At 69.3% G+C, this 43969-nt stretch carries 44 protein-coding genes and 1 pseudogene; 20 read left to right on the top strand and 25 right to left on the bottom strand.

What is annotated here, in order from left to right:
- Positions 1-58: 58 nt before the first annotated feature.
- From Q8Q88_RS15970 to Q8Q88_RS15960, 3 genes are all read left to right on the top strand, one after another.
- Positions 59-646 (top strand): TetR/AcrR family transcriptional regulator, encoded by a 588-nt coding sequence (locus tag Q8Q88_RS15970; RefSeq protein ID WP_305676176.1) that lies wholly within the window; start codon positions 59-61, stop codon positions 644-646.
- Positions 647-711: 65 nt separating this feature from the next.
- Positions 712-894, top strand: coding sequence for a CsbD family protein (locus Q8Q88_RS15965; protein ID WP_305676175.1), 183 nt, complete (start codon positions 712-714; stop codon positions 892-894).
- A gap of 103 nt (positions 895-997) precedes the next feature.
- A complete protein-coding gene (locus Q8Q88_RS15960; protein ID WP_305676174.1) occupies positions 998-2590 on the top strand; it encodes an amidase in 1593 nt (530 codons plus the stop codon).
- Positions 2591-2600: 10 nt separating this feature from the next.
- On the opposite strand, the gene Q8Q88_RS15955 is transcribed toward Q8Q88_RS15960, so the two are convergent.
- A complete protein-coding gene (locus Q8Q88_RS15955) occupies positions 2601-3215 on the bottom strand; it encodes a carbonic anhydrase (RefSeq protein WP_305676173.1) in 615 nt (204 codons plus the stop codon).
- Positions 3216-3280: 65 nt separating this feature from the next.
- The gene (locus tag Q8Q88_RS15950) at positions 3281-3553 is read right to left on the bottom strand and encodes a hypothetical protein (RefSeq protein ID WP_305676172.1); all 273 of its coding nucleotides are present in this window, start codon (positions 3551-3553) and stop codon (positions 3281-3283) included.
- A 178-nt stretch (positions 3554-3731) separates the two neighbouring features.
- Here Q8Q88_RS15950 and Q8Q88_RS15945 point away from each other — a divergent pair, with 178 nt between their 5' ends.
- On the top strand, positions 3732-4595 hold the full coding sequence (locus Q8Q88_RS15945; protein ID WP_305676171.1) for a dienelactone hydrolase family protein: 864 nt from the start codon (positions 3732-3734) through the stop codon (positions 4593-4595).
- A 220-nt stretch (positions 4596-4815) separates the two neighbouring features.
- Here Q8Q88_RS15945 and Q8Q88_RS15940 read toward each other — a convergent pair whose 3' ends face one another.
- The gene (locus Q8Q88_RS15940; RefSeq protein WP_305676170.1) at positions 4816-5235 is read right to left on the bottom strand and encodes a glyoxalase/bleomycin resistance/extradiol dioxygenase family protein; all 420 of its coding nucleotides are present in this window, start codon (positions 5233-5235) and stop codon (positions 4816-4818) included.
- Positions 5236-5397: 162 nt separating this feature from the next.
- On the opposite strand from Q8Q88_RS15940, the gene Q8Q88_RS15935 reads away from it, so the two are divergent.
- The 5 genes from Q8Q88_RS15935 to Q8Q88_RS15915 are packed head-to-tail and all read left to right on the top strand — an operon-like array spanning position 5398 to position 9284.
- Positions 5398-6066: a dihydrofolate reductase family protein gene (locus Q8Q88_RS15935; RefSeq protein ID WP_305676169.1), complete on the top strand. Its 669-nt coding sequence runs from the start codon at positions 5398-5400 to the stop codon at positions 6064-6066.
- Entirely contained in the window at positions 6063-7283 is a 1221-nt protein-coding gene (locus Q8Q88_RS15930) for an iron-containing redox enzyme family protein (protein WP_305676168.1), read from the top strand. Before Q8Q88_RS15935 ends, Q8Q88_RS15930 begins: the two co-directional genes overlap by 4 nt.
- The gene (locus tag Q8Q88_RS15925; RefSeq protein WP_305676167.1) at positions 7280-7540 is read left to right on the top strand and encodes a Rieske 2Fe-2S domain-containing protein; all 261 of its coding nucleotides are present in this window, start codon (positions 7280-7282) and stop codon (positions 7538-7540) included. The genes Q8Q88_RS15930 and Q8Q88_RS15925 overlap by 4 nt, the downstream gene beginning before the upstream one ends.
- A complete protein-coding gene (locus Q8Q88_RS15920; protein WP_305676166.1) occupies positions 7537-8127 on the top strand; it encodes a CDP-alcohol phosphatidyltransferase family protein in 591 nt (196 codons plus the stop codon). The genes Q8Q88_RS15925 and Q8Q88_RS15920 overlap by 4 nt, the downstream gene beginning before the upstream one ends.
- A gap of 11 nt (positions 8128-8138) precedes the next feature.
- Complete coding sequence (locus tag Q8Q88_RS15915; protein ID WP_305676165.1) at positions 8139-9284, top strand: GTP cyclohydrolase II; 1146 nt, start codon at positions 8139-8141, stop codon at positions 9282-9284.
- On the opposite strand, the gene Q8Q88_RS15910 is transcribed toward Q8Q88_RS15915, so the two are convergent.
- From Q8Q88_RS15910 to Q8Q88_RS15885, 6 genes are all read right to left on the bottom strand, one after another.
- The gene (locus tag Q8Q88_RS15910; RefSeq protein WP_305676164.1) at positions 9269-9733 is read right to left on the bottom strand and encodes a peroxiredoxin; all 465 of its coding nucleotides are present in this window, start codon (positions 9731-9733) and stop codon (positions 9269-9271) included. The genes Q8Q88_RS15915 and Q8Q88_RS15910 overlap by 16 nt on opposite strands.
- 110 nt (positions 9734-9843) lie before the next feature.
- A complete protein-coding gene (locus tag Q8Q88_RS15905; RefSeq protein WP_305676163.1) occupies positions 9844-10362 on the bottom strand; it encodes a MauE/DoxX family redox-associated membrane protein in 519 nt (172 codons plus the stop codon).
- Entirely contained in the window at positions 10359-11234 is an 876-nt protein-coding gene (locus tag Q8Q88_RS15900) for a hypothetical protein (RefSeq protein ID WP_305676162.1), read from the bottom strand. The genes Q8Q88_RS15905 and Q8Q88_RS15900 overlap by 4 nt, the downstream gene beginning before the upstream one ends.
- Positions 11231-12235, bottom strand: coding sequence for a RimK family alpha-L-glutamate ligase (locus Q8Q88_RS15895; protein WP_305676161.1), 1005 nt, complete (start codon positions 12233-12235; stop codon positions 11231-11233). Before Q8Q88_RS15895 ends, Q8Q88_RS15900 begins: the two co-directional genes overlap by 4 nt.
- Positions 12236-12323: 88 nt before the next feature.
- The gene (locus tag Q8Q88_RS15890) at positions 12324-12536 is read right to left on the bottom strand and encodes a hypothetical protein (RefSeq protein ID WP_305676160.1); all 213 of its coding nucleotides are present in this window, start codon (positions 12534-12536) and stop codon (positions 12324-12326) included.
- Positions 12537-12612: 76 nt separating this feature from the next.
- Positions 12613-12807, bottom strand: coding sequence for a hypothetical protein (locus Q8Q88_RS15885; protein WP_305676159.1), 195 nt, complete (start codon positions 12805-12807; stop codon positions 12613-12615).
- Between the two features lie 234 nt (positions 12808-13041).
- Between Q8Q88_RS15885 and Q8Q88_RS15880 the strand changes: the two genes are divergently transcribed.
- From Q8Q88_RS15880 to Q8Q88_RS15860, 5 genes are all read left to right on the top strand, one after another.
- Entirely contained in the window at positions 13042-14823 is a 1782-nt protein-coding gene (locus tag Q8Q88_RS15880) for an ABC transporter ATP-binding protein/permease (protein WP_305676158.1), read from the top strand.
- A 121-nt stretch (positions 14824-14944) separates the two neighbouring features.
- Entirely contained in the window at positions 14945-15880 is a 936-nt protein-coding gene (locus tag Q8Q88_RS15875; RefSeq protein ID WP_305676157.1) for a hypothetical protein, read from the top strand.
- Between the two features lie 100 nt (positions 15881-15980).
- Positions 15981-17768: a VWA domain-containing protein gene (locus Q8Q88_RS15870; protein ID WP_305676156.1), complete on the top strand. Its 1788-nt coding sequence runs from the start codon at positions 15981-15983 to the stop codon at positions 17766-17768.
- A 113-nt stretch (positions 17769-17881) separates the two neighbouring features.
- A complete protein-coding gene (locus Q8Q88_RS15865; RefSeq protein ID WP_305676155.1) occupies positions 17882-18307 on the top strand; it encodes a CBS domain-containing protein in 426 nt (141 codons plus the stop codon).
- A gap of 87 nt (positions 18308-18394) precedes the next feature.
- Positions 18395-19615 carry a glycosyltransferase gene (locus tag Q8Q88_RS15860; RefSeq protein ID WP_371129871.1) on the top strand — a complete coding sequence of 407 codons (1221 nt, stop codon included), beginning with the start codon at positions 18395-18397 and terminating at the stop codon, positions 19613-19615.
- Here the strand turns inward: Q8Q88_RS15860 and Q8Q88_RS15855 are convergent.
- The 3 genes from Q8Q88_RS15855 to Q8Q88_RS15845 form a co-directional block, all read right to left on the bottom strand.
- Positions 19612-20958 carry a hypothetical protein gene (locus Q8Q88_RS15855; RefSeq protein WP_305676154.1) on the bottom strand — a complete coding sequence of 449 codons (1347 nt, stop codon included), beginning with the start codon at positions 20956-20958 and terminating at the stop codon, positions 19612-19614. The two genes, Q8Q88_RS15860 and Q8Q88_RS15855, sit on opposite strands and share 4 nt — an antisense overlap.
- Before the next feature lie 71 nt (positions 20959-21029).
- Positions 21030-22259 (bottom strand): acyl-CoA dehydrogenase family protein, encoded by a 1230-nt coding sequence (locus tag Q8Q88_RS15850; RefSeq protein WP_305676153.1) that lies wholly within the window; start codon positions 22257-22259, stop codon positions 21030-21032.
- A 13-nt stretch (positions 22260-22272) separates the two neighbouring features.
- Positions 22273-23391 (bottom strand): acyl-CoA dehydrogenase family protein, encoded by a 1119-nt coding sequence (locus Q8Q88_RS15845; protein ID WP_305676152.1) that lies wholly within the window; start codon positions 23389-23391, stop codon positions 22273-22275.
- 146 nt (positions 23392-23537) lie between these two features.
- Here Q8Q88_RS15845 and Q8Q88_RS15840 point away from each other — a divergent pair, with 146 nt between their 5' ends.
- The 4 genes from Q8Q88_RS15840 to Q8Q88_RS15825 all read left to right on the top strand — a co-directional run bounded on the left by Q8Q88_RS15840 (position 23538) and on the right by Q8Q88_RS15825 (position 30063).
- Positions 23538-24116, top strand: a complete 579-nt coding sequence (locus Q8Q88_RS15840) for a hypothetical protein (RefSeq protein ID WP_305676151.1) — start codon at positions 23538-23540, stop codon at positions 24114-24116.
- A gap of 54 nt (positions 24117-24170) precedes the next feature.
- Entirely contained in the window at positions 24171-26789 is a 2619-nt protein-coding gene (pepN, locus tag Q8Q88_RS15835) for an aminopeptidase N (protein WP_305676150.1), read from the top strand.
- Between the two features lie 108 nt (positions 26790-26897).
- Complete coding sequence (locus Q8Q88_RS15830; RefSeq protein ID WP_305676149.1) at positions 26898-27398, top strand: response regulator; 501 nt, start codon at positions 26898-26900, stop codon at positions 27396-27398.
- A 142-nt stretch (positions 27399-27540) separates the two neighbouring features.
- Positions 27541-30063: an ATP-binding protein gene (locus tag Q8Q88_RS15825; RefSeq protein ID WP_305676148.1), complete on the top strand. Its 2523-nt coding sequence runs from the start codon at positions 27541-27543 to the stop codon at positions 30061-30063.
- Here the strand turns inward: Q8Q88_RS15825 and Q8Q88_RS15820 are convergent.
- The 5 genes from Q8Q88_RS15820 to Q8Q88_RS15800 form a co-directional block, all read right to left on the bottom strand.
- The gene (locus Q8Q88_RS15820) at positions 30060-30566 is read right to left on the bottom strand and encodes a periplasmic heavy metal sensor (RefSeq protein WP_305676147.1); all 507 of its coding nucleotides are present in this window, start codon (positions 30564-30566) and stop codon (positions 30060-30062) included. The two genes, Q8Q88_RS15825 and Q8Q88_RS15820, sit on opposite strands and share 4 nt — an antisense overlap.
- Positions 30566-30982, bottom strand: a complete 417-nt coding sequence (locus Q8Q88_RS15815; protein WP_305676146.1) for a hypothetical protein — start codon at positions 30980-30982, stop codon at positions 30566-30568. The genes Q8Q88_RS15820 and Q8Q88_RS15815 overlap by 1 nt, the downstream gene beginning before the upstream one ends.
- A 10-nt stretch (positions 30983-30992) precedes the next feature.
- A complete protein-coding gene (locus Q8Q88_RS15810) occupies positions 30993-31541 on the bottom strand; it encodes an RNA polymerase sigma factor (RefSeq protein WP_305676145.1) in 549 nt (182 codons plus the stop codon).
- Positions 31542-31573: 32 nt separating this feature from the next.
- Entirely contained in the window at positions 31574-31981 is a 408-nt protein-coding gene (locus Q8Q88_RS15805; RefSeq protein ID WP_305676144.1) for an EF-hand domain-containing protein, read from the bottom strand.
- A gap of 68 nt (positions 31982-32049) precedes the next feature.
- Positions 32050-34920, bottom strand: coding sequence for a bifunctional [glutamine synthetase] adenylyltransferase/[glutamine synthetase]-adenylyl-L-tyrosine phosphorylase (locus tag Q8Q88_RS15800; RefSeq protein WP_305676177.1), 2871 nt, complete (start codon positions 34918-34920; stop codon positions 32050-32052).
- A 126-nt stretch (positions 34921-35046) separates the two neighbouring features.
- On the opposite strand from Q8Q88_RS15800, the gene Q8Q88_RS15795 reads away from it, so the two are divergent.
- Both Q8Q88_RS15795 and Q8Q88_RS15790 read left to right on the top strand, forming a co-directional pair.
- The gene (locus tag Q8Q88_RS15795) at positions 35047-35487 is read left to right on the top strand and encodes a DoxX family protein (protein WP_305676143.1); all 441 of its coding nucleotides are present in this window, start codon (positions 35047-35049) and stop codon (positions 35485-35487) included.
- 32 nt (positions 35488-35519) lie between these two features.
- Complete coding sequence (locus Q8Q88_RS15790) at positions 35520-35951, top strand: DoxX family protein (RefSeq protein ID WP_305676142.1); 432 nt, start codon at positions 35520-35522, stop codon at positions 35949-35951.
- Here Q8Q88_RS15790 and Q8Q88_RS15785 read toward each other — a convergent pair.
- The 8 genes and pseudogenes from Q8Q88_RS15785 to Q8Q88_RS15750 all read right to left on the bottom strand — a co-directional run.
- Positions 35948-37351, bottom strand: coding sequence for a HAMP domain-containing sensor histidine kinase (locus tag Q8Q88_RS15785; RefSeq protein WP_305676141.1), 1404 nt, complete (start codon positions 37349-37351; stop codon positions 35948-35950). The two genes, Q8Q88_RS15790 and Q8Q88_RS15785, sit on opposite strands and share 4 nt — an antisense overlap.
- A gap of 15 nt (positions 37352-37366) precedes the next feature.
- Positions 37367-38038, bottom strand: a complete 672-nt coding sequence (locus tag Q8Q88_RS15780; RefSeq protein WP_305676140.1) for a response regulator transcription factor — start codon at positions 38036-38038, stop codon at positions 37367-37369.
- Between the two features lie 28 nt (positions 38039-38066).
- A complete protein-coding gene (locus Q8Q88_RS15775; RefSeq protein ID WP_305676139.1) occupies positions 38067-39668 on the bottom strand; it encodes a Do family serine endopeptidase in 1602 nt (533 codons plus the stop codon).
- Between the two features lie 150 nt (positions 39669-39818).
- Complete coding sequence (locus Q8Q88_RS15770) at positions 39819-40265, bottom strand: cytochrome c-type biogenesis protein (protein WP_305676138.1); 447 nt, start codon at positions 40263-40265, stop codon at positions 39819-39821.
- Complete coding sequence (locus tag Q8Q88_RS15765; RefSeq protein ID WP_305676137.1) at positions 40262-42232, bottom strand: heme lyase CcmF/NrfE family subunit; 1971 nt, start codon at positions 42230-42232, stop codon at positions 40262-40264. The genes Q8Q88_RS15770 and Q8Q88_RS15765 overlap by 4 nt, the downstream gene beginning before the upstream one ends.
- Positions 42229-42720 (bottom strand): cytochrome c maturation protein CcmE, encoded by a 492-nt coding sequence (ccmE, locus tag Q8Q88_RS15760; protein ID WP_305676136.1) that lies wholly within the window; start codon positions 42718-42720, stop codon positions 42229-42231. Before ccmE ends, Q8Q88_RS15765 begins: the two co-directional genes overlap by 4 nt.
- Entirely contained in the window at positions 42717-43799 is a 1083-nt protein-coding gene (ccmI, locus tag Q8Q88_RS15755; protein ID WP_305676135.1) for a c-type cytochrome biogenesis protein CcmI, read from the bottom strand. Before ccmI ends, ccmE begins: the two co-directional genes overlap by 4 nt.
- 54 nt (positions 43800-43853) lie before the next feature.
- Positions 43854-43969 (bottom strand): annotated as a pseudogene (locus Q8Q88_RS15750) (IS5/IS1182 family transposase); the annotation flags it as partial.

Raw genomic sequence — 43969 nt, 5'->3', positions numbered from 1 at the left:
GTCACTACCGCTCAAAGAGCACGATCGGTCACTTTCTGTCAAGCGGGGAGGCTTGGCTTTGCGCAAGGGCGACGCCACCAAGGCGCGGATTCTCGATGAGACCGCGCGACAGGCCGCAGTGAAGGGCTTTGGGGCGGTCAGTCTCAATGACGTGGCCGAGGCCGTGGGCCTCTCCAAGAGCGGCCTCTTCAAGCACTTCGAGTCGAAGGAGGTGATGGAGCTGGCGACCCTCGATCAGGGCTTCGACCGCTTCGTCGAATTCGTCTGGACGCCCACCCAGGCCCTGCCTCCCGGCCGCCCGCGCCTCGAGAAGATCTTCGACCGTTGGCTCGACTGGAGCGAGGTGGAGAACGCCGCCGGCGGCTGCCTGATCGTCGCCGCCAGCGTCGAGCTGGACGACCAGCCTGGTCCGCTGCGCGACCTCCTGATTCGCCGGACCAAGCAGTGGCGCAAGGCGCTGGCCCGCGAGGTGAAGGCGCTGCGCGATCCCCAACTCTCCGACGAGGAGGCCGCCGTCGTGATCTTCCAGATGAAGAGCTACGTCCTCGGCCACGCCGATGGAAAGCGGCTGATGGGGGATTCCACCGCCCGCAAGGCGGCCCGCGCCGCCTTCGCCGCGCTGCTGGACCGGGCAGCTGCCGGCTAGGAACCGAACCGGCGCCCGCGCGTAGTCCAGAGCGAGGCCCCCGCCTCGCGTAGAAGGATCACGCCATGCACAAGGATACGGTCAAGGGCGCCGCCAAGGTCGCCAAGGGCTCGATCAAGCAGGCGGCCGGCAGGGCCACCGGCAATAGACGCCTGGAAGCCGAAGGAATCGCCGACAAGATGGCCGGCAAGCTCCAGAAGGGCGTCGGCGACCTGAAGGACGCCGCCCGCGACGCGCTGAAGCACTAAGCGCGGAGACAAGCTCGACACCGAGGGCCGCGCCCGGCCGGGCGCGGCCCTTGTCATGTCCGGCCGGGCGCCGCTTCATCGCCACGTGGTGGCGGGGCATGGCATGAAGATCTTGGCGGGCGCGGCGATGGCGATGACCCTGGCGACAGGCGCGATGGCGACGGAGGACCTCGCCCTCGCCTCCTTCGCCGAGCAGCAGCAGGCCATGGCCTCGGGCGCCGCCAGTTCGGAGAGCCTGACCCGGACCTATCTCGAGCGCATCGAAGCGATGAACCGCAAGGGCCCGAGGCTCAACGCCGTCATCGCCCTGAACGGCCACGCCCTGGCCGACGCCCGCAAGCTCGACGCCGAACGCAAGGCTGGAAAGGTCCGCGGTCCCCTGCACGGCGTGCCGATCCTGCTGAAGGACAATATCGAGTCCTGGGACGGCACGGCCACCACCGCCGGCTCCCTGGCCCTGAAGGACAACGTGCCCGAGCGCGACGCGCCTCTGGTCAAGCGGCTGACCGACGCCGGGGCGGTGATCCTGGGCAAGACCAACCTGTCGGAATGGGCCAACTACCGCTCTTCCCGTTCGATCAGCGGCTGGAGCGCGGTGGGCGGCCTGGTGCGCAATCCCCACGCCCTGGACCGAGGGGCGTGCGGCTCGTCATCCGGCTCCGGCGCGGCGGTGGCGGCTGGGCTGGCGGCCGGCGCGGTCGGAACCGAAACCGATGGTTCGATCACCTGCCCGGCCACCATGAACGGCGTAGTGGGCCTGAAGCCCACGGTCGGCCTGGTCTCGCGCACCTACATCGTCCCGATCTCGGCCAGCCAGGACACCGCCGGGCCCATGACCCGCAATGTCGCCGACGCCGCGGCCATGCTGACGGCCCTGGCCGGAACCGACCCTGCCGACCCGGCGACCCGAGAGGCCGACGCCCGCCGGACTGACTATCTGAAGGCCCTCGACGCCGGGGCGCTGACGGGCGCGCGGATCGGGGTCCTGCGCAACATGGCCGGCCGTCATCCGGGGATCGACGCGGCCTACGACAAGGCCCTGGCCGCGCTGAAGGCCGGCGGCGCCGTGCTGGTCGAGGTCCCCGCCCCCAGCACCACAGCCATCGCCGCGGCCGAAGAGCTGGTATTGCGGTCCGAGTTCAAGGCCGGCGTGAACGCCTATCTGGCCAGCACCTCGCCCGCCAAGGTGAAGACCCGCACCCTGGCCGACCTCATCGCCTTCAACGAGGCCCATGCCGATCGCGAGATGCCTCTGTTCGGTCAGGAGACCTTCAAGACCGCCCAGGCCGCGCCGGGGCTGGACGACCCGAGCTATCTCAAGGCCCGCGACGACGCCCGGCGGCTGGCGGGCCCAGAGGGGATCGACAAGTGGCTGAAGGACGCCAATGTCGAGGTGCTGGTGGCGGTCTCCGGCGGCCCCGCGCCCCGGGTCGATCCGGTCAACGGCAGCCGGTGGCTGGGCTCGTTCTCCAGCCCGCCGGCCGTGGCGGGCTATCCGCACCTAACCGTGCCCATGGGCGAGGTCTCGGGCCTGCCAATCGGGCTGTCCTTCATCGGAACCGCCTGGGCCGACGCGCGGCTGCTGTCGCTGGGCTACGCCTTCGAGCAGGCGACCCATGCCCGCCGGACGCCGACCTTCGCAACGTCCGTCGACCTGCGCCCCGAGATCGCCGGCGCCTATGACGTGAAGCCCTGAGCCGGGGACCTCAGTCCAGCGAGGCGAGGTCGTCCGGCCCACCGATGGTCACGTCCAGATCGGTGACCAGGCCGTTGGCCAGCGAATAGACCCAGCCGTGGACGCAGATGTCCTGGCCGCGGGCCCAGGCGTCCTGCACGAAGACGTCCGAGGCCACGTTCCGCACCTGGCGGATCACGTTGAGTTCGCAGAGCCGATCCAGGCGCGCCTGCTCTTCCGGGATCGCGTCAAGTTCGTGGCGATGCTGGTGATGCACCTCGCGGATCGGGTGCAGCCAGTGGTCCACCAGGCCGCGCCTCTGGCCGTCGACCGCCGCAGCCACGCCGCCGCAGCCATAGTGGCCCACCACCATGATGTGCTTCACCCGCAGCACGTCGACGGCGAATTGCAGCACCGACAGGTAGTTGGCGTCCTGCGGCGGGGCGAGGTTGGCGACGTTGCGGTGCACGAACAGCTCGCCGGGGTCGAGGTCGACAATCTCGTTGGCCGGCACGCGGCTGTCGGAACAGCCGATCCATAGGTATTCAGGCGCCTGCTGATCGGCCAGCCGTTTGAAGAACCCGGCGTCGGCCGAGAGCATCCGCTCAGCCCAGGCCCGGTTGTTCGCCTTCAGATGTTCCAGCATGGCGCCGCCCATAGCCCCGACCGACCGGGGCCACAAGCCGCCGCGTCAAGTTGGTGCGCGCCGGCTCAATGCCGCGCCATGATCGCCTCGAGGGTCTGGGCCTTGGCCGTGCTGTCCTCGCTCAGCCGGCGCGCGATTTCCCGCACGCCCGGAGGATAGGCTTCGCCGCCCTGGGCGATCTCGTCGGCGATGTGCTGCATCTGGCGCAGGTTGGCTTCCAGCATGTCGATGTGCTCGCGGGCCAGGCGCCTGGCCTCGGCCTGGAGCTGATGGACCCGCTGGCAGAGGCTGGGCGCGGCGGCCGGACCCGGCGCCACCACATGGAGGGATGCTGACATCGCTGCTGTTCCTTGTCGGCGCCGTGGGTCTCACGGCCATTCCGCCAAGCTGGTCCCCCTCCGCTGAACGCGTCCTGAGGCGCCGGTTAGCCGGCGTTCAGGTTCGGCCTTCCCCTCGCCGACACATCCGCGCAACAATCCGGACCGAGGTTCCATCGCGAGGTGAGGAGAACCCCCCATGTGCGACGACGACATCCACCAGGGCCTGATCGACGATCCGTCCGTTTCCCGCCGCGCGTTCGGCCTGATGACCGTGGCGGTCGCCGGGATCGCCGGTTCCGCCCGCGCCGCCGTCCCGGTCGTTGGGAAGGACGTTGAGATCAAGACCGCCGACGGTCTCGCCGACGCCGCGCTCTACTATCCGGAGGGCAAGGGATCCTGGCCGGCCGTGCTGATCTGGCCCGACGTGGTCAGCCTGCGCCCGGTGTTCCGCGAAATGGGCCGGCGACTCGCCGCCGAGGGTTATGTCGTGCTGGTTCCCAACCTCTATTACCGCGTCAAGCGCGCGCCGGTCGTCGAGGGCGGTTTCAACTTCGCCAATCCCGAGGACCGCGCCAAGCTGACTCCCATGCGCGCCAGCGTGACTCCCGAGGGCACGAACCGCGACGCCACGGCCTATCTCGCCTTCCTCGACGCCCAGCCCCAGACCAACAAGAAGAAGAAGGTTGGAACCCAGGGCTATTGCATGGGCGGCGCCCTGGCGTTCCGCACGGCCGGCGCCGTGCCCGCCCGCGTCGGCGCGGTGGCGAGCTTCCACGGCAGCGCCCTCCATACCGCAGAGCCCACCAGCCCGCATCTCACCCTGGCCAGGAGCCATGCCCAGTACCTGGTGGCAGTGGCCGACAACGACGACAAGCAGGACCCGACCGCCAAGGACAGGATCAAGGCCGCCCTCGACGCCGCCAAGCGGCCGAACAAGGTCGAGGTCTATGAAGGCGCCGCCCACGGTTGGACCGTCAAGGGCGGCCAGGTCTATAACGAGCCCGCCGCCGAAAAGGCCTGGGCCGAACTCCTGGCCCTCTACAAGCGCGCGCTGAGCTAGGGCTCGCTCCGGCTCCCTTCTCTCCGCTAGGTCGGCGAAGCCGGATTGGAACCACGAACCTCACGAACGGGGCCTAACTCGACGGCCGTTGAAGCTGCGCGTTCGTGTCGTTCGTGAGGTTCGTGATTCAGCCTATCCGGACGTTCGCGGCCTACGCCGCCGTTAGCCGGCTAGGGCCGCTCCCGCGAAGGGAGAAGGAAGCGGCGCGCCAGCCTTCGCCTCAGGCCTGTTGGTTCATCGCCCAGGTGACGCCGAACGGGTCACGGACCTCGCCATAGACGTCGCCCCAGAACATCTTCTCGGGTTTCATTTTCGCCTCGGCGCCGGCATCGACCGCACGCTTGAACCAGGTCTCGATGTCGGTCACCGGCAGCATGAGGGTGTAGCCCTGGGGCGGCAGGGCCGGGGCGCCATGCTCCGGATAGCCGTCGCTCAGCATCAGCGAACCGCCGTTGATATAGAGGTGGACGTGCATGGTCCGACCGTTCTCGTCGGGCGGATACTGGGCGGCGATGGTCGCGCCGAAGGCCTTCTCGTAGAACGCGGCCGCCTTAACAGCGCCATCAAGGCTCAGATAGGGTACGACTCCGCCTTTCACCTCGACGGCGGCGGGGGCCTTGGGGTCGATGACGTCCGACATGGGGATCTCCTTTCGGGGCTTGTCCGTATCTCAGGACGAACGCGCCCACGCCCAGCCGACAGGCGCGCGAAGATTATTTTCGAACCGTCCGTACCGCAACAAACGCCCCGGCCAAGCGTTGCAATAACGACAGGCCGAAACCGTGATCGCCGCGAGAAGCCGATGCTCGAAATCACCACCCTGTCCGAACTGACCATCGATGGAAAACTGTCCCTGGGCCCGGGCGCGTCCAGCAAGGATCTCTTCGCCTTCTATGGAGACGATCTGCGGGCCTGGTTCCACGCTCAGCGAGCCCGGCATGACGCCATCATGGTCGGCGCCGGCACGGTCCGCAGCGACGATCCCGAGCTCACGGTCCGCTATGCGGAGGGCCGCAACCCGCTGCGCGTGGTCCCGGCTTCGATGGGCCGCCTGCCGCTGGACTGCCGGCTGTTGAACGACGGGCGGCCCACCCTGGTGCCGGTGTCGAACCAGGCCACGGACGAGGCCGTCGAGGCGCTCCGCGCCAAGCCGAACGTCGAGGTGGTCCGCTGCGGCGAGGACCGGGTCGACCTTGCCGCCCTGATGGCTCTGCTCCACGCCCGCGGCGTCCGCACCCTGATGGCCGAGGGCGGCTCTCGCCTGCTGCACAGCCTGTTCGAGGCGCAGATGGTCTCCCAGATCGTCATCAAGCACATCCCGGTGATCTCGGGCGCCGCCGACGCCCCCACCTTCCTGCGCGCCGAAGCCGGCGCCTCGCCGCTGGCGCTCTCGCGCTGGCGGCTCACCGACTGGTTCGTGAAGAGCGGAGTCGGGGTCTCCATCTATCGTCCGCTGCAGGCCGCGGCATGATCGGCGCGCCGCAAATCGAGGAGATCGGCGGACACCTCGCGGTCCGCGCGGGCGCCGATCCGCCCCCGGCCTGGGACCTGCGCATCGATGCGGGCGAACCGGGATGGGACGCCGATCCCGCTCGATTGCGCCACGCCAAGCACCAGGCCCTGATGCGGGCCTACCAGGCGCGCTACATGCTGCTGCCCGACGACGCTGGCGGCGGCTCGATCCTGCGGCGGCTGCGCCGTCACTACGATCCCGTCGAGATGGCCCGGCTGGAGGTCCTGCGCGCCGGGCTGGAGGCCGAACTGATCGCGCCGATGGTCGAGGCGGCCAGGCAGGCGGCGGCCGGACGCGAGCTCGCCGCCTATGCCGCGGCCCTGCTGCCCGAACTGCGCGCGCGGCCGGAGGACGCCTTCACCGCCTGGCTGCGGACCAATCCGCAGCGTGAGCCCCACTACCGGAACTTCCTGATCCAGTCCTCGGCCGACCTGCTGGCCGAAGCCTCGGCGTCGGCCCTGGGCGTGGTGGGCGAGTTCGGCGCCCCGCAGTCGGCCCTGTTCCGCATCCTGATCGACGAGTTCGGCTATGGCGCCCATGGCCGCAAGCACAGCGTACTCTACCGGGCCGTCATGCGGGATTTCGGCCTGTCGGACACCTACAACGCCTATTGGCCGTTCTTCGACACCGCCGCCCTGGAGCTGCACAACACCATCCATCACCTGTTCCAGAATCCACGGAATTTCTTCCTGCAGGTCGGGTTCCTGCTGTTCGCCGAGACCACCTACCAGCGCTCCACCCGCGACCACGCCCGCTACCTGCGGGAATTCCACCCCGATGTGGACGCTCGCTACTTCGCCGAACACGCCCATATCGACCTGCACCACACCCGCATGGTGATCGACGAGGTGGCCCTGCCCCTGGTCGCGACCTATGGCGAGGAGGTGGGCGGCGAGATCGTCGCCGGGGCCGAGTTGACCCGCGCAGCCTTCGCCCGGGCCGGGGCCCACATGCTGGCGGTGAGCCAGGCGTTTGAAGCCGCGGTCGCCGCGGGCCTGGCGATCTACGCGCCGCCCGATCTCGCCCCGCTTGGCCAGGCGATCACGCCCACCTCTGGCCTCGAGAACCCCGCCGCACGGATTCAGGTGGGCGGCCTTGGCCTGGTCCTGGGCGTCGCGGCCTTCGCGGCCTTTCCCGCCGGTGCGCTCGGGCGGATCGCGGGAGCGGAGACATGACGGCCGCGAGCTGGATCGGCGCCGACCTGCCGCCCATCTATCGCGACGGGCAGGAGTACTTCCTGTTGGGATACGCCGACCGCCTCTACCTGGTGCTCAACCGCTGCCCACATCGCGGCGGGCCGCTGAAGTTCGGCCTCGTCAACGGCGACGACGAGATCGTCTGCCCGCTACATCACGGCGTGTTCAAGATCGCCCAGCTCCTCGCCCAGCCCTCGACCATCCGCTTGGACGAACAGCCGGGAGTCGCCCCGTGACCGCCCCCCTCTGGCGCCGGATGCTGGCCGAGGGCGGGGCCCTAAAGCTGGCTAATCTGGTGACCCTGTCGCGCGGGCTGCTGGTCCTGCCGATCTTCGCCATGCTGGCGGCGGGCCAAGGCCTGGCCGCCCTCCTCCTCTACGGCCTGGCGGCGGCGACCGACCTGGTCGATGGCTGGCTGGCGCGGCGCAGCGGCCGGGCCTCGGCCTTCGGCGCCCAGCTCGACGCCGCCGTCGACAACGTCTTCTCCCTGGCTATCCTGGGCTTCCTGCTGCTGGCCTATCCGGGGATCGCCGAGCGCCATCCGCTGGCCCTGGCGGTGCTGTTCGGTGGGCCGCTCCTCTATCTCGCCGCCTCCTGGCTGCTGCGGCGCCGATTCCTGATGTTCCATTTCTGGTCGGCAAAGGCGGGCGCTGTGCTGCTGTTCTGCCTCTGGCCGCTGATGGCCTTGAGCGGATCCGAAGCCTGGCTCCCCGCCGCCGCGATCCTGGTGGCGTTCAGCCGCCTGGAGCAGATCCTCTACATCCTGCGCGGCGGCCAGGACCTCGACGCCACCCACGGCCTTTCCCCGCTGCCTTCCAGATGAAGGAATAGGCGATGACCCGTCCGCCCGTGATTTCCTGGGGTGCGCGCGACCCGCGGCTGCGCGGCCCGGTGGTGGCCGGTCTCGACGCCGGCGGCGCACGCAACGCCATCGGCGTGCACGCCGCGACCTTCAGCGTCTACCAGGCGCTGGCCGTGGCCACCGGCGCCCTGTCACCCCGCCATCGGCCGAACCTGGAGGGCACGGCGCCCAGCATCGAGATCGGTCCGTTCGACCAATGGTCCGATCCCGGCAAGATCGTCACCCTGGACCCCTGGGGCCATCGGGTCGCCGACGTCTTCGCCTCGGAGCTCGAGGCCGGTCTCGACATCCGCCCCAGCATCGCGGCGACGGCGGGAAGCCTGCGGATGGCGGAGATCGACGACGCCGTCGACCTGGGCCGCCTGCGCCCGGATGGGCGGGTCCTGACCCGGGCCGGCGACATGGCCGTGACCAAGATCGCCATCGAGCCCGTCTGGTGGCTGCCGGGCGTCGCCGCCCGCTTCGGCCTCGCCGAGAACGCCCTGCGCCAGGCCCTGTTCCGCTGCACGGACGGCATGTATCCGGCGCTCGTGACCGACCCGGAGCGGGAGGTCTTCCTGCCGCCCATCGGCGGGACCAGCGTCTACCTGTTCGGTGACCCCGCCCTGCTGCGCGCCAGCGATCGCCAGATCTGCTGCCGCGTCCATGACGAGTGCGGCGGCTCCGACGTCTTCGGTTCGGACCTGTGCACCTGCCGGCCCTATCTGGCGCTTGGGGTGGAGGAAGCCGTCCGCATGGCCCAGGCCGGCGGGCTGGGAGTGGTGGTCTACAATCGCAAGGAAGGCCGGGCCCTGGGCGAGGTCGTGAAGCTGCTGGTCTACAACGCCCGCGCCCGCGCCGCCGGCGGCGACCGCGCCGCGGCCTATTTCGACCGCACCATCGAGGTGGCCGGGGTCTGCGACATGCGGTTCCAGGCGCTGTCGGTCGACGTGCTCCATTGGCTGGGCCTGACGCGCATCGACCGCTGGGTTTCCATGAGCAACCTGAAGGCTGACGCCTTGACCCAGGCCGGCATCGAGATCGTCCGCCAGGTGGCCCTGCCCGACGACCGAGTGCCGGCCCGCGCCGGTGTCGAGATCACCGCCAAGCGCGCCTCGGGCTACTATTCGGGGGCCTGAACGATCTCTCGCATCTGGCCCATGAAGCTTCGCCAGTTCTCGTCCCCGACGAAGCTGCTCGCCTGGACGACCGCCTGGTCGTCGATGAAGATGTAGAATGGGGCGGCGCCCCGCGGATTGAGCCTCTGGCGGGTGGCCGCGTCGAGGACCACTGCGTGGTCCAGCAGGGGCGATTTCCCGAGGACCTGCGAGATGTCGTGCGCCGCATCCGCGCCGATGATCCACAGCGCCACACCGGAACTGCGGATCGCCGGCAATATCTCGAGCAGCTCGGCCGCCTTCTCCCGACATTTCGGACAGCCGGCGGACAGGAAGACCAGCACGACCGCCTGGCCCACGAGGTCCTTCGACGTGATGCGGGCGCCGTCGGCCCGGCGGGACCCTTCAAAGGCCGGGGCTACCCGTCCGAGGGGAAGGCTGGAGGGCGGCGCGGAAAGCTCGGCCGCCATCCTGACCTTGGCCGCGAGGCGCAAAATTAGAAAGAGATTGAGGGCCGTCGAAAACGTCAGGACCACCAGGACGACGAGTGTCAGGGAACCGTCCACCTCTCCCTCGACGCTCAGCGCAACAACAGGACGATGTCGTCGAGATTCGTGGAGATGAGGACCACGATCACCGCGACGCCGAACAAAAGAAGGTAGTCGGCCCAGCCCAACCCGCCGGCCACCGGGCCGCCCAGGAAATAGGCTCCGCTCGCCGCGATCAGGGTGGCGTTGCGGACTAGGTCATGGGCCGAGATCACGTGGCTGCGACCGCCGAAGCAGTTGCAGTTCACCGCCCTTCGCTGGACCAGGGCCACAATGATGACGGCGGTGAAGACCCCGAACAGCGCGAGCGCGGCGACCATGCCGAGCCGCGCCCACTCGCTCCCGGCTAGTAGCAGCAGAGCGATCAACGCCTCGACACCGATGACTCCGAGGGCGGCGGCTGGCGTCCAGGCCCGTGGGATGGGGAACAGCTCGCCGATCGTCTCCCGGAAGCCTTCCAGCGCCGTCGCCTTGCCCGCGACCGACGCCGTCAGCACCAGCATGATGTAGAGTCGGCACGCCTCGGAGATGTAGGTCGCTGTCGGCGTCATTCGATTTCGCCGGCCTCCCATCTGGACCCCGGCGTCCCGGGGCTTCGACGCCGGCGCCTCGATCCGGTCCGCGTGGCGATGAGCGCGTCGAACCAATCGTCCTCCGCGGCCTGCCGCGCCCCGCCGCCGACCGATCCTCGCAGCTCGCGCGCGATCTCCCAGGCCAGGTCCTCGATCGCCGGATCGCCGCGCAACGGCAGGCCCAGGGCGACCAAGTCGCCTCGGGTCAGGGCGAAGCCGTGCGAGTGGTGGCCGAACAGCAGCTGGTCGACGATCTTCGACGCTTGCGCCTCCGATCCTGGCGGCATGTGCAGCGACAGCAGCTCCGCCCCGATGAGCTGGATCTCGAGGATCGAGCGGTAGAAGGAGGTCAGGGTGGTCGGGAAGATGTTGTCGCACAGCACCGACAGGGCCTTCTGCCTGGCCTCGTCCTCCTCCAGGCCGAACCAGTCCTTGCTCATCTGGCTGAACAGCCGCACGTCCTGGGCGGAAATACCCAGCGGACCACCTTCGTCGGACGCGGTGGGAGAGGTCTGCAACAGCGGGTCGATCGGCGAGAACACGGCCACTGGCCCGGCGATGATCTCATGGGCCGCCAGGACGGTGATCGTCCCGGACGACTCGCAATGATGCGGTACGATGAAGCTCAGGTGATCAGTGAAGTCGTGGAGCAGCAGGGCGATGCGCCGCGCGGCATGCACCACGCCGCCGCGGCAGGAGAAGACCACGTCCAGACGCTCGCTCCGCCCTATCTCGCGCAGCGTGTCGTACAGCGGCGGCAAAAGCTCGATCTCGAGATTGGTTGCTGCGATCACCAGCACGGTGCTGCCCCGCCGCCGTTCGATCTCCTCGATGCCGCCGCCGATCGTCACAGGCCGGCCGCGCCCCGGACTAGGCGGGCCGCCAGGGCGCCGGTCATGTCCAGCTCCGGCACGAGCTGCTCGACGAACAGGAACTGGCCGACGGGATTGTTCTCGAGGAACACATACTCCCCGTCCGGCGTGACGATGAGATCGAGGGCGCCATAGGTCAGGCCGTAGCTACGCACGAAGTCGAGGCAGCGGCGCGCGATCTCCGGGGGCAGATCCTCGGCCTCGTAGAGAATCTCGGCCGAGAAATCGCGATAGTCGGTGGCGGTCCGCGGATCGTCCTGGGAATGGATCTTGGCGGCGAACACCTGGTCGCCGATCACCGTCACCCGCAGCTCGTAGCGCTTGGCGATGTACTGCTGGAAAAAGCACGGCAGCTCCGCGACGGCGTCGAGCATTTCCTCGTGGTCCTCCGTGATGCGGGTCGTGGGCAAGCTAATCCCGATGCGATGTTCCGGCTCCACCTGTTCCGCAGCCAGGGTGGGGGACGACAGCGACTTGAAGACGATGTCGTCGCCGACCGAGCGTCTGAAAGCCTCCACGTCGCCCCTTCGATTGGTGACGATGGACGACGGGACGGAGAACCCCATGCGCGCCGCGCGAAGGAGTTGCTCGCCTTTCCAGATCGATCCCCGGACGGCGATAGGATGGCTCATCCAGAAGCAATCGAGGCCGTAGAGCAGGCCGAACAGGATCTCCTCCATCTCGGCCTCGGCGTAGGCCTTCTCCTGCGGTGTCAAGCCGGCCGAGAGAAAGCTGAAGTCCGCCTTCTTGCGCATCCAGACCGCGCCGATGGCGGATATGGGCAGGATATCGCCTGTCGGGATGTGGGCGAGCCCGCCCTCCCACTTGCCGCGCGCGAATTCCAGGGTCGTCGCGAAATGCTCAGGGAACTCGTCGAGATTGAGCCGGAACGGATGTCCGCCGCCCGCCGCGACCTTCTCCGCCACCAGATCGGCGTGGAGATCGGCGCGGTTGGTGACGATCAGGACTCGCTTGGCCATGACGCTCGGGTTCGGGGGCGCGGGATGCGGGGCTTGCGAACAAAAGGGCCGCCGGACGATCCGACGGCCCCATGTCGAGATTGACGGCCTAGCACCAGTATCCGCGGTCCGGACCGACATAGTAGCCGGGCGGGCTCGTGGGCCAGGTCCAGGCCTCGCGGTAGTCGCCGTCGCCCGTCTCGTCCGTACAGCCGGCGATGGAGAGGCCGTCGCGCGCTCTCCACTTGCCGTCCTTGGGGCGGGCGTCGTTCCGCTTCTTCTCCGCCAGCCTGAAGGCGAAGATCCTCTTGTCACTTTGCATAGCAAGCATCCTTGGTAAGGCCGTCCGGGCCTTGGCTCAGGCGCCGCGGCGGCCGTTCATGTCTTGGGCGGCGCTCCTAGCACCAGTCCCCGGCGTCGTGTCCGCCGCCGGCGTAGTTGAACCATTCCCGGTAGTCGCCGTCGCCCGTGGGATCGGTGCAGCCGGCCACGGACAGGCCGTCGCGGGCCTTCCATTTGCTGTCGCTCGCGCTCGCGTCCTCGCGTTTCTTCTCGGTCAATTTGAAGGCGAAGACGGTCTTTTCGCTTTCCATATCGAGAGATCCTCTGTGACAGGTTGATCTTGGCACGGCGGCGCCATGTCGTGGCGTTTTCAGGAACGCCGCAACCGAGGGTTACGCAACCAGGTGGCGATATCAACGGCGATCTAATCAACTCTCACGTGATCAACCAAGACGCGTTGACGGCCAATCCTCGCCGGCGCGATGGTTCCGCGTGATCGGCGATAGTTCGTCTCCAGCGCCTGGCGCGCCCCGCCCGTGAGGCCGATGTCCCACCCGATGGTCCGTCGGCTGCTGTCGCTGCTCTGGCCGCGCGGCGAGCCGTGGCTGAAGGCGCGCGTGTTGGCCGCGGTGGCCCTGGTCGCCGCCGCCAAGCTGATCGCAATCGGCGCGCCGCTGATCTACAAGCAGGCCATCGACGCCCTGTCGAGTCCCGCCCTGGCGGTCGTGCCGCTGGCCCTCATCCTCGCCTATGGCGTGGCCCAGGTCGGCGCCCAGGTGGCGGGCGCGCTGCGCCAGCTCGTCTTCGCCAGGGTCGCCCAGCGCGCCATCCGGCTGACCGCGCTCGAGGTCTTCAAGCACCTGCACGCCCTGTCGCTGCGCTTCCACCTGGACCGCCAAACCGGCGGCCTGTCGCGGGTGATCGAGCGCGGCGTGATCGGGGTCGAATACCTGCTGGAACTGGCGCTGTTCAATGTCCTGCCGACCCTGCTGGAGCTCACCCTGGTCTCGGCCATCCTGTGGCGGTTCTACAGCGCTGGCTTCGCCCTGGCGGCGCTCGTCACCATCCTCTGCTACCTGGCCTTCACCTTCGGCGTCACCCAGTGGCAGGTCACCTTCCGGCGCGAGATGAACGCCCGCGACGTCGCCGCCAGCGTCAAGGCGACCGACAGCCTGCTCAACTACGAGACGGTGAAGTATTTCGGCGCCGAGGCCCACGAGACCGCGCGCTACGATGAAGCCAAGCGGACCTACGAAAAGGCCGCGATCCGCAGCATGTCGATGCAGGCCGCGCTCAGCATCGGCCAGGTGGCGATCATCGCGGGTGGGTCGATCACGGTAATGATCATGGCCGGCCGCGGGGTCGCCGCGGGAACCATGACCCTGGGCGACTTCATCCTGGTCAACGCCTACCTGCTGCAGCTCTACGTCCCGCTCGGTATGCTGGGCACGGTCTATGGCAGCGTGAAACAGGCCCTGACCGATGTCGAGGCCATGACCCGGCTGCTGGCCGAGCCGGCGGAGGTCGCCGACCGCCCGGGCGCCCCGGCCCTGGCCGCGCCCCGGGGGCGTATCGTCTTCGACCGGGTGTCCTTCGCCTACGATCCGCGCCGGCCGATCCTCACCGACCTCAGCTTCGAGGCGCCAGCCGGCAAGACCGTGGCCGTGGTCGGCCCCAGTGGGGGCGGCAAGTCCACCCTGGCCCGCCTGCTGTTTCGCTTCTACGACGTCGACGCCGGCGCCATCACCATCGACGGCCAGGACCTGCGCGACGTGACCCAGCACAGCCTGCGCCAGGCGATCGGGGTGGTGCCGCAAGACACAGTGCTGTTCAACGACACCATCGGCTACAATATCGCCTATGGCCGGGCCGGGGCGAGCCGCGAGGAGATCGAGCAGGCCGCTCGCCTAGCCCGCATCCACGACTTCATCCTGCGCCTGCCAGACGGCTACCAGACCCTGGTCGGCGAGCGCGGGCTGAAGCTCTCCGGCGGCGAGAAACAGCGCGTCGCCATCGCGCGGGTGATCCTCAAACAACCCTCGGTGCTGATCTTCGACGAGGCCACCAGCGCGCTCGACAGCCATACCGAGCAGGAGATCCAGGCCAGCCTGCGCGAGGTCTCGGCCCGGCGCTCCACCCTGGTCATAGCCCACCGGCTGTCGACCATCGTCGAGGCCGACGAGATCCTGGTCCTCGACGAGGGCCGTATCGTCGAGCACGGCCGCCACGCGGAGCTGCTGGCCAAGGACGGCCTCTACGCATCCATGTGGCTGCGCCAGCGACGGGCCGCGGAGCGGGACGCCGCCCTTGCCGTCGGCGGCGGGTGACTCCAGATCAAGGCGCGAACCGCGGGAAGGTTAAGTATATCCTGCCGCGAATTTACGCATTCACCAGAATTCGTCCCCATGCTGGTAGCAAGGTGACGGTATCCTGAGCTAGGCTGCATCCATGACGAAAACACCCTTCGGCGCAAAACTGGAGTTGGTGCTGAAGGTGTTCTCCATGAGCCGCTCTCAGCTCGCCGCCGATCTGGCGGTCGACAAGTCGGTGATCGGCCGCTGGGTCAGCGGCTCGGCCGCGCCCGCGACTCACAACATGGCCCATCTGACGCGCTACATCGCCAGCAAGCGGCCCGGCTTCACGATGTTGGACTGGGAGCGGACCCTGCCCGACTTCGCCGACCTGTTCGGCGCCCAGCCGCCGGTTCCGGACGGCGCGGGCGACAGCATCATCCTGCCGATGATGGGTCAGATCCGAAGCGCCACCGAGACCTGCGCGGCCGACCTCGAATGCTTCTTCCGGACCACCCGCCCGGCTGAGGCCGCGCCGGGGCGCTTCCTGCACGACCAGGGTATGCTGCGGCTTGGCGACAACGGCCTGCTCGAGTTCCGGATGGGCATCCGCGAGACCGTCTATGCGGGCTGGCTCTTCCCCATTCGGGGCAAACTATTCTGCATCGCCACCGACGCCGTCAGCGGCGGGCTGGTGTTCGCGATCTTCAGCACGCCTCCGGCGGGCCGGGTCCAGCGCCTGGATGGGCTGAGCCTCGGCATGGGCGCGGGCTCCCTGCCTGGCATCACCGCAGCCACGCTCCTGCTCGACCGGATCGGCGAGCTGTCGGGCGACGCCGCGGCCGACGAGCGGCGTTATCAGCAACTGCTGATGCAGGATCCCCTCGCGCCCGAGGGCAGCATCCCGGAGGATGTCCTGGCTCACCTCCTGCGCGACTTTGGCCCGTCGCAGCTGGCGCTGGGCGGGGAGCTGCTGCTGCACCTTCCCTTCCATCGCTCCGTGGCGCGCAGTCTGCCCCCGGTGGTCCCGCTCCGGGCGGATGAGGGCCAGGTGGTTCGCCCCCAATTCGGACGCCCGAACATCAAGTCCTGAGATAGGCTCGAGTTCGCCTCCCTCCCGCCGCCGCCGCGTCCACATTCCGCCTTACGCCCCGCGCCAAGCTGCGCCTTGAGGGGCGAAGGCAGGAGCTTGGATGACCATGTCCGGTTCGAAGACGGTCCGTAGCGTATCCTTCATCGCGTTGGCGGCCCTGACCGCCGCCGGGGCGCCGCCGGCGCCCGGCATCGCCCAGAGCGCCTATCGCGACGGCTCACCAACCCCGGCGACCTGCGAGGCCCTGGGCTTCACCACGGTCTCGGAGCACGACGATTATCAACGCTCCGCACGGATCGGCATACCGCCGCCGCCGCCACAAATCCAGCCCCACCGGCGGGCCGCCGACGCTGCGGCTGGGGTCCACAAGCGAATTGAGGAGCCGGCCGTAACCGGTCAGCGCATACGTCCCGCCACGCCGTCGATGTATGCGCCGCCGCCGGCGATCATGCATCAGCGGGCGGAGACCGAGCGCTATCCCAACGCCCAGGCCAACCCGATCCGGCGGGTGGCGGACGAGCCGGTCTCCACCTTCTCGGTCGATGTCGACACCGCCGCCTACGCCAATGTCCGCCGGTTCCTGAATGACGGGCGCCGGCCGCCCGCCGACGCGGTGAGGGTCGAGGAGCTGGTGAACTATTTCGACTACGGCTACGCGGCGCCGCGCGAGCGAACCACGCCCTTCCGGCCCTTCGTGGCGGTGACCCCCTCGCCGTGGTCGTCGCAGCGCCAGATCGTGCACATCGGGCTGCAGGGGTATGAAGCGCCCCGCGCCACCCAGCCGCCGCTCAACCTGGTCTTCCTGATCGACACCTCCGGCTCCATGAGCTCCGAGGACCGGCTGCCCCTGGCCCGCAAGAGCCTCGGACTGCTGATCGACCAGCTGCGGCCCCAGGACCGGGTGGCCATGGTGGCCTATGCCGGCTCGGCCGGCGCGGTGCTGGCCCCCACCGACGGCCGCCAGAAGCTGAAGATGCGCTGCGCCTTGGAGGCGCTGCATTCCGGCGGCTCGACCGCCGGCGGGGCGGGCCTGGCTCTGGCCTACGATCTGGCCCGCCAGAACATCGATCCCAAGGCGGTCAACCGGGTTATCCTGGTCACCGACGGGGACTTCAATGTCGGCGTGGCCGACCCCGCCAAGCTGAAGGACTTCGTCGCCGAGCAACGCAAGACCGGGGTCTATCTCTCGGTCTACGGGTACGGTCGCGGCAACTACAACGATGCGATGATGCAGACCCTGGCCCAGAACGGCAACGGGACGGCGGCCTATGTCGACACCCTCAACGAGGCCCGCAGGCTGTTCCGCGACGACTTCACCGCCTCGCTCTTCCCCATCGCCGACGACGTGAAGATCCAGGTGGAGTTCAACCCGGCCCGTGTCAGCGAGTACCGGCTGATCGGCTACGAGACCCGGATGCTGGCCCGCGAGGACTTCAACAACGACCGAGTGGACGCCGGCGAGGTCGGGGCCGGCGCCTCGGTCACCGCCCTCTACGAGATCACCCCGACCGGCGCGGCGCCCTCCAGCGACCCCCTGCGCTATGGCCGCCGGCCCGCGCCAGCCGCCACGCCCGTCGGGGAGCTCGCCTTCCTCAAGGTGCGCTACAAGCTGCCGGGCGAGCGGGTCTCGCACCTGATCGAACGGCCCATCGGCGCCGCCGACGTCTACGCCGATGTGGCCGCCGCGCCCGAGCCGGCCCGCTGGGCCCTGGCTGTGGCCGGCTTCGGCCAGAAGCTGCGGGGCGATCCGCGGATCGACGACCGCTTCGGCTGGCCCCAGGTGGCCGCCCTGGCCCAGGGCGCGCGCGGCGAGGACCCCTTCGGCCTGCGCGCCGAGTTCGTCCAGCTGGTCCGCAACGCCGACGGCGCCCGGTCCCTGAACGAGTAGCGCTTCGCCCGACGATCCCGGACGCGAGTCCGGGATGACGAAGGGGTGATCAGAAGCTTGGCAACCTATCGCCGCGCTCTCCAGTTGTGAGTCGAACCCCAGGAGCATCTCCGATGAAAGTCAGCGACATCATGTCCCGCGACGTCCAGATCGCGCGGCCGCAGGATTCCATCCAGTCCGTGGCCAAGCGAATGCGGGAGATCGACGCCGGCTCCATGCCCATCTGCGATGGCGAGCGAGTACATGGGATGGTCACGGACCGCGATATCGCCATCCGCGCCGTGGCCGAGGGCCGCAGCTTCGAGAGCCCGGTCTCCGACATCATGACCGCCGAGGTCGAGTGCGTGTTCGACGACGACGACGCGAGGGAAGCCGCGGGCCGCATGGCCAGCGCCCAGATCCGCCGACTGCCCGTCCTGAACCGCGAGACCAACCGCCTGGTGGGCATTCTGGCGCTTGGCGACATCGCCGGCCGGGTGAAGGATTCGACGGCGGGTCACACCCTCGAAGAAATCAGCGAACAGACTCGTCCGATCTGATATTTTAGCTACCAGGGACGGCGCGGTCGAACCATTCGCCCCCGCCGTTCGTTGCATTGAAGAAGACAGTGCAGAAAGAGGGCGCGGGTGTTTGACGTCACCGATTCCCACACCGAGAACCTGATCCGCTTGAACCCGGCCGACGCGCCCTATTTCGGCGCCCCTGGCCGCGTCGGGTTCCACCTGATCGACACGACCATGATGTACGCTCCCCGCTCGGGCGGGGTGAAGCGCTATCTCCACCAGAAACGGGCCTGGCTCGCCAAGCGGCGGCCGGACATCGGCCACACCCTGGTGGTGCCCGGCGCCACGACGGGGCTTGAGGCCCACGGCATCGTGACCGTGGCCGCCGCCCGCCTGCCGTTCGGCGACGGCTACCGGATGCCGGCCTCCACGGCCAAGTGGGAGACGGTGATCCGGATGCTGGAGCCGGACATCATCGAGGCCGGCGACATCTTCGTGCCCGGACACGCGGCCCTGGAGGCTGGCGAGGCGCTCAGCGTTCCCGTGGTCGGCTTCTGCCACACCGACGCCGCGGCGCTGGCCGCCATCCATTTCGGCGACTGGGCCGAGGCCCCGGCCATGAAGCGCTGGGCGGCGACCTATCAGCGCTTCGACCGGGTGGTGGCCCCCAGCCGCCACATCGCCGCGCGCCTGGCCGAGGCCGGGGTCGAGAAGGTCAGTGTCCAGCTCCTGGGCGTCGACACCGAGCTGTTCCATCCCGCCCGCGCCGATCGTGCCAAGCTGCTGAAGCGCCTGGGCCTGAAGCCCGACGCCCGGCTGCTGGTCTTCGCCGGCCGTCCGGCGCGCGAAAAGAACATCGAGAGCCTGATCTGCGCCGTGGAGCGGCTGGGCGAGCCCTATCACCTGCTGCTGATCGGCGCCGGCAAGGACACCCACTATTCGCCGCGGGTGATCCCCCTGGACTATGAGCGCGATCCGGCCGCCCTGGCCGGGGTCATCGCCAGTTGCGACGCCCTGGTCCACGCCAACGAGAACGAGCCCTTCGGCCTGGTGGTGCTGGAGGCCCTGGCCGCCGGCCTGCCGGTGGTGGGCCCCTCGCGCGGCGGGGTCGCCGAGCTGATCGACGAGACCGTCGGCCAGCAGGCGCACAGCGTCGATCCGGCCGGCATGGCCGAGGCGATCGAGGCCCTGTTCGAACGCGACCTGGGCCCGGTGAAGGCTGCCGCCCGCCGCCGCGCCGAGCAGCGCCATAGCTGGGACAACACCTTCGAAGGCCTGACCCGGATCTATGGCGAGCTGGTCGTCGGCCGATCATCCGACGCCCCGGTGGCGCTGAGGGCCTAGAAGCAGGGTCTCGGCTTGAGGCGGCCCGAGGCGCCGACGTCCCCGCCGCATAGGATCAGGCGATAGGCCGAGGCCGTCTCCATTTCCCTGTCATGCGCTGCCGAAGGCCAGCTGAAGAGGAAGGCCCACTGCGGCGTGTTGCGATGGGCGACGGTCGTATAGGTGACGCCGGGACCCTCAAACTCTCGCTGGGCCATGCCGCCGTCGACCTTGAAGCCGAGCAGATCTCCAGGGTCCCAGAAGGCGACCACGTCCAGCTCAAGGATTGGTGAGACCGCCGCCTTTTCCCGCGGCGCCTTACCAAGCTTGAAGTCGAGGAAGCTGCGTCCCTCCGAAGCCCCGGGCGGCGGGGGCGACGTGGTCGAAATGAGCTCCACCCGGCCAATGCCAAGCAGCGGGACCTGGTTGGCGGCCATGAAGAAGGTGCGCGTGCGATCGGCGAGCTTCTGCAGCGAAATGTCGGACTTCACGGAGCGGGCGCCGACTGCCCCGGCGGTCGGCGTCGTGTAGGGGGCCAAGGCGTCAAGCAACATACGGCTGCCCAGGCTATGCGAGATGAAGCTGAACTCGACGTCGATCGGGACTTCGAAACCATCGCCCAGCACCTCCAGGCAATGCGAGCCACCCAGGGGATCGGGCGGCGGCGGTTCGGACGCGCCGCGGGCCTTCATGGCGTGCTTCATCATCACGCAGACAGCGCCGCGCACGCCTTCACGCACCAGGTTACCGCCTGGCCCCAGATAGGCGACAGCATCGCTGAAGCCGTGATCCATCACATACCGCTTCAGCAGCCCGTTCCCGATCCCCTGACGCGGTAGGATGGGCTCCTGTAGGTCTCCCGTCAGATACGGCGCCTGCAGCGCCCAGAGGTCCGCCTCCCAGAAATAGGTGTAGACGTAGACTTCCTCACGGACGGAACCCTTCGACCTCGAGAAGACGTCCACCCGGTACTTTCCAAAGGTGCGGTAGGCGCAGGGCGGGTCGTGGCGCGCGTCCGGCGTGGGCGAGCATTTGAATCCCTCTCCGCGCAGCCTGTAGGCGCCTTCGCCTAGCGGCGCCGGCGTCCAGGCGCCTTGGTTATCCCGGGCATAACCCGCACGGACCAGATGCTCCCAAAGCGGTTTGTTGTAGTCCGCGGAGGTCGGTCCCATCCCATGGATATTGAAGATGAATCGGCGGCGCGCGGGCTCATCCTGGGTCTCGTTGACCCCGCGCAAGACGCCACCGAACGCCTGGACCTGGTGTGGCGCCGGCTCCAGGCGCGCGCCGCCGGACATCGCCGTGCACCCGGCCAACAAGATCGCCGCGCCGAAAATGGTCGCCCAGATCACTGCGTTCCGCATCCCAGCCCCCATCCGGCAGGACACCACCATGACAGGCGTTGTTCCGCAGTACAATGTCAGGTTGCTTTAACCTAACGCCCGGTCGGCATGTCCTTGAACGGTATATCCTTGTCCACCCGGATATCGCCGGGCAGGCCCAGAACACGTTCGGCGATGATGTTGCGCAGGATTTCGTCCGTGCCGCCGGCGATCCGCAAGCCCGGCGCGAACATCACCGAGGACTGGAAGCCGCCATGCAGCGGGGCCAGGTCCGAGTCATTGATGATCCCGTACTGGTCCAGCATCTCCACCGCGGAATTACCCAGCTCCTGCATCTGCACCGCGGAGATGATCTTGCCGATCGAGCTCTCCGGCCCCGGCGTCTGACCGCGCGACAGGGCGGTCATGGTCCGGTTGCGGGTGTGCTTCAGCCCCTCGGCCTGGACGTACCAGTCGGCCAGTTTCTCGCGCAGCGCGCTGTCCTTCAGCGCCGATTGGCCGTCGAGACCGGGCGTGTCGCGCGCCGTCTCCAGGAACTGCGACCAGCCGGCCCCGGTGGCTCCGCCGACCGCCAGCCGCTCGTTCATCAGGGTGACCAGGCTGACCTTCCAGCCCTCGCCGACGCCGCCCAGCCGCTGGCTGTCCTTGACCCGCACGTCGGTGAAGAACACCTCGTTGAACCCGGAGCCGCCCGACATCTGGTGGATCGGCTTCACCTCGATGCCCGGATCTTTCATGTCGATCCAGAACATGGTCAGGCCCTTGTGCTTGGGGGCGTCCGGATCGGTCCTGACGATGACGATGCCGTAGTCGGAGAACTGGGCGCCCGTCGTCCACACCTTTTGGCCCGAGATGAGCCAGTCGCCGGAACCGTCGTCGGCCTTCACCGCCTTGGTCCGCGCCGCGGCCACGTCAGAGCCGCCGGAGGGTTCGGAGAACAGCTGGCACCAGATCTCCTCGCCGCGGATGGCGGGCCCGGCGAAGCGGTCCTTCGTCCCCTGGTCGGCGAAGTTCATCACGGTGGGCACGCACATGCCCAGGCCGATCTGGAACGGGTTGGGCGGGATCGGGTATTTGGCCTCTTCCTGGCCGAAGATCACGTTCTGCAGCGGATTGCCGCCCTGGCCGCCCCATTCCTTGGGCCAGGTGATGCAGGCGTAGCCGGCGGCGGCCTTCTTGGCCTGCCAGGCCTTGGAGGCGGCCATCGAGTCCCCTCCGCCCTCGGGGTCGGCGCTGATATGCTGCTTGGGGGCGTTGGCCTCCAGCCAGGTGCGGACCTGGACGCGGTAGGCGGCTTCTTCGGGGGTGTCGTTGAAGTCCATGATCCGATGTCCCTTAGGCCGCCGCGTTGCGACGTTCGAGGTGGCTGACGAGGCGTTCCTTCCAGACCCGCGGCGCGCCGGCCACGAGGCTGAGCTGGCGCGAGCGGCGGTAGTAGAGGTGGCAGTCCATCTCCCAGGTGAAGCCGATGCCGCCGTGGGTCTGGATGTTCTCCTTCGAACCGAACCAGAAGGCCTCCGAGGCCGCGATCCGGGCGGCGCTGGCGGCAACCGGCAGTTCCGGCGCGTTGGTGTTGAGCGCCCAGGCCCCGTAATAGGCGTTGGAGCGGGCGAGCTCGTTCTTGACGTACATGTCGGCGAGCTTGTGCTTGATGGCTTGGTAGGAGGCGATCACCCGACCAAAGGCGTAGCGCTCCAGGGCATATTCCTTGGCCATCTCCAGGCAGCGATCGGCGCCGCCCAGCTGCTCGAACGACAGCAGCACCGCGGCGCGGTCGAAGACCTGCTCGATCAACTCCATGCCCTCGCCGGCGTTTCCGATCCGGCGGACGGGCGCGTCCTTGAAGGTCAGCTTGGCGGCGTCGCGTGTGGGGTCGAGGGTCTTCAGGCTCTCGCGGGTCACCGAGCTGTCGGTGAGGTCGACCAGGAACAGGCCAGGCTTGCCGTTCTCCTTGGCCAGCACCAGCGCGACCGTGGCGACGCCGCCGTCGGTGACCGGGATCTTCACGCCGCTCAGCTTGCCGTCGACGACGGTGGCCTGGAGGTTTCCAGCCGTGACCACGCCCGGGCCTTCGCTGGTGGCGATGGCGCCGATGACCTCGCCGGCGGCGATCTTCGGCAGCAGGTAGGCCTTCTGCTCGTCATTGCCGGCCAGCATGATCGCCTCGGCCAGGAAATAGACCGTGGACGCGAAGGGGATTGGCGCGACCGCACGGCCCAGCTCCTCGGCGATCACGCAGAGTTCCAGGTGTCCCAGGCCCAGGCCGCCATGTTCCTCGGGGATGGCGGCGCCCAGCCAGCCTTGCTCGGCCACCGATTTCCATAGGGCCTCGTCATAGGTCCGCCCGTCGTCGTCGAGGGTTTGGCGCACCCGGTCGGTTCCGCAATTGGCGGCCAGAAACTTGCGCGCCTCGCCCTGCAGGAACTTCTGGTCGTCGGAGAAATCGAAATTCATTTCCGCCCATCCCCGCCCTTCACGGGCGGTCGTTGAAATAGCTTTCGGGCAACATACGCGCCCTGCCCACCTTTGAAAGATTGACCTCGCGTCAAGGATTTCAGGGTCTTATCGCCCCCTGAAACGGGCTGTCAGGGACGCGGCGCATGGCCAAGGCGATATACCAGCGAAACCAGAAGGTCTGGGTCGAGAGCGTCGGCGCCTGGGCGGTGATCGAGAAGATCGTCCCCATCTGGGCCAAGGGTTTCGACGAGCCGGTCAAGGTCACCTACGATGTCGGCCTGGGCCGCGAGTTCTCCGCCCACGAGCTGAAGCCGGAGCAGGAGAGCGATCGCGAGGCGCTCACTGAGGACGGCGCGCGCTGGCGGCTGCTGCGCGCCAACAACAAATGGCAGACCGACCAGGAGACCCGCAACCACCCCTTCCCCGGAACCTATCCGGTGGTGGTCACCGATCCCAACGACTGGGGCGGCTGGCGGGTGCCGGGCGCGGAGTACGACCGCGATCCGCACAAGATCGAATTCCAGGCGCGGCTGATCGCCAACGCGCCCCGGCTGCTGAGCCTGGCGCGGCAAGTGGTGAAGATCGTCGACGAGAGCAACGGCGACGCCCCGAACGAGCTGACGCAGGTGGCCGACGACATCCTGAAGCTGGAACGTTACCTGCTCGAGATTCCGGCGGGTGCGGACAGCGGCGGCGATCAGGCCGAGGTCGACGCCGCTTGAGGATTTGACGCGGTCCCGCTCGCCCTCGGCGTGCAGATCGCCTAAATCCTTCTGATGCGCACAGAGACCCCTCAGCCGATCCGGCTCTCCGAGTATCGTCCGCCCGCCTTCCTGATCGACGAGGTTCGCCTGGACTTCGATCTGGCGCCCAACGCCACCCGCGTGAAGGCCAGGCTGAGCATCCGCCGCAACGGCGAGCACACCGACCCGCTGGTCCTGAACGGCGAGCGCCTGAAGCCGGTCTCCGTGGCGATCGACGGCAAGGCCCTGGGCGACGGCGAGCGGACGATTGACGCCGAGTTCCTGACCGTGCCGAACGTGCCGGACGCCTTCGTCCTGGAGACCGAGGTCGAGATTGATCCCGAGGCCAACAAGGCGCTGGACGGCCTCTACATGTCCGGCGGCCGGTTCTGCACCCAGTGCGAGGCCGAGGGCTTCCGCAAGATCACCTGGTATCCGGACCGCCCCGACGTGCTGTCCCGCTTCACGGTGCGCATCGAGGCCGACAAGGCGTTCCGCCACCTCCTCTCCAACGGCAACCTGATGGAGTCCGGCGCCCTGCCGAACGGCCGTCATTTCGCCGTCTGGAACGATCCATTCCCAAAGCCCTGCTACCTGTTCGCCCTGGTGGCCGGGGAATTGGACGTGCTGGAGGACAAGCTCGTCACCATGAGCGGGCGCACGGTGGACCTGCGCATCTTCGTTGATCCCGGCATGGCGCCCCGCGCGGCCTACGCCATGGGCGCCTTGAAGCGCTCGATGACATGGGACGAGGAGGCGTTCGGTCGGGAGTACGACCTCGACCTGTTCATGATCGTCGCTGTCCGCGACTTCAATTTCGGGGCGATGGAGAACAAGGGGCTGAACATCTTCAACTCCTCGCTGCTGCTGGCCGAGCCCGCCACCGCCACCGACATGGACTACGAGCGCATTGAGAGCGTCGTGGCCCACGAATATTTCCACAACTGGACCGGCGACCGGATCACGTGCCGCGACTGGTTCCAGCTCTGCCTGAAGGAGGGCCTGACGGTGTTCCGCGACCAGAGCTTCTCGGCCGACATGCGCGGAGCGGCGGTTCAGCGGATCAAGGACGTGAGGGCCTTGCGCGCGCGCCAGTTCCCGGAGGACCAGGGGCCGCTGGCCCATCCGGTGCGGCCGTCGACCTATCTGAAGATCGACAACTTCTACACCGCCACGATCTACGAGAAGGGCGCTGAGGTCATCCGCATGCTCAAGACCCTGATCGGCGCCGAGGCGTTCCGAAAGGGCATGGACCTCTACTTCGACCGCTGGGACGGCCACGCCACCACGGTGGAGGAATTCATCCGCTGTTTCGCCGAGGTGTCGGGCCGCGACCTCTCGGCCTTCTTCGCCTGGTATGAACAGGCCGGCACGCCGAAGCTTGACCTCAAGCACCACTATGACGCCGACGCCCGCACCCTGGAGTTGGAACTCTCCCAGGAAACCGCCCCGACCCCGGGCCAGCCGGACAAGCACCCCCTACCCACGCCCGTCACAGTGGGCCTGCTGGACGCCGAGGGCCGGACCCTGGCCTTCGAGCGCGACGGCGAAGCGGTCGACGAAACCGTGGTCGTGCTGGAGGGCGCTCGGACCAAGGTGACCCTGACCGGGATCGATTCCGCGCCCGTGGTCTCGGCCCTGCGCGGATTCTCTGCTCCCGTGACGCTCACCACCGACGCCGATCCCAAGGACCGCTACGTCCAGCTCGCCGCCGACCCCGACCTGTTCAACCGCTGGGAGGCCGGCCAGGACCTGGCCCGCGCCTTGATCGTGGCCCGCGCCACCGGGGCGGCCGACGAGGTCGGCGAGGAACGCTTCGCCCACGCGCTCGGTCGGTCCCTGGACGACCAGGCCGCCGATCCGGCCTTCAAGGCCCTGATGCTGGCCCTGCCCAGCGAGTCGGATTTGGCCCTGGCGCTGCAGCCCTCCGACCCCGCGGCTATCCACGAGGCCCGCGAGGCCCTGCGCCAGCGCCTCTCGGTGCATCTAGCCGAGGACCTGAAGCGGTTGCATATCGGCCTGCAAGAACTTGGGGAGTTCTCCCCCGACGCCGCCAGCGCCGGCCGCCGCGCGCTGCGCAACGCCGCCCTGGACCTGCTGGCCGCCAATCCGCGCTCCGAGGTGGCCGAGCTGGCGGACGGCCACTACCGCGCCGCGGCCAATATGACCGACGCCATCGGCGGACTCTCGGCCTTGATGCTGATCGGCGGCGAAGCCTATGAGGCAGCCCTGGCCGACTTCTTCGAAAGCTGGAAATCCGAACCCCTGGTGGTCGACAAATGGTTCGCCTTGCAGGCCCGCGATCCCGACGAAGGCGCATTGGGCCGGGTGCTGGGCCTCACCGCTCATCCGGCTTTCGACGAGAAGAATCCCAACCGGCTGCGGGCCCTGGTCTCGACCTTCGCCAATTTCAATCCGGCCCGCTTCCACGATCCCAGCGGCGCCGGTTACCGCTTCCTGGCCGACCAGATCCTGGCCGTCGACGGGTTCAACCCCATGACCGCGGCGCGCCTGGTCGATCCCCTGGGCGGATGGCGCCGGTACAAGCCAGAGTTGGGCGCCCTGATGAAACGGGAACTCGCCAGGATTGCGGGGACGGAAGGGCTTTCCAAGAACGTCTACGAACTTGTCAGCAAGGCCCTCGCTGATTAGGCAAGTCATCTAGCTGACATTGAGCACCGTTCGTTGCCGGCGCGCGAATCTTGTCGTTAATTCCGGGACTTCGCCGTATTCCCGGGCCAGGAAGGAGACAGCCAGCCAATGTCCGTCTCGCTGAACCGGTTGCGGTTCCTGATCATCGACGACAACGCCCACGCCATCAACCTGGTGAAGGCGATGCTGCGCGGCTTCGGCTGCGAGCAGCTCTACGACGCCCAGACCATCGAGGGCGCCAAGCAGCGAATGAAGGCCACCCCGGCCGACATCGTCATCCTCGACTACATGATGGGCGCGGAGGAAGGCGTCACCTTCGCTCGCTGGCTGCGCAACGACAGCGACAGCCCCAACCAATTCACGCCGATCATCATGCTGACCGGCCACGCCGACCGCGACCGGGTGATGGCGGCGCGCGACGCGGGCGTGAACGAATTCTGCGTCAAGCCGGTAACCCCGGCCGACCTGATGAAGCGCATCCTCTGGGTCATCGACCACGCCCGCCCCTTCGTCCGCAGCGGCGCCTATTTCGGCCCCGACCGCCGCCGCCGCGACGATCCGAAATACACTGGGCCCGAGCGTCGCGCGGACCGCCAGCGCAAAACCTGACCTGATCGCGAGATCAAACCTTCATCTGTGACGGAATGACTCCCGTGACGCCTCGCCCGCGCCCGCGTAGACTCGGGTTTCGGGGGTGACTCGACCTTGGGTGAGGAGCGGACGGGCGTTGGCCAGACGCGGGGGCGGAGACGTGGCTGAGTCGAAGCCGCGCCGAAAGGCCAACGACACGACGCCAGGATTGCGCCCGCCGCCCGGACAGAGCTTCATTCGCATCGCCATCCTCTCGACCCTGCTGCTGCTGGCCGTCTACACGGCCTTCGCCATCGCCAGGATCACCCGCGAGCCCCAGGCCTCCACGGTGACCAACGCCGCGCTCGCGGGCCAGGCGGAGGCCCTGGCCGCACGCGTCGACGCCGAGGGCGTGGCCCTGCGCGGCGGTGTCCTGACGGCCCGCGAGACCCTGCGGCGCTATGCGCCGGCGCCGATCGAAGCCGCCGAGGCGGGACTGGTCACGGCCGGCGGGGCCGCCGCCGCCATCGCCGTCGTCTCCGACGAGGAGGTCGTCGCCATCGCCGGCGCGGCCGGGGACGTCGACTGGCGGGCCCTGGCGCTCGCCGCCGAGCGCTCGGGCCGCGACGTCTGGGCCGGGGTCACCGACCAGGCGGCTCCGAGGCTGGCCGTCGCCGCGCCCAGCGTCACCGCCAAGGGCCGCCGCTGGATCATCGTGGTGGGCGACCCCGCCCGCCTACGCGGCCTGCTGACCCAGGAACCGCCCCAAGCCCTGGCGACGCCCCAAGGCCGCATCGTCGTCGCCACCGGTCCCGCGGGCCTGGCCCAGGCCCGCGACGTCAACGAAGCCTTCGCCCTGGCGCCGGCCGAGCTGAAGACGAGCCGCGGTCTGACCCGCGCCCAGCGGCCCGACGGGGCGCACCTGGACCTGGCCGTCCATCGCGCCTTGGGCGGCGGCCTGCTGGCCATGGCCTCCGCCCCCTCCGGCCCCTCGGAACGGCGCACGACGCTCGAACAACTCGCCTGGCTGCTGGCGCCCCTGGGCGTGGCCTTCCTGCTGGGCATCCTGCTGCTGCAGCAGAGCCGCAAGGTGGAGAACGCGCAGCAGGCCTTCATCGATTCCGAGCAGCGCTTCCGGCTGGCGGTCGAGGCCGCGCGCTGCGGCATCTGGGAGTGGGATCTCGCCACCGACCAGATGTACATGTCGGACGTAACCGGAGCGATCTTCGGCTGGGGCGGCGGCGGCATCGTCCCGGGCCAGGACGTGCTGGACCGCGTTTCCCCCGACCACCGCGAGCGGGTCCGCCAGGCGCTCTCCACCGCCGCCGTCTATGGCGGCTTCGACGTGTCGTTTCGCGTGCCCTCGCCCCAGGGTGGGCGGCCGATCTGGATCGACGCGCGGGGACAGGCCTTCGGCGAACCCGACCGGGACGGCTATTCGCGGATCATCGGGGTGGCGCTGGACGTCACCGAGGAGCGCATCGCCCAGGCCCGCGCCCAGGCCGCCGAGAACCGCCTGCGCGACGCCATCGAGAGCGTGTCGGAAGCCTTCGTGCTCTGGGACCGCCAGGGGCGGCTGCTGCTCTGCAACCAGAACTATCGCAGCTTTTTCTCCATCGAGCCGCGGCTGCTGAAGCCCGGCGCGCTGCGCGACGAGGTGAGCCGCATCGCCCAGCTCGCGATCAAGCAGGAGATGGAATCCCCCGATGGCCGCAAAGGCGTGCGCGAGGCCGAACTGAACGACGGGCGTTGGATTCAGATCTCCGAGCGGCGCACCGCCGAGGGCGGCCTGGTCATGACCGCTTCGGACATCACCGCCATCAAGACCCAGGAAGAGGCCCGCCGCCTCAACGAGGAGCAGCTCCAGAAGGCGGTGGTCGGGCTCGAACGCAGCCAGGAACAGCTCTCGGAACTGGCCCGCAAGTACGAGATGGAGAAGGTTCGCGCCGAGGGGGCCAACAAGGCCAAGAGCGAGTTCCTGGCCAATATGAGCCACGAACTGCGCACCCCGCTGAACGCCATCAACGGCTTCTCCGAGATCATGGTCGCCGAGATGTTCGGGGCGCTGGGGGACCAGCGCTACAAGGGCTACGCCCAAGACATCCTGTCCTCCGGCCAGCACCTGCTCGCCCTGATCAACGACATCCTCGACATGTCGAAGATCGAGGCTGGCAAGATGACGCTGAAGTTCGAGCCCCTGGCCCTGGAAGAAGTCTCCGAGGACGCCGTGCGCCTGGTGCGCAATCGCGCCGAGGCGGCCGGCCTGACGCTGACAGTCGAGTTCCCGCCGCACCTGCCGGAGGTGGAGGCCGACTATCGCGCGGTCAAGCAGGTGCTGCTCAACCTGCTCTCGAACGCCATCAAATTCACCCCTCGCGGCGGCCAGGTGACGGTCCGCGCAGAGGGCCGCCTGGATCCCCTGGGCGAGCGCATCCGGGTGACCGTGCAGGACACCGGCATCGGCATCGCGCAGGACGACCTGGCCCGGCTGGCGCGGCCCTTCGAGCAGGTGGAGAACCAGCACTCCAAGACCACCCAGGGCACGGGCCTCGGCCTGGCGCTCACCAAGTCGCTGGTGGAGATGCACGGCGGGACCCTGGACCTGCAGAGCGCGCCCGGCGAGGGCACCCAGGTCAGCTTCTCCCTGCCGATCCGCCAGGCCGGCCTGGCCGCCGCCAATGCCGCGGGGTTCGTCGCCGCCTAGGGTTCCGGCGGCCGACTGGGCTCGCGATCACGTATCTGGCGGCCCGGACCCGCCTCAGGCCGGGATTCGGCCAGACCGGCGGCCAGGCGGGCGCGTTCGGCGGGCGGTAGACCGGCGGCGAAGTCGATGATGCGGCTCTCCACCCCGGCGCGCACCTGCGTCTCCTGAACCCGCGCCATATCGAGCTTCCGTTTGGCGGCTGCGGCGTCGAAAGGCTCGGCAGCGAGACCGCGCCAGGCTTCCGCGCGGGCGGCCTGGACGGCGAGCATTCCGGCGCGGACCTCGCCGGCCTCGCCCCGCAAAAGGCGGCGATAGGCGCGGCGCTGCTCGGGCGGCAGTTCGTTGGCCGCCGCCCACAGGGGTTGGCCGCCCCGGGCCATCATGGCCGGGCGCTGGTGATGGACCCTCTGGCCCACCACCAGCCCGCCGACCACGGCGCCGATCAGGAAGACGTTCACCGCCAGGGAAATGAACAGGATGACGGCCAGGGTCCGGCGGCTCATCAGGCGCCCTCCCCCGTCACGGCGGCGGTGAAGTCGTCATAGCCGGCCAGCGCGGCGCTGACCGCTTCGTCTGGCTGCGACTCGTCATAGAGGACAACACCCACGGCGAGGCCGGCGGCGCAGGCGGCGGCGAGCCCCGCGCTCAGGCCCGCGCCCCAGAACCAGGCGGCCAGGGGGCTCCGGCGGCGGGCGCCGGGCGCGGCGGCGATCACTCGCTCACGCAGGTCATGGGTCACGGCCATTGGGGCCCAGGCGTCCAGCGCCAGGTCGAGCGTCGCGGCGCGCGCCAGCACGCCCTGGGCCAAGACCGGCTGGGCGATCATCAGGGCCGCGGCGGCCTCGCGCTCGGCGGCGGGCCAGCGGGCGACGTCGCCGCCATGGGCCTCCGCGAGAGTTTCGAACCGTTCAGGGGTCATGCAGGGCGCCTCATGGTTCGACCATATCCGCGAGCGCCGCGCGCAGGGCGCGCCGGCCGCGGGATAATAGGCTCTCCAGGGCCTCGACGCTCACGCCCATCAGGGCCGCGGCCTCGATATTGGAGACCTCCTGGTAGTGGCAGAGGCTGACGGCCTCCCGCTGGCGATCCGGCAGGGCGGCCATGGCCGCGGCGACCCGGCGGCCGACATCGCGCGCCTGCAAACCCCGGTCCGGCCCCGGCCCGTCGTCCGCGCGGTCCGGCAGATGGTCCATGGCCACCTCGCGACGGCGGCGCAGGCGGTCGTAGCAGAGATTTAGCGCCACCCGGTGCAGCCAGGTGTCGAACCTGGCCCCGCTGGGCTGCCAGCTTCCCGCCTGCTTCCAGGCGCGCACGAAGGTCTCCTGGGCCACATCCTCGGCCTCGGCGCTCTCGCCCAACATTCGTCCGGCCAGCGCCAGCAGTCGCGGCAGCTTTCGGGCCACGAGGCTGCGGATCGCGGCGGGATCGCCCGCCGCCACCCGCGCCAGCAGCGCCTCGTCGCCATCGCCTGGGTCCAAGCCTCACCTCGCCTCGCGGCGGCCTATGGTCCTCAACCTGCGTCACGGCCCCGGTTCTGGCGCAAGGTGAGAATCTCGCCCTTGCTCAGCCAGCCATCCTTGTTGGTGTCGCCGCGGTCGAAGCGGAACTTCGCGGCGGCTTCCATCTCCGAGCGGGTGATGGCGCCGTCGTTGTTGGCGTCGAGCCTATCCCACATCCGCTCGCCGCGCCCCTCCTTGCCGGCGGCCATGCCGGCCGGCGGTTTCAGCTCGGCGCGGGCGATCTTGCCGTCCTTGTTGGCGTCGAACCGGGACAGCATGGCGTCGGCCTGGCTCTTGCGGAATTCGGCCAGGGTGACCCTGCCATCGTGGTCCAGGTCGGGGTTGGGCCGCTGGCCCATCTGGGCCTGGGCGGAGCCCGCCAGGCAGAGGGCCGCGGCGGCGATGATCAAGCGCTTCATACGAAAATCCTTCCGGGCGTCTTGTCCGCGCCCATCCGTCTAACGTCCCTGGCCCGGTTTTCCGTCGATCAAGGTTGCACGATGATTTCATAAGCTCCGCGGGCGGCAGTGCGGGCGGTGTCGAGCCTGCCCTTCAACGCCCGGAAGTCGCGCGCGCCGCCGGCCCTGGCCAGCAGGGCGCGGAACGCCTTCGGCTCCTCCTCCGGATCGGCGTTGTCGCTGAGCGCCACCTTGAGCAGTTGGGTCAGGTCCTGCTGCAATTTCCAGGCTTTCCGCAGGTCGGCCAGGGCCCGGGCGGGAGCCAGCTCCGCGGCGTCGGCCAGGGCGCCGGCGGTGTTCTGGTTCAGCGGTCCGCCCGAGGCGGCATGGGCCAGTTGCAGGAACTGGGCGGCGAACTCGATGTCGACCAGGCCGCCGGGCGACAGCTTCAGGTCCCATCCGCCCTTGGGAGGCCGCTCGCGCTCCAGAAGTTCGCGCATCTCCCGGACGTCGGCGGCGGTGCGGGCCACGTCGCGCGGGCGACGCAGGGCTGCAGTGATCGCCGCCTCCGCGTCGCCCGCGAAACCGGGTGAGGTCGCCCAGACCACCCGGGCGCGGGTAAGCGCCATCAGCTCCCAGGTCTCGGCCTCGCGGTCGTAATACTCCTCGAAGGCCGCGAAACTGACCGCCACCGGCCCCTTGGTGCCGGAGGGGCGCAGCTGCATGTCCACCTCGTAGAGCTCGCCCTCCCCGGTCGGCGTCGACAGGGCCGCGATCAGCCGCTGGGTGAAGCGGCCGTAGAAGACGTCGGCGCTCCAGTCCTTGATCATCGAGACCGAACCCGGTTCGCGGGCGCGGTAGAGGGTCATCAGGTCGAGATCGGACCCGGCGCTCATCTCCTTCGAGCCGCACTTGCCCAAAGCGATCACCGCCACGTCGCCCTCGAAGGCGCCGCCCAGCCGCTCGGCCTCGGCCAGGGCGGCGGGCGCCAGGACCTCGATGCAGATGTCGGCCAGGTCGGCGAAGGCGCGCCCGGCGGTCTCGGCGGTGGCCGCCCCGCTCATCACCTGGACGCCGACCCGGAAGGCCTGTTCGCGATGCACCCGGCGCACGGCGTCCATGACGCCCTCGAACCCGTCGGCGCGTGAGACGGCGGCGGCCATGGCGCTGCGGTCCTCCTCCCGGTCGAGATCGGCGAAGAAGGCGCCGTCCAGCAGAGCGTCCAGCGCCGCCGGACGCCGGGCGAGCGTGTTGGCCAGCCGCGGCGCGAAGGCCATGACCTGGACCATCAGTTCGAACAGCCTGGGCTGGGCCAGGAACAGCGACTGGAGCTGCACCCCCGATGACAGCTTGGAGAAGAAGTCCTCGAACCGGGCGAACGCCGTGTCGGGGGCGCCGGTGGCTTGGGCGGCGTCCAGCAGGCGCGGGGCCAGCCGGGTGAAGAGTTCGCGGCCCCGCTCGGTGCGGGTGGCCGGGATGTGGCCATGGTGCCAGCCGCGGATGGTCTGGGCGATCCGCGAGGGATTGGAGAACCCCATCCGCGCCAAGGTGTCCAGGGTTTCCGGATCGTCGTCGACGCCGGTGAACACCAGACTGCCGAACTTCGAGGAGAGTTGCTCTTCCTCCGGGAAGAGCTCGCCATAGCGGCGGTTGACGGTCTTCAGGATGCGCTCGACCGAGGCGTCGAAGCTACGCACCCGGTCGAAGCCGGCCAAGGCGCCTACCCGCTTGCGCTCGCTGTCGGACTCCGGGAGCCGGTGGGTCTGCTCGTCGGCCAACATCTGGATGCGGTGCTCGATGGCGCGAAGCCGCTCATAGGCCTGGGTCAGCTCGCCAGCCGTCTGGGCGGTGACATGTCCCGCCGCCGCCAGGGCCGCGAGGGCGTCCAGGGTGCGCGGCGAGCGCAGCTCGGGATGACGGCCGCCCAGGATCAGCTGCTGGGTCTGGACGTAGAACTCGATCTCACGGATGCCGCCCCGACCCAGCTTCAGGTCGACCCCCTTGGCGGTCAGGCGCTCGTCGACCTTGTGGACGTGGATCTGGCGCTTGATCGAATGGATGTCGGCGATGGCGGCGAAGTCGAGGTTCTTGCGCCAGATGAAGGGCGCCAGCTCCTTGAGGAAGGCTCGGCCCCGCGCCAGATCTCCCGCCGCCGCCCGGGCCTTGATGAAGGCCGCCCTCTCCCAGTTCTGGCCGACGCTCTCATAGTAGTCGAAGGCCGCCGCCGCCGGGATGGCCGGCGGGGTCGAGGACGGGTCCGGGCGCAGGCGCAGGTCGACGCGGAAGACGTAGCCGTCGGCGGTCTTCTCGTGCATCAGTTCCGCCAGCCGCTGGATCAGGCGCACGGCGAAGGCCTGGGTCTCGGTCCCCTCAGCCAGGGGCAGGGCCTCCGGCTCGTAGAAGACCGAGATGTCGATATCGCTGGAATAGTTCAGCTCGTAGGCGCCGTGCTTGCCCATGGCGATGCAGAACCAGCCGGGGACCGGGCCCTCGTGGCCCTGGCCAATACGGGTCAGCCGGCCGGCCTCCAGTTCGCCGCGCGCCGCGACCGTGAGCGCCGCGGCCAGGGCGGCGTCGGCGAACCGCGTCAGGGCCCCTGTGACCGCGTCCAGGTCCCAGAGCCCGCCCAGGTCGGCGAGCGCGATCAGCAGATGGGCCTCGGCCTTCAGCACCCGCAGCCCGGTCTTGGCGCTGTCCCAGTCGGCGGTGGAAAGGGCGGCGGTGCGGTCCAGCAGGTCCGCGAATCCGGCGTCGGGATCTGAGGCCAGCACCGCGCGCAGACGGCCGGGATCACGGCGGGCGAGGCTGGTCAGATAGGGCGAGGCGCCGAACACCGGGGCGAGCGCCGGCCAGGCGACCTCCAGCTCGCCGGTCCAGCCGTCACGGCCGGCGGCCTCGGCCAAGACGTTGCGCGCGCGCTCCGCCGCCTTGGGATCGGCCACCGGTCCGCAAGGCGTCATGCGCGGCCCCAGGGGGCCGCCGGGGCGATTTTGCTCCAAGCCGATGCTCACCGAGACATTCCGACTAGCCGAAGCGGAGATCCCAGGCACAGATACGCCACGTTCACCCAAGGGAGGGGTCCAGAGGTGCGTATTGTCGAGCTTCTCACGCTGCCATTCCTGTCGCGCGGTTCCGATGCGGCCCTGTTGCTTATGCGGCTGATGGTCGGTTCGTTCCTGATCTTCGGGGTCTGGGACAACATCGCAAGCGCCGAACGCATGGCGGAGTTCGAGCTGTTCCTGGGCAAGTTCGGCTTTCCGGCGCCCGTGCTGATGGCGCCGCTCTCGGTCTGGGCCCAGTTCGCCTGCGGCCTGGCCTTCATTCTGGGCTTCGCCACCCGGTGGGCAGGCCTGGTCTGCGCTTTCAACTTCCTGGTCGCCATCGCCATGGTCGACCATCATCAAGGGATTCGCGGGTCTTTCCCGTCCGCCTGCCTGGTGGTCATCGGCCTCTACCTGGCGACCCATGGACCCGGCCGGCTGGCCCTGGATAGGCTGATCGCGCCGCGCACCTTGGGAACTCGATAGCGGCGCGCCCCGGCTTGGGCGTTGATGGGCCCATGACATCGCTCCACCGCCTGATCACCCTGACGCCCCTTCGCGGCGGCCATCATCTCGTCCTGTTGTTGATCCGGCTGCTGGTGGGCGGTTTCCTGATCGTTTCGGCGGCGCCCTACGGCTTCCAGACCGGGAAGCTGGCCGAGTTCGCCGCCTTCATGAGCAAGCATGGCTTCGTCGCGGCGCACCTGCTGGCGCCGCTGTCCGTCTGGGCCATGCTGCTGGCCAGCCTGGCCCTGATCGCCGGCCTCGCCACGGGCTGGGCGGGCCTGGTCGTGGCGTTCAACTTCGTGGTGGCCATCGTCATGGTCGATCGCTTCCAGGGGATCGACGGGTCCTTCCCGTCGGCGAGCCTGGTCGCCATGGGCCTGTTGCTGGCCGCGGCCGGACCCGGCGGCTACGCCCTCGACGCCTGGATCGCCAGGCGCGCCTAGGCGGCGCGGGGCAGGATCAGGGCCACGCGCAGGCCGGGGCCCATCTCGCCGACCTTGCCCGGTCCCTCGGCCAGCTCCAGGCGGCCGCCGTGGGCCTCGGCCACTGCGGCCACCAGCGAGAGCCCCAGGCCCGAGCCCGGCTCGCTGCGGCTGTTCTCCAGGCGTACGAAGCGCTCGACCACCCGTTCGCGGTCCCCGTCGGGAACGCCCGGGCCGGTGTCGGTAACCGAATACTCCACCTCGCCCGAGGAGCGGCGGCGCACCCGCAGCATTATCGCCCCGCCCGAGGGCGTGTACTTCACCGCGTTGTCCAGGATGTTGGCTAGGGCCTGGGCCAGGAACTCACGGTTGCCGCGCACCTGCAGGTCGACGGCGAATTCGGCGGCGAAGTCGAGCCCCTTGTCCTCGCAGACCGGCTCATAGAGTTCGGCCATGTCGCCGCCCAGTTCGGCGGGGTCGAAAACGTTCTGGTCGGGAGCCTGGCCTGCCGCCTGCAACCGGGCGATGGAGAGCACCGCCCCGAAGGTCTTCAGCACGCCGTCGGTGTCCTCCAGGGCCTGGGCCAGGGCTTCCTCGGCGTTGCCCTTGCCGGCCTCCACGTCGAGATAGGCGGTCTCCAGCCGCGCCCGCAGGCGGGTGAGCGGGGAGCGCAGGTCGTGGGCGATGGCGTCGCCGGCGTGGCGGTGGCCGGCCATGGAGCGCTCCAACCGGTCCAGCATCTCGTTGAGCCCCTCGGCCAGTTCGTCGAACTCGTCGCGGGTTCCCCGAACTTGGGCGCGGGCCTCCAGGTCGCCATTGCGCACGGCGGTCACCACGTCGGCGAGGCCGGCCATGCTGCGGCTGACATTGCGGCTGACCAGCAGGCCGCCCAGCAGGCCCAGCACGATGACCAGGGCGCCAGCCCCCCACAGCGCCCGGACGATCTTCAGGACATAGGCCTGGTCCTCGCTGATGTCGGCGCCGACGAACAGGATCTCGCCGTCGCGCAGCTGCTCCTGGAAGCCGCGCGCCGGATGCTTACGCTCACGGCCGTTCACATCGATGTCGGTGACCGAGAAGCTGGCTCGCGCAGGCGCGCCGGTGAACTCCTCGACCGGCGACTCCTCGATGGAGCCGGAGATCCGCTTCCCGTCCTTGGTCATCAGCAGATAGAGGAACGGCCGCTCGCTGGCCGCCCGCTCGATCAGCGATTGGTTCAGCACATTGGCCCCGCCGCGCTCATAGGCGGCCTGCAGGGCGCGCATCTCGCGGCCGATGTCCTCGTCCGTGCGCCGCGTCGCCTCCCCGGCGGTGGCCAGGTAGATATAGGCTAGGAAGGCGCTGGCCGCCGCGGCGAACAGCGCCAAGAACAGCAGAGTCAGCCGGAACGGCGTGGTGCGGAAAAGCCTGGGCAGGCGCATGGGCCCGGCCGGCCCTTAGGGGTCGAGGCGGTAGCCCGCCCCGCGCACCGTCTGCAGCATCGGCTTGTCGAAGCCCTTGTCGATCTTCGAGCGCAGGCGGGAGATGTGCACATCGATGACATTGGTCTGGGGATCGAAGTGGTACTCCCAGACCTTCTCCAGCAGCATGGTGCGGGTCACCGACTGGCCGGCGTGGCGCATCATGAATTCCAGCAGCTGGAACTCGCGCGGCTGCAGATCGATCTCCTTGCCCTGGCGGTGCACGGCACGGCCGATCAGGTCCATCTCCAGCTCGCCGACCCGCAGCAGGGTCTGGACCGAGCCGGTCTCGCGGCGCCGCGACAGCGCCTCGACCCGCGCGATCAGCTCGGCGAAGGCGTAGGGCTTGACCAGGTAGTCGTCGCCGCCGGCCTTCAGGCCATCGACACGGTCGGTGATTTCGCCTAGCGCCGATAGGAACAGCACCGGGGTCTGGTCGCCCTCGCGGCGGATGGTCTGGACCATGGTGACCCCATCCATCCGCGGCATCATCCGGTCGACGATCATCACGTCGAACTCGCCGCCGCGGGTGGCGGCGAGGCCGTCCTCGCCGTCCGGAGCACGGACGCATTCGTGGCCCGCCTCAGTCAGGCCGCGATCCATGACTTCGGCCGCTTCGAGGTCGTCTTCGACAATCAGGATGCGCATCGACTCAGTCCCCCGAACCTCATCCCACCTAACCGGAAATCTTCAGCGGCAGGAAGGACGTGCGACCACCGCGATGGACGCCGACCAGCACGCTGGGACGGCCGGCCTTCTTGGCGATGTCGACCTGGGCCGAGAATTCCGAAGCGCTGCCCACCGGCAGGCCGCCGGCCTGGACGATGATGTCGTCCTTGCGCAGGCCGCGCTGGGCGGCGTCGGACGACTGGTCGACCCGGTCGATCAGCACGCCGCGCAGGCCCGGATCGAGGTTCAGGCGTTTGCGCGCGGCGTCGTCCAGGGGGGCGAGGGCGAGGCCCAGCACCACCGGACGCTGGACCTGGGGCGTGGCGCCGTCGGCCCCGCCGCGGTTGGCGCCGCCAGGGGTGTTGTCGTTGGCGGCCAGCTCGCGCTCAGTCGGCCGCACGCCGGAGCGGATCTCGACGATCTTGCGCTTTCCGCCGCGCAGGACGTCGAGGCGCAGGACGTCGCCGGCCTGGGCCTTAGCCACTTCGCGAGTCAGTTCCGAGGAGCTCTTCACATTGACGCCGTTCACCGCGGTGACGATGTCGCCCGACTGCAGGCCGCCCCGCTCGGACGGACCGCCCGGCGTGACATTGGCCACGATGGCGCCGCGCTGGGCCCCCAAACCTTGGGCCTCCGCCATCTCGGCGGTGAAATTCTGGATCGAGGCGCCGATATAGCCCCGGGTGATCTTGCCGCCGGCGATCAGCTGCTTGGTGATGGCGTCGGCCACCTCGGCGGGGATGGCGAAGCCAATGCCCACCGAACCGCCGGAGGGCGAGAAGATCGCGGTGTTGACCCCGATCACCCGGCCATAGACGTCGAAGGTCGGGCCGCCGGAATTGCCCCGGTTGATGGGGGCGTCGATCTGGATGTAGTCGACGAAGGTCTCGCCGATATCGCGGCCATAGGCCGAGATGATCCCGGCCGTGGCGGTGCCGCCCAGGCCGAAGGGGTTGCCCACCGTGATCACCCAGTCGCCGACCCGCGGCTTGGCGGCGTTCTCGAAGTTCACATAGGGGAAGCCCGCGCCCTTGACCTTGAGCACGGCCAGGTCGGTGCCCTCGTCGCGCCCGACCACCACGGCGTCCAGCTCGCGCTCATCCTTGAGCACGACCTTGATCTCCTTGGCGTTCTCCACGACGTGGTTGTTGGTGACGATGTAGCCGTCAGCCGAGATGAAGAATCCAGATCCTGAAGAGAGCTGCGGCGGCAGGCGCGGCTGGCCGCGGCCCGGTTGACCGGGTTGCGCCGGCTGGCCCGGCTGGGCGTCGTCATCATCTCCGCCCCCGCCGCCCGGCGGCTGGCCGCGCGGCACGACGTCGAAGGGGAAGTTCTCGAAGCCGGGGATGCGGCGCAGGGCGGCCGGATCGGCCTCCGAGGTCACGTTGATCGAGACCACCGCCGGCGAGACCTTGTCGAAAATGTCCGCGAACGAGATCGGCGCGCCCGGCGGCGGGGCGAAGATCGGAGCTGTGGAGGCGCGGATCAGCAGGCCCTCGTTCCCCGCGCCCGGAGCACGGTCGCTGAAGCCCGCGCCGGCCAGGGCGGCGGTGGCGACGCCGACGCCGGCCAGGGCGCCGATGAGGTAGCCGGTCTTCTTCGAGGTCATAAGCCTTCAATTTCCCTGTGGGAGCGAGCCGCACATATTATGCGCCCGTCCCGAACAACCTAGGTTCGATGCCAAAGAGCGCAACGTCTCTCAAGTTACGTTTAGGTCACGCTCCAAGCTTCATAGCGTCCGATGTTGGGCGCAACTTTGTCATGCCGGCTCGTCGTCAGACAGGCGCGCCAGGCGCGCGGCCTCATCCTGCGACAGTTCGGCCTCGGCCCCGCGGGTCCGAAACCCCCGGACCAGCAGCAGCAAACCCAAGCCCACCACCAGGAACGGCGCGCCCCACAGCGCCGCGTTGCCCCAGGAGAAGGCCGGTTTCAGCAGCACGAACTCGCCATAGCGGCCGGTGAGATGATCGCGAACCTCCTCGTCGCTCATCCCCGCCTTCACCTCGTCGCGCACCAGGCGGCGCAGGTCGGCGGCCAGTTCGGAGTTGGAATCGTCGATGGACTCGTTCTGGCAGACCAGGCAGCGGACTTCGCGGAAGATGGCGCGGGCCCGGGCCTCCTGGGCCGGATCGGCCAGCCGCTCGGCCGGGTCGGAAGCCGCGGCCAGGCAGAACACCGCCGCCACGATGGCCAGGGCCCGTCTCACGCCCTCGCCTCCTTCGCGCCGACCGCCATCCGCAGACGGCGGTCAGACAGCGAGACCAGGCCGCCCAGGGCCATGATCGCCGGGCCGATGAAGATCAGCAGCGCCCAGGGGTTCCAATAGGCCCGCACCAGCCAGACCGGACCATCGGGGCCGGGCCGGCGCTCGCCCAGGACCACATAGAGATGGCTGACCCCGCGAGTGCAGATAGCCACTTCCGAGGTGGTCTGGCCGCCCGTGGGATAGAAGCGCCGCTCCGGGCGCGGCTCGCAGACCAGGGCGTCGGCCTTGGTCGCGCGCAGATAGCCGCGCTCGGCGTCGTAGTTGGGGCCTTCGACTCCGCGGACCCCGTCCAGCACCAGCTGATAGGCGCCCACGTCGAGGCGACCGCCGATGGGGATGGCCTCGGCCGACTCCAGCTTCCAACCCGTCTCGAAACAGGCCCCCAGCACAAAAACGCCCAGGCCGAGGTGGGCGAGGGTCATGCCCCAGGCGCCGCGCGGCAGGCCGATGAGGCGCCGCCAGGTCTCGGTCATCGGTCCCCGGAACGCCCGGGTGCGCTCGGCGAGCTCGACGAAGGCGCCGACCACCAGCCAGGCGCCCATGGCGATCCCCGCCGAGGCGAAGGCCTTGTGCGGGCTGACCAGGGCGAAGGCCGCAAGGCCGCAGGCGAAAGCGATCAGCACGGCGACCCACAGGCGCTGGGCCACGCCGCGCGCGTCGCCCCGCTTCCAGGCCAGCAGCGGGCCGGCCGGCAGCAGGATGACTAGGGCCGCCATCAGCGGCGTGAAGGTCAGGTTGAAGAACGGCGGGCCAACCGAGATCGCCTCTCCGGTCGCCGCCTCGCGGATCAGCGGATAGAGAGTGCCCAGCAGCACGGTCGCGGTGGCCGCCGCCAGCAGGATGTTGTTGAGGACCAGGGCGCTCTCGCGACTGACCGGGGCGAACACGCCGCCGGGACTGAGCGCCGGAGCCCGCCAGGCGAACAGGGCGAAGGCCGCCCCGGCGGTGACGCCGAGTATGATCAGCAGCAGGGCGCCGCGCGTCGGGTCGACGGCGAAGGCGTGGACCGAGGTCAGGACGCCGGAGCGCACCAGGAAGGCGCCCAGCATGGAGAAGGTGAAGGCCGCGAGCGCCAGAAACACCGACCAGCCGGCCAGGGCGCCGCGCTTCTCGGTGACGATGGCCGAATGCAGCAGTGCCGTGGCCACCAGCCAGGGCATGAAGGAGGCGTTCTCCACCGGGTCCCAGAACCACCAGCCGCCCCAGCCCAGCTCATAATAGGCCCAGAAGGCGCCCAGCGTGATGCCGACGGTGAGCGCGCTCCAGGCCACGAGCGTCCAGGGCCGCACCCAGCGGGCCCAGGCCGCGTCGACCCGGCCCTCGATCAGGGCGGCCACGGCGAAGGAGAACACCACCGAGAGCCCGACATAGCCGAGGTAGAGCATGGGCGGGTGGAAGGCGAGCGCCGGGTCCTGCAGCAGCGGATTGAGCGAGCGGCCCTCGATGGGAGGCGCGTCCAGCCGGGCGAAGGGGTTGGAGGCCAGGACGGTATAGGCCAGGAACACCACGCCCAGCACGCCCTGAACCGCCACGGTCAGGGTCTTCAGCCCATCCGGCAGACCGCGGCCGAGCCCGGCCACCGCCGCGCCGCATCCGGTCAGCGCCAGGCACCACAGCAGCATGGAGCCCTCGTGGCTGCCCCAGGTCCCGGCGATCCGGTAGAGCAGCGGCTTGTCGCTATGGGAGTTGGCCGCGACATTGGCCACCGAGAAGTCCGAGGTCACGAAGGCGTACATCAGGGCCGCGAAGGCCAGGGCCAGCCCCGCGAAGGCGGCCAGCGCCGCGCCCTCCCCCGCCCCGGCCAGGACCCGCGAGCGCTTCACGCGCGCGGCGGCCGACAGCATGGCCTGGACCAGCGAGAGCGCCAGGGCCAGCACGAGGGAGAAAGCCCCGATCTCGACGATCATTCGCCGTCCTTGGCGTAGGCCGGCGGCGGCGCGCCCTCGCCGCGCCACTCGCCCTGTTCCTTCAGGGCCTTGGAGATCTCGCGCGGCATGTATTTCTCGTCGTGCTTGGCCAGAACCTGCTTGGCCTCGAAGCCGCCGTCGGCGCGGAAGGCGCCGGTGGCCACGATCCCCTGGCCCTCGCGGAACAGATCGGGCAGGTCGCCGGAATAGGTCACGCGGGTGGTCGCGGTGCGATCGGAGACGGTGAACTCCACCCGCCCGTCGGGATGCTTGACCACGCTGCCGGTCTGGACGAGGCCGCCCAGCTGGATCGAACGGCCCGGCGGCGGCTTGGCCTCGATGGCCTGGGAAGGGGTGTAGAAATAGGAGATCGAGTCCCGCAGGCCCCAGAGGGTCAGGCCCACGGCGAGCGCCAGCACCGGAGCGATGGCCGCCACCAGGGTCAGGCGACGCCGCGCCTTGGGCGACTTGGGCAGCCAGCCGCTCATGGCGCGACCTTACCCATGGGCGCGGTCTTCGCGGCGATTTCCAGCGCCTTGACGATTTCCGGACGGTCGGCGTAGCGCGCGCGCGCCTTGGCGAGCGCGGTGTCGCGCTCGCTGTCCATGCCCAGCACGGCGTAGGAGCGGACCAGCCGCACCCAACCCTGCGGATCCTCCGGCGAGGCCTCCAACCGGGCCGCCAGCCCCTCAACCATGCCACGGATGGCGGCCATGTCGCCGGTGGCGGCGGGCGGCGCGCCCTGCGCCTGCGCGATGGCGGCCTCCACGGCGGCGCGACGGGGGTCGCTCTGGGGAAGCTCGGACGCCAGAGCCTTCCAGTCGGCGAGGCCGCCGTCGCGGTCGCCGGCGGCGATGCGACCGCGGGCCAGGTGAAAGCGCGAGATCACCGAGGCCGGATCGCGCTTCAGGGCCTCGGCGAAGGCGCGCTGCGCGGGGGGCGTGACCTCCCCGCCGGCCTCGATCATCAGCACCTCGCCCAGGCCCTCCCAGAGGTCGACCCGCTGGGGCGCGAGCTCGATGGCGCGGCGCAGGGCGCGGATGGCGCCGCTGGGATTTTCGGCGGCGATCTCCGCCTTGGCCAGGAAGCCGTAGGCCTCCGCGTCGGGGCCGCGCTCGGCGATCAGCGCCTTCAGCACGGCGGCCATCTGCGGCGCAGTCAGCATGGCCGGGTCCAGGGCGCGCCAGGCGGCGATCCGTCCACGGAACGGCTGGTCCGGCAGGCCGGGCGCGCCGACAGCCAGATAGAGGCCCAGCGCGGCGAAGGGCGCCAGCAGGGCGGCCACCAACACCGGCCGGCGATATTGCGTCTGGGCGGTCCAGGGCGGCGCGGCGGCGTCGGCGGCCGACAACAGACGCCGGGCGGCCTCGGCGTGGGCGCTTTTGCGCTCCTCGTCAGCGATCAGGCCACGCCCCGCCAAGTCGTCGATCTCGCGGAGCTGCCGCCGATAGACCGCGCTCGTCGGGTCCACGGACCCGGCGCGATGGGCCGCGCGGGCGGCGTTCTGCAGGATGAGGCCGGCCGCGGCGGCGGAAAGCACGCCGGCGACCACCCAGAAGGCGATCATCAGGCGCGTTTATCTGAAACGGCGGGCTTGTTCTAGGTAGCGGTGACCATTTAGCTATTTGAGCCACAGCATGATGGCGGCGAGGGTGACGAAGCCCATGAAGGTGGACGCGAGCTTGTCGTATCGGGTTGCGATGCGCCGGAAGTGCTTGATGCGGCTGAAGAAGCGTT

It is taken from the genome of Phenylobacterium sp. (assembly GCF_030697925.1).
Lineage (GTDB): Bacteria > Pseudomonadota > Alphaproteobacteria > Caulobacterales > Caulobacteraceae > Phenylobacterium.
The sequence above is the reverse complement of the archived record's forward strand: the minus strand, read 5'-3'. Positions and strand labels throughout refer to the sequence as shown.

Coding starts and splice junctions, on each gene's coding strand:
- Q8Q88_RS15830 (WP_305676149.1), top strand. CDS start 26,898: ATGTCCGTCTCGCTGAACCGGTTGCGGTTCCTGATCATCGACGACAAC.
- Q8Q88_RS15855 (WP_305676154.1), bottom strand. CDS start 20,958: ATGCGGAACGCAGTGATCTGGGCGACCATTTTCGGCGCGGCGATCTTG.
- ccmE (WP_305676136.1), bottom strand. CDS start 42,720: ATGAGCGGCTGGCTGCCCAAGTCGCCCAAGGCGCGGCGTCGCCTGACC.
- Q8Q88_RS15765 (WP_305676137.1), bottom strand. CDS start 42,232: ATGATCGTCGAGATCGGGGCTTTCTCCCTCGTGCTGGCCCTGGCGCTC.
- Q8Q88_RS15915 (WP_305676165.1), top strand. CDS start 8,139: ATGACCCGTCCGCCCGTGATTTCCTGGGGTGCGCGCGACCCGCGGCTG.
- Q8Q88_RS15815 (WP_305676146.1), bottom strand. CDS start 30,982: ATGACCCCTGAACGGTTCGAAACTCTCGCGGAGGCCCATGGCGGCGAC.
- Q8Q88_RS15840 (WP_305676151.1), top strand. CDS start 23,538: ATGGCCAAGGCGATATACCAGCGAAACCAGAAGGTCTGGGTCGAGAGC.
- Q8Q88_RS15910 (WP_305676164.1), bottom strand. CDS start 9,733: ATGGCGGCCGAGCTTTCCGCGCCGCCCTCCAGCCTTCCCCTCGGACGG.
- Q8Q88_RS15870 (WP_305676156.1), top strand. CDS start 15,981: ATGACCATGTCCGGTTCGAAGACGGTCCGTAGCGTATCCTTCATCGCG.
- Q8Q88_RS15940 (WP_305676170.1), bottom strand. CDS start 5,235: ATGTCGGACGTCATCGACCCCAAGGCCCCCGCCGCCGTCGAGGTGAAA.
- Q8Q88_RS15935 (WP_305676169.1), top strand. CDS start 5,398: ATGCTCGAAATCACCACCCTGTCCGAACTGACCATCGATGGAAAACTG.
- Q8Q88_RS15885 (WP_305676159.1), bottom strand. CDS start 12,807: ATGGAAAGCGAAAAGACCGTCTTCGCCTTCAAATTGACCGAGAAGAAA.
- Q8Q88_RS15845 (WP_305676152.1), bottom strand. CDS start 23,391: ATGAATTTCGATTTCTCCGACGACCAGAAGTTCCTGCAGGGCGAGGCG.
- Q8Q88_RS15965 (WP_305676175.1), top strand. CDS start 712: ATGCACAAGGATACGGTCAAGGGCGCCGCCAAGGTCGCCAAGGGCTCG.
- Q8Q88_RS15925 (WP_305676167.1), top strand. CDS start 7,280: ATGACGGCCGCGAGCTGGATCGGCGCCGACCTGCCGCCCATCTATCGC.
- Q8Q88_RS15800 (WP_305676177.1), bottom strand. CDS start 34,920: ATGACGCCTTGCGGACCGGTGGCCGATCCCAAGGCGGCGGAGCGCGCG.
- Q8Q88_RS15850 (WP_305676153.1), bottom strand. CDS start 22,259: ATGGACTTCAACGACACCCCCGAAGAAGCCGCCTACCGCGTCCAGGTC.
- Q8Q88_RS15895 (WP_305676161.1), bottom strand. CDS start 12,235: ATGGCCAAGCGAGTCCTGATCGTCACCAACCGCGCCGATCTCCACGCC.
- Q8Q88_RS15930 (WP_305676168.1), top strand. CDS start 6,063: ATGATCGGCGCGCCGCAAATCGAGGAGATCGGCGGACACCTCGCGGTC.
- Q8Q88_RS15775 (WP_305676139.1), bottom strand. CDS start 39,668: ATGACCTCGAAGAAGACCGGCTACCTCATCGGCGCCCTGGCCGGCGTC.
- Q8Q88_RS15950 (WP_305676172.1), bottom strand. CDS start 3,553: ATGTCAGCATCCCTCCATGTGGTGGCGCCGGGTCCGGCCGCCGCGCCC.
- Q8Q88_RS15890 (WP_305676160.1), bottom strand. CDS start 12,536: ATGCAAAGTGACAAGAGGATCTTCGCCTTCAGGCTGGCGGAGAAGAAG.
- Q8Q88_RS15805 (WP_305676144.1), bottom strand. CDS start 31,981: ATGAAGCGCTTGATCATCGCCGCCGCGGCCCTCTGCCTGGCGGGCTCC.
- Q8Q88_RS15865 (WP_305676155.1), top strand. CDS start 17,882: ATGAAAGTCAGCGACATCATGTCCCGCGACGTCCAGATCGCGCGGCCG.
- pepN (WP_305676150.1), top strand. CDS start 24,171: ATGCGCACAGAGACCCCTCAGCCGATCCGGCTCTCCGAGTATCGTCCG.
- Q8Q88_RS15790 (WP_305676142.1), top strand. CDS start 35,520: ATGACATCGCTCCACCGCCTGATCACCCTGACGCCCCTTCGCGGCGGC.
- Q8Q88_RS15960 (WP_305676174.1), top strand. CDS start 998: ATGAAGATCTTGGCGGGCGCGGCGATGGCGATGACCCTGGCGACAGGC.
- Q8Q88_RS15820 (WP_305676147.1), bottom strand. CDS start 30,566: ATGAGCCGCCGGACCCTGGCCGTCATCCTGTTCATTTCCCTGGCGGTG.
- Q8Q88_RS15945 (WP_305676171.1), top strand. CDS start 3,732: ATGTGCGACGACGACATCCACCAGGGCCTGATCGACGATCCGTCCGTT.
- Q8Q88_RS15785 (WP_305676141.1), bottom strand. CDS start 37,351: ATGCGCCTGCCCAGGCTTTTCCGCACCACGCCGTTCCGGCTGACTCTG.
- Q8Q88_RS15780 (WP_305676140.1), bottom strand. CDS start 38,038: ATGCGCATCCTGATTGTCGAAGACGACCTCGAAGCGGCCGAAGTCATG.
- Q8Q88_RS15880 (WP_305676158.1), top strand. CDS start 13,042: ATGTCCCACCCGATGGTCCGTCGGCTGCTGTCGCTGCTCTGGCCGCGC.
- ccmI (WP_305676135.1), bottom strand. CDS start 43,799: ATGATCGCCTTCTGGGTGGTCGCCGGCGTGCTTTCCGCCGCCGCGGCC.
- Q8Q88_RS15955 (WP_305676173.1), bottom strand. CDS start 3,215: ATGCTGGAACATCTGAAGGCGAACAACCGGGCCTGGGCTGAGCGGATG.
- Q8Q88_RS15875 (WP_305676157.1), top strand. CDS start 14,945: ATGACGAAAACACCCTTCGGCGCAAAACTGGAGTTGGTGCTGAAGGTG.
- Q8Q88_RS15905 (WP_305676163.1), bottom strand. CDS start 10,362: ATGACGCCGACAGCGACCTACATCTCCGAGGCGTGCCGACTCTACATC.